Source organism: Tabrizicola sp. (assembly GCF_016792905.1).
Classification (GTDB): domain Bacteria; phylum Pseudomonadota; class Alphaproteobacteria; order Rhodobacterales; family Rhodobacteraceae; genus Tabrizicola.
Window position 1 is genome coordinate 1 of record NZ_JAEULP010000017.1, and the last position, 54646, is coordinate 54646.

Here is a 54646-nt window from a genome sequence, read left to right on the forward strand (position 1 = left end):
GCGACCATCGCCTCGACAGCGGGGGAGTTCACCCCCATCCAGTTCCGCGTGCCGGGCTCGGTCACGCCGCCCGCGCCCCAGTAGAGCAGTTGCTCGTTCCCCGGCGACAGCGACAATGACCGGATGTAATGCGTCATGTCGAAATCATAGGCGTTGGTGCGTTCCTTGTACTGCGCGTCGTCGACCTTGTTCAGCGTCGCGGTGATGCCGAGCGTCTTCAGTGCCTCGATGTAGACCTGGGCTGCGGACGCCATCTCGTCCTGGCCCGTTACTAGCAGGATTTCGAAGGTGAAGGGTTCGCCCCTGGCGTTCTTCAGCACGCCATCCTCGCCCACGGTCCAGCCCGCCTCCTCCAGCAGATTCGCTGCCGCGCGGATGTTCTTGCGGTTGCTCTGATCACCGTTCGAGACCGGCAGCGCGTAGCCCTCGATCGCGCCGGGAGGCAGTTCGGCCCTGAACGGCTCCAGCAGTTCCAGCTCGCGCCCCTCTGCGGGCTTGCCGGGCTCCATCCCCAGCGAGGAATTGCCGAAATAGGACGGAATGCGGGGCAGGGCGCCGCCGTTCAGGGTCTGGTTGATGAATTCGAAGTTGAAGGCGAGGATCAGCGCCTCGCGCACGCGCCAGTCGGCGAAAAGCGGTTTGCGGGTGTTGAACGCGAAGCCCTCGATCCCCGAAGGTCGGCCATGCGGGATTTCCGCCTTGATCACCGCTCCGGACTGCACGGCGGGGAAATCGTAACTCGACAGCCATTTCGCAACGTTGGCCTCGCGGTAGGCCGAGACCTGGCCCGCCTTGAACGCCTCGAAGATCGCCTGGGGATTGGCATAATAGTCGTAGCGGATCTCGTCGAAATTCCACTGGCCCCTGTTGAAGGGCAGGTCCTTTCCCCACCAGTCCGGGTTGCGCTTGTAGGTCACTTGCACGCCAGGATCGGAGGACGCGAGGCTGTAGGGACCCGATCCGATGGGAACCTCCATCGTGGCCTCGGCGAAATCCTTGCCCTCCCACTGCGCCTTCTTGAGGATCGGGCGCAGCCCGATGATCAGTGGCAGCTCGCGGTCTTCCACGTTGAAGGTGAAGCGGACCGAGCGTTCCCCGGTCTTCTCCATCGAGGCGATCTTCGTCCAGGCGGCGGCGTAGCGCGGGTTTCCTTCCGTGCCGAGCGTCTCCATCGACCACATGACGTCCTCGACAGTCACCGGCGAGCCGTCGGAGAATCGGGCCTCGGGCCGCAGGGTGAATTCGACGTAGGTCCGGGCCGCGTCGGTGTCTATCGATTCGGCCAGAAGACCGTAGAGCGTGAAGGGTTCGTCATAGCTGCGCCCCATCAGGGTCTCGACCGTCAGGGTCGAGATGCCGAGTGCCGGGCGCCCCTTTGTGACATAGGGGTTGAAACTGTCGAAGCTGCCAGCCTCGCCCCAGCGGAAGGTTCCGCCCTTGGGCGCGTCCGGGTTCACCTGTGGCAGGGACACAAAATCCGGGGGGAGAGCGGGCTCGCCATACATAGCTATGCCGTGCATCGGCTCGGCTTGCGCGCCTGCGGCAAGAACTGCCAGCACGACCGAAAGCCCGATCCTGCGCAAAGCGGCCCTGCTTTCCCTGATCATCCCCCGATGCTCCCGTTCCCAGCGGTTGTGTTGCCGGACACTAGGACGGAGATCGTGGCAATTCAAACTTTTAGCTTGGCCATCGGCGGAGAGGGGACTATATATGACTTACTGCTCGATAGGTTTCTTGCCTGTATGAAACCTGCCTCAAAGACTTAACGCCGGCCTTGTGCCGGCGTTTTTTTCATTCGGGCTACAGGCTTCCGTTTCGCGGTTTCGCATGGCATTCATTCGCAGATGCAGCATTTGGGGGCGTGAATGACACTTTCGGGCAAGCGGGCGATCATCACCGGGTCGAACTCCGGCATCGGGCTGGGTGTGGCCGAGGCGCTGGCGGCGGCAGGGGCCGAGGTGATTCTGAACAGCTTCACCGACCGGGCGGAAGATCACGATCTGGCGCGCGACCTGGGTGCCCGCCATGGCGTTGCGGCGCGCTACATCGCTGCGGACATGTCGAAGGGGGTCGAGTGCCGCGCGCTGGTCGAGAAGGCCGGGGGCTGCGATATCCTGGTGAACAACGCGGGCATCCAGTTCGTCAGCCCCATCGAGGACTTCCCGGTCGAGAAATGGGATGCGATCCTGGCGATCAACCTGACCTCGGCCTTCCACACCACCGCTGCGGCCCTGCCCGGGATGCGGGCGCGGGGCTGGGGTCGCGTCGTCAACATCGCCTCCGCCCACGGGCTGACGGCCAGCCCCTACAAGTCGGCCTATATCGCCGCCAAGCACGGGGTCGTGGGCCTGTCGAAGACCGTGGCGCTGGAAACGGCGGGCCAGGGGATCACCTGCAACGCGATCTGCCCGGGCTATGTGCTGACCCCCCTGGTCGAGGCGCAGATCCCGGAGCAGATGAAGGTGCACGGGATGGATCGGGACACCGTGATCCGCGAGGTCATGCTCCTGCGCCAGCCCTCGCGCCAGTTCGCGACGGTGGACCAGATCGGCGGCACCACGGTCTATCTGTGCAGCCCGGCGGCGGACCAGGTGACGGGAACGACGATCAGCATCGACGGCGGCTGGACCGCGCTTTAGGCCGGGTCCTTCGGCAGGGGATAGACGAGGCCGCCCGAAACGATCAGCTTGGCGGCATCGTCGACGCCCATGTCCATCATCACCAGGTCTTTGGTCGGCACGAAGAGAAGCATTCCGCTGGTAAACGGGGTAAGCCCCACGAAAACCGCCGACATGTCAGGTCCGAGGGCGGCAAGGCGTTCGGCAAGTTCGCCCTTGGGGCGGGTCGACATGAACCCAAGCGCCCAGCTTCCGGGGCGGGGAAATTCGACCAGCACCACCTTGTCGAAGCTTTTCTCCTTCTTGTTGAAGAAGGTTTCCGCCACCTGCTTGATCGCGCTGTAGACCGAGCGGACGACCGGCATCCGTTCGACCAGGTTCTCGCCCGACCGGATCACCGAGCGGCCGATCAGCCCCTTGGCCAGCCAGCCGACGATGATGGTGACGATCAGGAAGACGAGGACACCGACGCCACGCACCGGGAATTCGTATTCCGGGCCGAACCAGCGGCCGATCAGCATGTCGGGCTGGTAGTAGGCCGGGATCAGCGGCAGAATCCAGCCGTCGATCCAGCCGATCACCGCCCAGACGAACCAGATCGTCAGCCCGATGGGCAAGACGACGACAAGACCCGTCAGGAAGCTGGCGCGCAGACTTCCCAGGAAGCCGCGGCGATGGTGCGATTGCGGTTCGGTCACGAGTGGTTGTCCCCTTCGCCGCCAATCTAGGTGTTCCCGCTGCGCTTGTGCAATGGCGTGCAGGGCCGGACACGGGAATTTCAGGGCTTCGCGGCCAGTTCCATTGCAATGGCGGCCCCGAGGCGCGCGTTGTTCAGCACCAGCGCGATATTTGACGCCAGCGAACGGCCCTTGGTCAGCTCGAAGATGCGTTGCAGAAGGAAGGGGGTGACGGCCTTGGCGGCGATGCCCTGCGCTTCGGCCTCGGCCAGGGCGGCCTCGATATGCGGCATGATTTCGGCGCGGGGAATCTCGGCGTCCACCGGGATCGGGTTGGCGACAAGCTGTCCACCGGGCAGACCCAGTCGGGTGCGCATCGAGTGGGCGGCGGCGATGTCGCGCGCATTGTCCATGCGCAGGGGCGCCTTGAGGCCCGAGGAGCGCGACCAGAAGGCCGGGAAATCGTCCTGGCCATAAGCAATAACCGGGACGCCCAGGGTTTCCAGCACTTCCAGCGTCTTCGGCAGGTCGAGGATCGCCTTGGCCCCGGCGGCGACCACGGTGACGGGGGTCTCGGCCAGTTCGCGCAGGTCGGCAGAGATGTCAAAGCTGTGCTCCGCCCCGCGATGCACCCCGCCGATGCCGCCGGTGGCGAAGACGTGGATCCCGGCCAGATGCGCGCAGATCATCGTTGCTGCGACAGTCGTGGCGCCCGTGCCGCCGGTGGCAAGACAGGCGGCGAGGTCGGCACGGGACAGCTTGGCTACACCCTTCGCCTGCCCAAGGGCGTCAAGCTGGGCCTCGGTCAGGCCGACATGGATGTGCCGGTCAAGGATCGCGATGGTCGCGGGCACGGCGCCATGCGCGCGCACCTCTGCCTCCACTTGCCGCGCCGTTTCCACATTCTGCGGGAATGGCATGCCGTGGGTAATGATCGTGCTTTCAAGCGCGACAATTGCCGCTCCGTCGGCACGCGCTTTGGCCACTTCGGGGGAAAGGATCAGGGGCAGGGTCATGAGCCGATGTCTCCGGAAACGTAGGTGGCGGCAGCGCGCAGCGCTTCGTCCAGCGCCTCTTGCCGGGGGGTGCCGCGCCGTTCGGCGACCAGATGCGCGGCCATGAACGTGTCGCCCGCCCCGGTCACGCGGGTGACAAGCACCTGCGGCGGCTGGCCTTCGATCACGCCTTTCCCCTTGCGGCCCTCGGCAGCGGGTTGGCCGCCGTTCGTGACCAATACCCGGCCCGCGCCCCGGGCGAGGAGGGCTGCCGCGGCCTCGGGTGCGGTGGCGTGGTCGGTGCAGGCAAGGATGTTGGCTTCTGCAAGGTTGACGTAGAGCGTGGCCGAGGGATGGGTGAGCAGCGGCAGAAGCCGCCCCGCCTTGCCCGGCGAGGCCGGGGCGACGCGCAGATCGGCCTTCGCGAAGTGCGGGGAGGCGGCGATCTCGGCCAGAAGGGCTTCGGTCAGGTTGCCGTCCAGCGCGATGGGCCCCGACCAAGGGGCGTCAGGACTGCCCAGACGACCATCGGCCAGCGGACGCAGGATCTTGTCGCCCGCCGCCTCCAGCGAATGCGCGTCGGCGATGGCGGCGATCAGCCCGTTCGCCCCCTCGACGCCCATGTAGCGGTCGGTCGGCAGGTCGTCGGAACGGTAGACATGCCCCGTCACCAGCCCCAGCCGGTCACAGGCGGCGATGAGTTCATCCCCCTCGGCATCGCGTCCGATGGCGGTGAGGAGGGCAGGGGTCATCCCGAAGCGGCGGAGCGTCATCGCGATGTTCATCGCCACCCCGCCTGGCAGCCGGGTGATCCGCCCCGGCACATCCGCACCGAGGTGCATCGCCGCAGGCGAGCGGCCGATGATGTCCCAGAGGACTGAACCGATGCAGAGGATGTCGGGCGCCATGCTCCTCCATCGCCGAAAGCCGCCAGCCGCGCAAGGTTGGAACTGCGGGGGCTTGCACCGGCCCGAGCGCTCGTCTATACGCGCGCCACTTCACAGGTGTCGTCGGGGCCGATGCGGGGAGAAATCCCGTGCGGTCCACCGGTTGCCCCGAAAGGGGTGAAGACGGCGGCGCCGAGGTTCAAACCGGAAAAGGATATGGCATGGCTCTTCCCGAGTTCTCCATGCGTCAGCTCCTGGAAGCTGGCGTTCACTACGGCCACCAGACCGCGCGCTGGAACCCCCGCATGGGCGAGTTCATCTATGGCGACCGCAACGGCATCCACATCATCGACCTGACCCAGACCGTGCCCATGCTGGACGCGGCTCTGAAGGTCGTGCGCGATACGGTGGCCAAGGGCGGTCGCATCCTCTTCGTCGGCACCAAGCGCCAGGCCCAGAAGCCGATCGCCGAAGCCGCCGAGAAATGCGCGCAGTACTACATGAACCACCGCTGGCTGGGCGGCACGCTGACCAACTGGAAGACCGTGTCGCAGTCGATCCAGCGCCTGAAGCAGCTGGACGAGGTTCTGGGCGCGGGCGGCGAGGGCCTGACCAAGAAAGAGCGTCTGGGCATGGAACGCGACCAGGCCAAGCTGCAGGCCAGCCTTGGCGGGATCCGCGAAATGGGCGGCACCCCGGACCTGATCTTCATCGTGGACGTGGGCAAGGAAGACCTTGCCGTCCTGGAAGCGCAGAAGCTGGGCATCCCGGTCGTGGCCGTGGTCGACACCAACTGCTCGCCCAAGGGCGTGGACTATGTGATCCCGGGCAACGACGACGCCGCGCGCGCCATCGCGATGTACTGCGATCTGATCGCCCGTGCGGCGCTTGACGGCATGTCGGCGCAGATGGGTGCGGCGGGCGTCGATCTTGGCGCGCTGGAAGCGGCCCCGGAAGAAGAAGCGGTCGCCGAAGCCGAGGCCTGAGCCCGCGGCTGTCACCAGACTTTCACCCGGCGGGCCTATCCCGCCGGGCTATCCATTCCAAGGAGTGAAACCATGACGATCACCGCCCAGATGGTGAAGGAACTGCGCGAAGCGACCGGCGCAGGCATGATGGACGCGAAGAAGGCCCTGACCGAAGTTGCGGGCGACATGGAAGCCGCCGTCGACTGGCTGCGCACCAAGGGTCTCGCGAAGGCCGCCAAGAAGGCCGACCGCGTCGCCGCCGAAGGCCTGATCGGCGTGGCCGTGTCGAACGGCAAGGGCGTCGCCGTCGAGATCAACTCGGAAACCGACTTCGTCGCCAAGAACGAGGATTTCCAGCAGCTGGTCCGCGAAGTCGCCAACGTGGCGCTGACCACCGGCGACTCGGTGGAGGTCGTCAAGGCGGCCGACCTGAACGGCAAGTCGGTCGACACCGTGATCCAGGAAGCCATCGCCCGCATCGGCGAGAACATGACCTTCCGCCGCCTGCACGTGCTGGAGGGCGACACCGTCGTCTCCTACGTCCACAACGCGGCGACCGCGGGCATGGGCAAGATCGGCGTCCTCGTCGCGCTGAAGGGCGACAAGGCCAAGGCGGAAGAGATCGGCAAGCAGTTCGCGATGCACATCGCCGCGACCTCGCCGCTGTCGCTGTCCGAAGCCACGCTGGAGCCGTCGGTGCTGGAACGCGAGCTGGCGGTGCAGACCGCCAAGGCGCTGGAAGAGAATGCCGCCTCGGCCAAGCCGAAACCCGACCAGGTGATCCACAACAACATCATCCCGGGCCGGATGAAGCGCTTCCTCGCGGAAAACACGCTTCTGGGCCAGGCCTTCGTGATCAACCCCGACCTGACCGTGGAAGCCGCGGCCAAGGAAGCGGGCGTGGAAATCACCGGCTACGCGCGCGTCGCCGTGGGCGAGGGGATCGAGAAGAAGCAGGAAGACTTTGCCGCCGAAGTGGCGAAGGCGCTTCAGGGCTGATCTGCCGAAGGGCAGGGCAGGGGGCCGGTGCAGCGATGCACCGGCCCTTTTGTCTTGGGGCAGCGGTTGTTCGGGCGTCCGCGAAATGAAGGCGGCGCGGTTCCGGGGACGAACCGCGCCGCGTGATCCTGCGCGCCCTAGGGGATGAGACGGGCGGCAGGACATGAAGTCGGCCGATTGAAAACCCGGCCTTGGGAACTAGAAACCGGAGACAGCCAGAACCCGCTGATCCGCATGACCGCCGGTTTCCCATGGGTCACTTTTCCTTCTTCCCATGCCGCCGGGGCAGGGGCGAGTGGGGAAAACCCTACCTAGCGTGCAGCCTGCGCAACCTCGGGCAGGCGCTGGAAGATCATGTTCAGAAGCGCGCCCTTGGCCACCGCCTGGGCCGTCGTCTCCACCGCCAGCGCGTCACGCGCAAGGCGCAGGTGCTTTTCCACCATCGCCGGGCTGACACCCATCAGAAGCGCCACGTCCTGCGTGGTCTTGCCATCCGCCACCCATTCCAGCGCCTCGCGCTGGCGCGGGGACAGCGCGCGGTGGCGCGACAACTGCGGCAGATGCACGATTGTCAGGTGCATCATGTTCGCCACCGCCATGATCTCCTCCTTGCGGGCGGCGAATAGCGCGTCGACCACGGCGGGGGTGACGCCCGGATCGGCGATCAGCCCAAGCGCGCCTTTCGAACGTGAGGAAACCTCGGGGAAGCTGACAGTGATCCCCGCCACAATCCCGGTCGCCGCATTGTGCCGCACGGTTTCGGCTTCCTCCGCCGACAGCCGCCCGGCCTCGAAGGCATCCTTCACCCAGGACCAGGTGCAGGCGCCGGAATTGTGCTCGGCCCAGCGGAAGACCGGGGTCTTGGCGTAGAAACCACCCTGGAAGTAGCGCTTCACATAATCGGCGTCGCAGGTCGACAGGAACAGTGCATCCTCCGGGTCGCCGATGGTCTTCAGGTGCTTGAACCTGGTGAAGCCGTAGTTCACCCGGCCGAACCCCAGCTTGGCGAACCAGGAGGTGGCGACCGCCCAGGCATCGTCGATGCTGGAGGAGGCGGCGATGCGGTTCAAAACTGCAAGTATGGTCTCGCTCATCTGTGTCTTCCCTGTTGCCCGAAGCCCTATCAGGAGGCCCTGACCTTGCGGCATTCGGAACTTGGACGTGAGATAAGGCCGGTTTCCTTGGCTTGTCTATGCCTGCCACCGTGATTTGGCCGTCAAAACGGCCGGATGACGGAAGTTGTCATCGATTCCGGGCCTTTGCGGGTCAGAGAGCAGGTGCAAGCCGGGCGATCAGCCGGGGCAGGGCGGCGTGATCGTGAAAAATGATCCTGGCCCCAAGCGCTTCGGCTGCCGCCTTCCGGTAGCCTCCGGAGTAAAGCGCCAGCGGCACCTCTGCGGCGCGCGCGGTTTCGGCATCGACCTCGCTGTCGCCGATGAAGAGCGCCCTGCCGGGCCCGAGCGCCTTCAGCGCGGCATGCAGCGGCGCCGGGTCGGGCTTGCTCTGCGGCAGGCTGTCGCCGCCGATCACCACCGGGAACAGCGGGGAAAGGTCGAAGTGTCGCAACACCGCCCGCGTCGCCCCGAGCGGCTTGTTGGTGCAGATCGCCAGCCGATGCCCGGCTTCGGAAAGGGTTGCAAGCACTGTAGATACACCCGGATAAAGCGTCGTCATATCAAAGGCTTGTTCGTAGATGCTGGCAAAGTTTTGCATCAGGTCGCACTGCAAGGCGGCATCAGGCTCGATCCCCAGATGCGCCATCGACCGGCTGACAAGCACGCCCAGACCGTTGCCGACAAACCCCCGGACGGTTTCCTGAGAAAGCGGCTGGAAGCCCTTGTTTCCGAAGACGATATTGGCGGCAGCATGGATCTGCGGCGCGCTGTCGATCAGGGTGCCGTCCAGGTCGAAGACCAGGTTCAGGGGCTCAGCCAAGCGCCGCCTCGGCTGCGGCACGGATCGCCCGGATGTTCGCACCATAGGGTGCCGGATTGTCAGCCGAGCCACCCTTGAACACGGCCGAGCCCGCCACCAGCACATCCGCGCCAGACTTCGCGGCCCAGGGCGCCGTCGTCACCGTGATCCCGCCGTCGATCTCGATATGCACCGGCCGGTCGCCGATCATGGCCCTCAGCCGGGCGATCTTCGGCAGCTGGCTCTCGATGAAGCTCTGGCCACCGAAGCCCGGGTTCACCGTCATCACGCAGACCATGTCCACCATGTCCAGAAGCTCGGCCACCGCCTCGACCGGCGTGCCGGGGTTGATGGCGATACCAGCCTTTTTCCCTAGGGCACGAATGGCTTGCAGAGTGCGGTGAATGTGCGGGCCGGCCTCGACATGGGCCGAGATCACATCGGCTCCGGCCTTGGCGAAAGCCTCAAGATAAGGATCCACCGGCGCGATCATCAGATGTACATCCATCACGCCCCTGATATGCGGTCGGAGTGCGGCACACATCGCCGGGCCGAAGGTCAGGTTCGGCACGAAATGCCCGTCCATCACGTCGACATGCACCCAGTCCGCGCCTTGCGCCTCGATCGCGCGGCATTCGGCACCGAAGTTGGCGAAATCGGCGGCGAGGATCGAGGGGGCGATCTTGATCGAACGGTCGAACATGGGGCAGGCTCCAAGGGCTCGCAGGCCTCATATAACGGCGGTTGCGGCCTTTCCAGAGCGCTTTATATTACATAATACCGATTATGCGATAATTCACTTTGCCCGTGCCGCCCTCTCCCTCAAACGAAAACGGCCCGGTCAGCACGACCGGGCCGCATTCGATATCAGCGCCAGGTTCAGCCGACGAGTTCAAGGCCCGAGAAGAAGAACGCGATCTCGCGGGCGGCCGAAGCCTCACTGTCCGAGCCGTGGACCGAGTTCTCGCCCTTCGACAGCGCGAAGTCCTTGCGGATCGTGCCGGCGGCAGCAGCGGCCGGATCGGTCGCGCCCATCACCTCGCGGTTCTTCGCAATCGCGCCTTCGCCTTCCAGCACCTGCACCACGACCGGCTCCGACGCCATGAAGGCGCACAGCTCGCCATAGAAGCCGCGCTCCTTGTGCTCGGCGTAGAAGGCACCGGCCTGGGCGGGTGTCAGGTGGATGCGCTTGGAGGCCACGACCCGCAGGCCCGCCTCCTCGAACTTGGCAACGATCTTGCCGGTCAGGTTGCGCTTGGTCGCATCGGGCTTGATGATCGACAGGGTACGTTCGGTGGCCATCGGGCTCTCCATCATTTGGGGCCTCGATGGCCCTTTTCGGATGGTCGGGCTGCTATCACGCGCAGGCGGGGTTGAAAAGATGGGCTGCGACAGGCTGCCGCCTTCCCCTCTCGGTTCCCGATTGAAATACTCGGAATATATCCACAGGAGATCGCCGTGCTTCGTCCCGTCCTGCTTGCCCTGAGCCTTGCCACCCCCTGCCTGGCCGCCCCGGAAGACCCGATCCCGCTGACCTACGCGGATTTCGAGGCTGCCGTGCCGCACATCGACTTGGCTGTCTGCCCCGAGCCGCTGGCCGCCCCGGGCCGCTTCTGCCGGATGACCAGCCATGCCGACCAGCTGAACGTCTTCGCCTTCTCCGAGGAGGGCGACCAGCCGCTTGTCGCCTTCCGCAGCTGGTCTGCCGACCTGCTGGTCGGGCTGATGGACTGACCTTGGGCGATTGACGCCGCCCGCGGCATGGTGCAATCCGCGCGCCATGCTGAAGATCGAGGACATCACCTACAATGTCGAAGGCCGCCCCCTGTTCGAGGGAGCGACTGCGACCATCCCTACCGGCCACAAGGTCGGCCTTGTCGGGCGCAACGGTGCTGGCAAGACCACGCTCTTCCGCCTGATCCGGGGCGAGCTGGCGCTGGAGGGTGGTGCGATCACCCTGCCCCAACGCGCCCGGATTGGCGGCGTGGCGCAGGAGGTGCCGTCGTCGGACACCTCGCTCTTGGACACCGTGCTGGCCGCCGATACCGAGCGCGCGGCGCTGATGGCCGAGGCGGATACCGCGCATGATCCGCACCGGATCGCCGAGATCCAGCACCGGCTGGCCGACATCGACGCCTGGTCGGCGGAAGGCCGGGCTTCCAGCATTCTCAAGGGTCTGGGCTTCGATGCTGACGAGCAGCAGATGCCATGTTCGGCCTTTTCCGGCGGCTGGCGGATGCGGGTGGCGCTGGCGGGCGTGCTCTTCGCCCAACCCGACTACCTGCTCTTGGACGAGCCGACCAACTATCTCGACCTCGAAGGCGCGCTCTGGCTGGAAAGCTACCTGCAAAAATACCCTCACACCGTGCTGATCATCAGCCATGATCGTGGCCTGCTGAACCGCGCCGTGCAGGGCATCCTGCATCTCGACAACCGGAAACTGACCTACTGGCAAGGCGGCTATGACCAGTTCGCCCGCCAGATGGCCGAACGCCGCGCGGTCCTGCAGGCCGAGGCGAAGAAGGTCGAGGCGCGGCGGGCGCATCTGCAAAGCTTCGTCGACCGCTTCAAGGCCAAGGCGTCGAAGGCGGTGCAGGCGCAAAGCCGGGTGAAGATGCTGGAAAAGCTGACCCCGATCACCGCGCCCGAGGAGGCGAAGAAGGTGGTCTTTACCTTCCCCAAGCCCGAGGAACTGGCGCCGCCGATCATCAACCTCGACGGCGCGGCGGTGGGCTATGGCGGCCCCCCGGTGCTGCGGCGGCTGAACCTGCGGATCGACCAGGACGACCGGATTGCCCTTCTGGGCAAGAACGGCGAGGGAAAATCTACTCTTTCCAAGCTTTTGGCTGGCAAACTTCAAGCATCCGAGGGCAAGCTCAACCGATCCTCCAAACTGCGGATCGGCTATTTCGCCCAGCACCAGGTCGACGAGTTGCACCTGGACGAGACGCCGCTCCAGCACATCATGCGCCTGCGCCCGGCCGAGGGTCAGCCGAAGCTGCGGGCGCGGCTGGCGGGATTCGGCCTGATGGCCGATCAGGCGGACACGGTGGTTGCCCGGCTTTCCGGCGGCCAGAAGGCGCGATTGTCACTGCTTTTGGCGACAATCGACGCGCCGCATCTGTTGATCCTCGACGAGCCCACCAACCACCTCGACATCGAAAGCCGTGAGGCGCTGGTCGAGGCGCTGACCGAATATCCCGGCGCGGTGATCCTGGTCAGCCACGACATGCACCTGCTGGGTCTGGTGGCCGACCGGCTCTGGCTGGTGAAGGGCGGCGCGGTCACGCCCTACACCGAGGACCTGGAAGCCTATCGCCGTCAGCTTCTCGCGGGCGAGGACGAGGTGAAGATCGCCGCGAAACCTATTGAAAAACCGAAGAAAGCAAGCAGAGACGAGATGCTCGCCCTGAAGGCCGAAATCCGCAAATGCGAGGAGCGGTTGGATAAGCTGAACGGCATGCGCGACAAGCTGGCCGCGAAGCTTGCCGATCCGGACCTGTACGAGGATGCCCGCAAGGGCGAGCTGGAAACCTGGAACCGGAAGTATGCCGAGCTGATGGAGGCCCTGGACAAGGCCGAGGCGCTGTGGATGGCCGCACAGGAAAGGCTGGAACTCGCCACCGCCTGATGTGTATATATTGTCGTATATACATGGAAAAGTGAAGTATATACATTCTGTTTCGAGGGCAAGCACAATGCCGATGCCGTGGACCTACCGACAGGCGACCCGCGAATGGCAGGCCTTCCTGGCCGAGGCGAAGGCCGCCATGGAGATGACGTCCGACAATGCCGCCTTCACCGCGGTCGAAGGCGTGCTGCGCGCCTTCCGCCACCGGCTGACGCCGCAGGAAGCGGTGGACTTCGCGCAGGTTCTGCCGTCGGTGCTGCGGGCGCTGTTCATCGCCGACTGGCGGCTTGACGAAGGGCCGGTCGCGCCCGGCATCCGTGCCGACTGGACCGCCGAGGCGATGGCGCTGCGGCCCGACCACAACCTGACCCCGCCGAATTGCGTCGCGGCGACCGCGCTTGCCCTGCGGAAATCGGTGCTGCGCGCGGATATTGACCGGGTGCTCGCCACCCTGCCCGCGTTTGCCGCCGACTTCTGGTCCACACCCGGCATCGACCCGGCGACCCTTGGTCCCGGGATCGTCTAAGGTTCCGCTTCCCAAAGCCCCGGTCCCCGCCTACCCTGCGGGAAACCGGAGGCCAGATGCCCGAGACCGCCTTCCTGATCACCGCTTTCGCCACGCTCTTCGTGGTGATCGACCCGCCGGGCCTTGTGCCGCTCTTCATCGCGCTGACCCGAGGCATGGGCGACGAGAAGCGCCGGGCGATGGCACGGCGGGCCTGCGTGATTGCTGCGGCACTGCTTCTTCTCTTCGGGCTTGCGGGCGAGGCGATCCTGACCTTCATCGGCATCTCGATGCCTGCCTTCCGCATCGCGGGGGGCATCCTTCTCTTCCTCACCGCGCTCGACATGCTGTTCGAGCGGCGGACCCAGCGGCGCGAAGGGCAGCAGGCGGAGCCGGACCATGACCCTTCGGTCTTCCCGCTGGCGACGCCGCTGATCGCCGGGCCGGGGGCGATTGCCTCGGTGATCCTCCTCGTCGGCCAGTCGGGGCCGGGCTGGGGCGGGACGATTGCGGTGCTGGGGCTGATGCTGGCGATGATGGCCGTGACCTGGGCCTTCCTCCTCGCCTCGCCGCCGCTGGAGCGGATGCTGGGCCGGACCGGCGTGATCGTCATCACCCGGCTTCTGGGGATGCTGCTGGCCGCGCTCTCGGTGCAATTCGTGATCGACGGGGTCAAGGGGACGGGGCTGATCGGCTGACCTTTCCAAGCGGGCGCCCTGCCCCCATATTTGCCGGAACCGGAGGTGCGGATGGACGGCGAGACCACGGCCCGGGTGGGCTATCTGGCTATCATCCTGGTCGCGCTTGGCGGCTGGGTGATGGTGGAGTTCCGGCAGCGGATGGGCCAGGCGCTGCGGATGGCGATGGCCTGGGGGCTGATCTTCGTCGGCATGATGGCGGGATACGGGCTCTGGTCCGACATCCGCCGCGACGTGATGCCGATCCAGGAGGTCGCACAGGACGGGGCGGTCGAAGTTCCCCGTTCGGCAGACGGGCACTATTACCTGACCCTGATGATCAACGGGACCGGGGTGCCGTTCATGGTCGATACCGGGGCCTCCGGCATGGTGCTGGCGGCGGGGGATGCGGAGAAGCTGGGGATCGACCCGGCGGGGCTGAGCTACATGGGCCAGGCCACCACGGCGAACGGGGTGGTCCGGACGGCACGGGTGACGCTGCCGCTGGTCGAGCTGGGGCCGTTCCGGAACGAGGATTTCGGGGCCTTCGTGACCGAGGGGGAGCTGGACCAGTCGCTGCTCGGGATGGACTACCTGGGGCAGTTCCGGATGGAGTTCGACGGGGGAAAGCTGGTTCTCCGGCAATAGTGTCCACGGTGGACAGATTTTTGGAGCCAATGTTTTCAATGCCTTGCCTGCGGACATTAACCCGATCTTCACAAACGGATCACGCCTGACGCGGCGGACTTTCGGCCTTCTTTTCCCAGCGGCCCGTCTCCTCGGACCAGTATTGCGCGGGGTGACCTGCGGTGGTCACCGTCTTCCACTGCACGCGGGCGGCTTGCAGGCGGGCAGTATCGTTGCCGTCGAACAGGACCCAGACCCGTTCCATCGCGGCGATCTCGGCATCCGTCGCCTCGGCCCCGTCGACCAGCGCCAGCACCTTCGCGCCGTTGACCGGCCCCCCTTGTCCAAGAAGCACAGGTTGGTCGGCATCCTGCGGGCCGCCCTCCAACCCGTGCGGCAGGAAACTTTCGTCCCCACCCTTGAGCCAGAGCGCGGCGTCAAGCTGGTCGAGGGCGGCGGGATCGGTGCCGCGCACCATGACGCGCCAGCCCTGCGCCAGCGCGCGCGGCGCGTTGATCGCCAGCGTATCGGCGGGGGCCGACTGCATCAGGTGGAAGAACATCACCGTGCCCATCAGCCCGTGCCCTGCCTCACTTCTCGAACCGGTCGCGGATCAGCCGGTCGAGCGCCATCACCCCCCAGCCGGTTGCACCTTTCGGCGCAAGCGTGGTGTCGGCCTTCAAAAGCGCGGTCCCGGCGATGTCGAGGTGGCACCAGGGTACGTCCGGCTTGACGAAGCGTTGCAGGAACTGCGCGGCAGTGATCGAGCCACCGTCGCGACCGCCGACGTTCATCATGTCGGCGATCCGCGACTTCAGCTTCTGGTCATAGGCATCGCCCATCGGCATCCGCCAGGCGCCCTCGCCTTCGGCCTTCGCGGCGGCAAGGAAGGCGTTGCAGAGATCGTCGTTGTTGGAGAAGACGCCGGTATTCTCATGGCCCAGTGCCACGATGATCGCGCCTGTCAGCGTGGCAAGGTCGATCATGCCGGTCGGCTTGAAGCGTTCCTGCGCGTACCAGAGGACATCGGCCAGGACGAGGCGGCCTTCGGCGTCGGTGTTGATCACCTCGATCGTGTCGCCCTTCATCGAGCGGACCACGTCGCCCGGGCGCTGCGCGCGACCGTCGGGCATGTTTTCCACCAGCCCCACGAGGCCCACGACATTCGCCTTGGCCTTGCGGAGCGCCAGCGTGCGCATCACCCCGGCGACGGTGCCCGCGCCGCCCATGTCCATCGTCATCTCTTCCATGCCCGCGGCCGGCTTGATCGAGATGCCGCCGGTGTCGAAGACCACGCCCTTGCCGATCAGCGCGAAGGGGCTCTCGCCCTTCTTGCCGCCATGCCATTGCATGACGACGACCTTGGATGGGCTTTCCGACCCCTGCCCCACGCCCAGAAGCGCGCGCATGCCGAGCTTGGTGAGGTCTTCCTCCTCGAGGATCTCGACATCAAGGCCAAGCTCCTGCATCGCGGCCAGTCGGGCGGCAAAGTCGTGGGTGGTCAGGATGTTGGCCGGTTCGTTCACGAGGTCGCGGGTGAAGAACACGCCTTCCGCCACGGCAGCCATCGGGGCGGCGGCTTTCGCGACAGCCTCGGGGTTCGTGGCCATGAGCGTGACCGGGCCCGGCACGGTCTTTTCGCCGGTCTTGTGGCTGTCGAACTCATAGGCGCGCATCGCGAGGCCGAAGGCGATGTCGGCGGCGCGGTCGTGCCCCTCGGCCAGCACCAGAGAACCGCCCGCCCCATGGCTGCGCCCCACGGCGGCCCCGGCCTTGCGGGCCTGCGTCTGGTCGGCCTTCTTGCCCAAGCGGATCAGTTGCACCGCATCGGCGGCAACGCCCGGAGGATAGGCGAGGTCCATCGCCTCGCCCGGTTTCAGCTTTCCGAAGGCTTCCGACCCCGTTGCCCGGGCCAGCGCACCCTTCGTCAACCGGTCCAGGCGACGGAAGCCGGGGCTTTGCGGCTGGCCCGCGTCGGCCAGGACCGCGATGCGGCCCTTCTGGCTGGCAAGCGCTTCAAGGTCGGTGGCCTGGAACTGGATCGGCAGGGGTTTCGGCATCATGCACTCGCTGTCAAGGTGAGGGTGCCACGACTTCGGCGGCGACTTGCCGGGACGCTACAACCGGGCGGGCAGATTGGCCAGATAGCAGTTTTCGCGGTCGGCGAATTCCGTTAGGGTCGCCGCAACATCTTGTAGGGGCCGGGTCGGGCGTGTCTAGATTCGACAGATATCTCTTGTCGCAACTGCTCGCGCTGTTTGGCTTTTTCGCCCTGGTGCTGGTTGCGGTCTACTGGGTGAACCGGGCGGTGGGGCTGTTCGACCAGCTGATCGGCGACGGTCAGTCGGCCCTCGTCTTCCTGGAGTTCTCGCTTCTGACCCTGCCGAACGCGATCCGGCTGGTGCTGCCGGTCGCGGCCTTCGCTTCGGCGGTCTATGTGACGAACCGGCTGATGCAGGAAAGCGAGCTGGTGGTGATGCAGGCGACGGGGTTTTCCGCCTTTCGCCTGGCGCGGCCGGTCTTCTACTTCGGGCTTTCCGTCATGGTGATGCAACTGGTGCTGGCCAATGTCCTGGTTCCGGCCAGCCAGCGCATCCTGAGCGAACGATCCGAGGAGATTTCGCAGAACGTGACGGCGCGGTTCCTGACCGCCGGGCAGTTCATGCACCCGTCCAAGGGGATCACGCTTTACATCCGGGAAATCAGCCCGCGGGGCGAGCTTCTGGACCTGTTCCTGTCCGACGAACGCGCCGAGGGGGTGCGGGCGATCCATTCGGCGCGCAAGGCGTTCCTGGTGCGCGGCGAGGTGGCGCCGAAGCTCGTCATGGTCGACGGCTCGACCCAGACGCTGACGCGGGCGGACCAGCGGATGGCGGTGACGCGGTTTTCCGACTTCACGCTGGATCTCGCCGGGCTGGTGCAGGTCGACGAGACCGGGCAGATCGCGCTGAACGCCCTGCCCACACGGGCGCTGCTGGAGGCTTCGCCCGAGGCGATGGCGGCGACGGGGTCGACCGAGGCGCAGCTTCTGGAGGAAGGCCATACGCGGCTTGCCGGGCCCATGATGGCGGTGGCCGCGCCGCTTCTGGGCTTTGCGGCGCTGATGCTCGGCACCTTCTCGCGCTTTGGCCTCTGGTGGCAGATGGCGCTGGCGGTGGGGATGCTGATCGGGATGCAGCTGGCCTGGACCTGGGGCGGCAGCGTGGCCGTGGCATCGGCCGCCGCCTGGCCCGCGGTCTACCTTGCGCCGGTCCTGGGCCTTCTGGTGGCGACGGGTCTTCTGTGGCAGGCGCAGCGACCGCGACGGCGGCGGAGCGTGGCGGCATGACGCTGAACCTCTACATCGCGCGGCGGTTCCTGGGCACGGTGGGGCGGGTGTTCCTGGCCTTCTTCGCGATCCTGATGCTGATCGACATGATCGAACAGCTGCGCCGGTTTTCCGATGCGGGAATCGGGCTCGCGGGGGCGGCGCACCTGTCGCTCCTGAGCGTGCCCGAGACGATGTACCGCATCCTGCCGCTGATCATGGTGATGGGAGCGATCGCCAATTTCCTGGGGCTGGCGCGGTCGTCCGAGCTGGTGGTGGTGCGGGCGGCGGGGCGGTCGGGGCTGCGGTTCCTGCTGACGCCCTTGCTGGTGTCAGTGGCGCTGGGGCTTCTGGCGGTGGCGCTGTTCAACCCGCTGGTCGCGGCGACGTCCAAGGCCTATGACGACATGCGCTCGGAACTGAGCCAGGGCGGGCGCTCGGTCCTGTCGGTGGCGGATACCGGCCTGTGGCTTCGGCAGGGCTCGACGGACGGGCAGACGGTGATCCAGGCGGCGCGGTCGAACCTGGACGGGACCGAGCTGTTCGGCGTGACGTTCCTCGGGTTCGACACCGATGGCAGGCCCACGCGGCGGGTGGAGGCGGAGAGCGCGAAACTGGTCGAAGGCGCCTGGGAGCTGACGGGGACCAAGACCTGGGACCTCGCCAGCCCGAACCCGGAGCTGACGGCGGTGGTGGCGGAGGGGCCGCTGGCGCTGCCCTCGGACCTCACGCCCGAGCGCATCCGCGACAGTTTCGGCACGCCTTCGGCGATCGCCTTCTGGGACCTGCCGGGCTATATCGGCGATCTGGAACGCGCGGGCTTCTCGGCGCGGGCCTACAAGCTGTGGTACCAGATGGAACTTGCCCTGCCGATGCTGATGGCCGCGATGGTGCTGGTCGCGGCGGGCTTCACCATGCGGCATGTCCGGCTGGGGGGCACCGGCCGGATGGTGCTTTATGCGCTGCTGGCGGGCTTCGGCTTCTATTTCCTGCGCAACTTCGCCCAGGCCCTGGGCGACAGCGGGCAGATTCCCGTCCTGCTGGCGGCCTGGAGCCCGCCGGTCGCGGCGGTGATGCTGTCGCTGGGGCTGCTTCTGCACCTGGAGGACGGCTGAGATGGCACGTCTTCTGGCGCTGGTCGCCCTGCTGATCGGCCTTGTCCTGCCCGCCCTCGCGCAGGAGCGGGCGACGCTTGTTTCGGACAGCCTTCAGATCACCGGCGACACCCGGCTGATCGCGGACGGCAATGTCGAGGTGTTCTTCAAGGGCCGCCGCCTGAAGGCCAGCCGCATCGTCTTTGACCAGGCGACCGACCGGCTGGAGATCACCGGGCCCATCGTGCTGACCGAGGAAAGCGGCAACACGCTGATCCTGGCCAGCCAGGCCGACCTGTCGGCGGACATGTCGGAAGGCATCCTGACCAGCGCGCGACTGGTGCTGAACCAGCAGTTGCAGCTGGCGGCGAGCAAGATGATGCGCGTCGCCGGGCGCTATACCGCGTTGCAGACGGTGACGGCATCGTCCTGCAAGGTCTGCAAGGGCGACCCGACGCCCTTGTGGGAAATCCGCGCACGCCGGGTGGTGCATGACGAGGTCGAGCGGCAGATCTATTTCGACCGCGCCCAGTTCCGGCTGGCCGGGGTGCCTGTCCTTTATATCCCCCGTCTCAGGATGCCCGATCCGACGCTGAAACGCGCGACCGGCTTCCTGATGCCCACCATCCGCACCACGTCGGATCTGGGGACCGGGATCAAGCTGCCCTATTTCATCGTGCTGGGGAAATCGGCCGACCTGACCCTGACCCCCTATGTGACCACCAAGAACAGCGAAACGCTGGACCTGCGCTACCGCCAGGCTTTCGCCACCGGCCTGATCGAGGCGACCGGGTCGGTCAGCCGCGACGATCTGATCCCCGGCAAGACGCGCGGATACCTGCGGGTCAAGGGCGCATTCACCCTTCCCGAACGGTTCCTGCTGACGTTTGACGGCCAGACCGTGACCGACCCCGCCTACATGCTGGACTACGGGATCGGCAACGAAGACCGGCTGGACAGCCGGGTCGAGATCAAGCGCACGCGGCGCAACGAGCATATCTCGGCCAGGGTGATCAGTTTCCAGAGCCTGCGCGACGACGAGGACAATACCACGATCCCGACCGTGGTCGCCGACCTGACCTTCCACCGCCGCTTCTCGCTCGGGCCGCTTGGCGGCGAAGGCGGGCTTCGGTTGCAGACCCACAACCACTATCGCAGCTCGACCGACCCGCTTGATGCCGATGGCGACGGCATCGCCGACGGCCGCGACGTCGGCAGGATCTCGGCGCGGATCGACTGGCGGCGCAGTTTCCTTCTGCCCCTGGGGATCGAGGGCACCGTGCTTGGCGAAGTCACCGCCGACGCCTATTCGATCGCCGACGATGCGACCTATGCCGGCAATACCACCCGCACCCACGGCTCGGCCGGGGTGGAACTGCGCTGGCCCTGGGTCAAGAGCGGGGCAAACGGCGCGACCCATGTGATCGAACCGGTGGTGCAGCTCCTGTTCTCCTCCTCGACCGCGGAAAGCCTGCCGAACGAGGATTCCGCGCTGGTCGAGTTCGACGAGGGCAACCTCTTTGCGCTGGACCGCTTTCCGGGGTCGGACGCGGTGGAGCGGGGCCCGCGCGCGAATGTCGGCGTGACCTGGACGCGCTTTGATCCGCAGGGCTGGTCGATGGGCGTGACCGTCGGTCGGGTGTTCCGCGAGGCCGATCTTGGCCAGTTCGGGGTCGGCTCCGGGCTGGCGGGGGCGCAGTCCGACTGGCTGGCGGCGGTGAATTTCACCCTGGCCGACGGGCTGGCGCTGACCGGGCGGCTGGTCATGGATGATGACATGAGCCTGACCAAGGGTGAAGCAAGGGTGACGTTGAACGGGCCGAAGACTTCGGTCGCGACCTCGATGATCTGGGCGGTGGCCGACCCGCTGGAGAACCGGCCCGATCCGACGCGCGAGCTGTCGGTGGATGCCCGGCGCAAGCTGAACCCCAACTGGACCGCCACCTTCTCGGGCCGCTACGATTTCGTCGCCGATCAGGGCACGGTGGCCGGGCTCGGTCTGGAGTTCCTGAACGAATGCGTGCGGTTTGATGTTTCCCTCTCGCGTCGCTTCACGTCATCCACTAGTGTGAACCCGACGACGGATTTCGGCCTGTCGCTGGATCTTGTGGGCTTCGGCAGCGGCGTGACCGGCGGTCCGGCACGGACCTGTCGGCAATAGGGCTGGCGACGGAAACGGCGGGCAAAGACCCGCGGGTTGAGGAAGAGCGACGGAAACGATGCGATTTTCGGTTCTGAAACGGCAGGCGGCGGCGATTTTGATCAGCTTGACGCTGGGGGCGCCCGTCCTGGCGCAAGACCTGTTCGCGCCGCGGGTCTATGTGAACGACCGGGCGATCACCACCTACGAGGTCGAGCAACGGGCGCTGTTCCTGCGCGTGCTGCGCGCTCCCGGCAACCCCGAGGAAGAGGCGCTGAAGGCGCTGATCGAGGACCGGCTGCGCCAGACCGAAGCCGAGCGGCTTGGCCTGAAGCTCTCTGAAAAGGACCTGACCGCAGGCCTGACCGAGTTCGCCTCGCGCGCGAACCTTTCGGCTGATGAGTTTACCGCCGAGCTTGGCAAGGCGGGCATCGCGCCGGAAACCTTCCGCGATTTCGTCGCGGCCGGGGTCCTGTGGCGTCAGGTCGTGCGGGCGAAATTCCTGGGGCAGGTGCCGATCAGCGAGAACGACATCGACCGGGCCATGGAAGCGGCGACCCGGCCGAAGGCGCTGCAGGTTCTGGTCAGCGAACTGGTCATTCCCGCGCCCGAGGGCAAGGAAGAGGCGGCACTGGCGCAGGCGCAGGACCTGTCGGACACGCTGAGCGGCGAAAGCGCCTTTGCGGCGGCTGCCCGGCGCTATTCGGCCTCGGCGACGGCAGGCGCGGGCGGACGGCTGGACTGGCTGCCGCTCGCGAACCTGCCTGCGGCCATCGGCCAGAAGATCCTGGCGCTGGACGCGGGCGAGGTTTCGGACCCGATCGCGGTACCCGGTGCGGTGGTCCTGTTCCTTCTGCGCGACGTGGCCGAGGACAAGACCGCCGAGCCGATCTCGGTCTCGGTGGAGTGGGTGGAATTCCTGGTGCCGGACGATGCGGCGGAAATCGCCCGGCTGCGCGCAAGGGCGGATGACTGCGACATGCTGCAGGGCGAAGCCAAGGGCCTGCCCGAGGACCGGATGACGCTGACCAAGGCCGGGATGGAGGCAGTGCCGAACGACGTGGCGCTGGAACTGGCCAAGCTTGATCCGGGCGAAACCTCGGTTGCGCTGACGCGCGGCGGGTATCGGCGGATGCTGATGCTTTGCAGCCGCGAGCCGGTGCTGGAACCGATGCCGACGCGCGACCAGATTCGCGAGCAGGTGATCAACCAGAAGCTGGAAGGCATGGCCGAGGGCTATCTGGAGGAACTGCGCTCGGCCGCGATCATCCGCGAGCCGTGAGCGGGCCGGTCCTTCTGACCTGCGGCGACCCGGCGGGCATTGGCCCGGAAATCGCGGCAAGGGCCTGGGCCGCGGGCGAGCGTTTCGTCTGGATCGGCGATCCCCGGCATCTGCCCGCAGGCACTGCCTGGCGCTTGGTGGCCGAGGGTGAGGGTCCGGGCGAAGGGGCCATGGCGGTGCTGCGGCATGATTTCGCGGCCCCTGCCCTGCCGGGCCAGCCGGTTGCAGCCAATGCGGCGGGAGTGGTGGAAGTGATCGCCCGGGCGGTGCGTCTGGTCCAGGCGGGACTGGGCGGCGCGGTCTGCACGGCTCCGATCAACAAGAAGGCATTGAAGGACGGCGCGGGCTTTGCCTTTCCCGGCCATACCGAGTTCCTGGCGCATCTGGCCGGGGTGGAACGGGTGGTGATGATGCTCGCCTGCCCGGGGTTGCGGGTTGTGCCGGCGACGATCCATATCCCGCTTTCCGAGGTGCCGGCCGCGCTGACGGAGGAGTTGCTGGAAACCACGATCCGCATCACCCGCGCCGGGCTGGTGCGGGATTTTGGCATTGTCTCTCCGCGAATTGCGGTCGCGGGACTGAACCCCCATGCGGGGGAAGGCGGGGCGATGGGTTGGGAGGAGGAACGGATGATCCGGCCCCTGATCGCGCGGCTGAGGGCCGAGGGATTGGACGTCACCGGCCCCTGGCCCGCCGACACGATGTTCCATGCGGGCGCGCGGGCGGGATATGACGTGGCGGTCTGCGCCTATCACGACCAGGCGCTGATCCCGATCAAGACCATCGACTTTGCCGGGGGCGTGAACGTGACGTTGGGACTGCCCTTCGTGCGCACCTCGCCCGACCATGGCACCGCCTATGACATAGCGGGCAAGGGCATCGCCGACCCGTCCAGCCTGATCGCGGCGCTGCGGATGGCGCGAGAAATGGCAGCGGCGCGCGGGCGGTAAGGTCGGCTGCCTCCGGCGGGGATATTTTTTGCCAGTATGAAAGCTGGAGGGTTTGTTGGGGACGATAGACGGGCTGCCGCCGCTGCGCGAGGTGATCCGGGCGCATGACCTGGTGGCCAGGAAGCAACTGGGGCAGAACTTCCTGCTGGACCTGAACCTGACCGCCAAGATCGCGCGGGCGGCGGGGGACCTGACGGGCTGCGACGTGCTGGAGGTCGGGCCTGGCCCCGGCGGCCTGACGCGGGGGCTTCTGGCCGAAGGCGCGCGGCGGGTGGTGGCGGTGGAGAAGGATGCCCGCGCCCTGCCCGCGCTGGCCGAGATCGCGGCGGCATATCCTGGGCGGCTAACAGTATTGCACGGCGATGCGCTGGACATCGACCTGGCCGCGCATCTGGCGCCGCCGGTGAAGATCGTGGCCAACCTGCCCTACAACGTAGGAACCGAGCTTCTGATCCGCTGGCTGACCCCTCCCGCCTGGCCGCCGCTCTGGTCCTCGTTGACGCTGATGTTCCAGAAGGAAGTCGCCGAGCGCATCGTGGCAAAACCCCGCACCGAGCATTACGGTCGGCTGGCGCTTCTGGCGCAATATCGCTGCGAGGCGCGGATCGTGATGACGCTGCCGCCCGAAGCCTTTACGCCCGCCCCCAAGGTGCATTCCGCCGTCGTCCAGCTGACCGCCCTGCCCGAGCCACGATTTCCATGTGACTTCAATCAGTTGCAACGCATAACTGCCATGGCGTTCAACCAGCGCCGCAAGATGCTGCGGGCCAGCCTGAAGGCGCTTGGCCCGGAGATCGAGACGGTGCTGCAATCGGTCGGCATCCCCCCCACCGCGCGCGCCGAGGAGATCGGCCTGGAAGCGTTCTGCGCCCTCGCCCGCGCCCTTGCCGCGAAGCCGTAGGGCGGTCAGCGGGTGGTGGCCAGCGCCTGCCGGTAGGTGTCGAGGTACTCGGCGGTATAGGCCTTGTAGTCGAAATCAAGCTGGGAATGGATTTCCTGCACCATCGACCACATGGCCTCGCGCAGGGCCGCCGCCGCCTTCATCGCCCGGTAGCGTCGCCAGAGCGCGGCATCGGGCGGGGCGCCGAAATAGGCTTCCAGCACCCAGGCCTCCTGCGCGGCATCAAGCCCGCAGTTGGCGGCCAGCCCGCCCAGATCAAACAGGGGCGAGCCCCAGCCGGCATAATCCCAGTCAATCAGCCACATGCGCTGGCCGTCATGCAGGAAATTGCCAGGCAGAAGGTCGTTGTGACCGAAGACCATCTCGATCCGGCCGACCGTGCGTTCCAGCGTGGCAGCCTCGTCCAGCAGGCCCGCCAGCGCCGGACGGTGGCGAGACTTGCCGTCCTGCAGCGTGGCAGCATAGTCGCGCACCACCTGGAAGACCCAGAAGGTCAGCGCCGGGCCGCGGAGATGGCGCGGAATGTCGCGATGTGCATGCATGACCAGTGCAAGCGCCTGCTCCAGCATGTCCTGCTCGCGCAGGTCCGCCGCCGTCATCGTCCGCCCGTCGACGAAGTCGATCACCAGCGCCCCGGGTTCGTGATGGATCACCCCGGGCGACACCCCTGCTGCGTGGGCGGCACGGCTGGCGGCCAGTTCGTTGAACCGCATGATCTGGTGGACGGGGATGTCGTCGCCGATCCGCACCACGGCGCGGCGCTTGGCATCCGTCACGAGGACGTTGAGGTTGGTGATTCCGCCGCCGAGCGCCGTTGCCGTCGCCTCGCCCTGCCAGATCGGCAAGGCCAGCGCCCGCGCCAGGGGATCCAGACGTTCGCTCATCCCGGCCTCCCCCCGCCAGTGACGTAACGCACGGAAGAATGCGGCCAAGCCCATGGCCTGTCAAAGGTATTTTCTGGTCGCAGCCGGATCAGGCGGGGACGGATTCCCCCAGACATTTCCAGAGCGCCCGACCGAGCATGTCGATCCGGATCGGCTTGGCGACGACCGCCGTGAAACCATGGCCGAGGTAGTCGTTGACCTGGTGCGTCATCACGTTGGCCGTGACGGCAACCGCGCGGGGCGGGTCGATCCCCATCGCTTCAGCCAGATCGTTCAGCGCGTTCAACGTGACCAGCCCGTCCATTCCGGGCATGGCGATGTCAAGGAGCACGGCATCAAAGCGTTCCGCCAGGAAACGGTGCAGCGCCGCCTGACCGTCGGCGACGATCACGGTTTCGACACCAAGCGCCTGCAGCATGCTTTGCAGAATGATCCGGTTCGTTGCATTGTCCTCGGCGGCAAGAACCTTCATCGGCGGTAGCTGCGCCGGGACAGCATCGCTTTCGACGGTTGTCCGCCCCGCCAGGACCGGGATCATCAGATCGACGCGCGCCGTCACGCCCTCGCCCTCGATCGAGGCCAGCGTGACATCTCCGTGCATCAGCCGCGCCAGCCTGCGAACGATCGGCAGGCCAAGGCCGGTGCCGACATGGCTGCGCCGCGACCCGCCCATGCCTTGCGTGAACTCTTCGAAGGCGCGCGCGATCTCGGCCTCGGACATGCCGATGCCGGTATCGCGCACCTCGATGCCGATGCGGTCGGGAAGAGAGCAATCGACCTGCACGGTGACGCTGCCTTCGTCGGTGAACTTCAGCGCGTTGCCGATCAGGTTGTGCAGGATCTGGATGACACGCATCTCGTCGCCAAGCCGCACTTCGCCCGGCGCGCCGCCGATGCTGCCGGTGATCAGTCGCACATCCTTGTCGCTGGCCGTGACCTGGTGCAGCGAGGCGACGCGCGCCAGGATTTCAGGCAGGCGGATGGGCCGCGGATCAAGGACAAGGCGTCCCGCCTCGATCTTGGCCAGATCGAGAATGTCGTTGATCACGCCCAGAAGATGTTCGCCGGAATCGCGGATCACGCGGACCATGGACTGTTCGGTCGGGTCCGACAGGCGGCTGGCCAGCACCCCCGCCATGCCGAGAACGCCATTCAGGGGCGTGCGGATTTCGTGGCTCATCGCGGCCAGGAAGTCGGACTTCGCCCGGTTGGCGGTTTCGGCGGCAGTCATCGCGGCGCGCAGGCGGGCCTCGTTCTGCACTTCGTCGGTGACGTCGGTGAACGTCGCAACCACCGCAAGGTCGGTGCCGGGCGCCGAGAGCCGGGCCGACGTGACGGCGACGGCGCGGCGTTCGCCGTTTGGCCAGATGATCTCGTGCCGCATTTCCTGCATGCCCGGCTGCCCGGATAGCGCGCGGACCACCGGCAGGTCTTCCGTCGCGATCCGGCTTCCCGCAAGATCCGTGACATCGGCCGCCCCGAGCAGCGCCAGCAGGCAGTCCCCGGCCGAAAGGCGGCGGCCGAGCACCCGTTCGGCGGCGGCATTGGCGAAGACGACACCGCCGCGTTCATCGACCACGACGATGCCCGAAACCGAGGATTCCATCACCCTGGCCAGCGTGTCGCGTTCGCGCGCCAGCGCCGATTCCAGCGCCTTTGCAGCAGTGATGTCCAGGTTGATGCCGCTGGTCTTGACCGGACGACCTGCCTCGTCCCATTCCTGAACCTGGGCACGGGTCAGGACCCAGACCCAATAGCCCTCGCGATGACGCAGCCGGACCTCGTGCTCGACCTGCCATTGCCCGGCCTCGAAGGCGTCGCGTTCGTGGGCGATCAGGCCTTCGGTATCGTCGGGGTGCAAAAGCTCCAGCCAGCGCTCCAGCGGCATCGGGTTCAGTTCCACCGCCTTGTAGCCAAGGATCTCGGCCCAGCGGTCGCTGACCAGCGTGATGCCGCTGCGCATGTCGTGTTCCCAGGTGCCGACCTTGGCGCCGTCGATCACCTGGCCAAGCCGCTGCTCCGCTTCAGCCTGGACGGTGACGTCGAGCGTGATCCCCGAGATGCGTCGCGGGCTGCCATCGGCCCAACGTGTTGCGACATGCCCGCGCGAGAGGAGCCAGACCCAGCCACCGTCGTAGTGCCGCATCCGGCAGCGCAGGGAGAAATCCTCGCTACCTTGCAGAAACAGATCGCGCTGGGTGGACGCCACCGCCATCCGGTCCTCGGGGTGGATCAGCTCGACCAGCGCGTCAAGGCTCGCCGCCGCGTCGAGCCCCAGCATCGCACCCCAGCGGTCGTTGATCGTGCTGAAGCCGTGGTCGGCCTCCCAGTCCCAGACCGCGATCTCGCCGCCATCCACCACCTGTTGCAGCCGCCGGTCGGCAAGGCGGCGCGCGGTCACGTCCTCATAGAGACCCACCGTCTCGCGCGAGGGAGTAGCGCGTTCGCGCACCCAGATCAGGCGACCGTCGGCCAGTTCGTCCTCGTTGTCCCAGACCTCGGTCAGCGGCCGGTCAAGCCGACGCTGCAGGTTGGCATTGTCGCGTTCACCCTCGGCACCAAAGACGCCGCGTTCGATCGCCGCGCGCAGGAGGTCGTCATAAAGCGCGCCCTCGCGGATCAGGTCGGCGATCTGGGCGAAGGCGCGGACATAGGGCGTGTTCCACAGGACCAGCCGGTCATCGGCGTCAAAGACGGCAAACCCGTCGTCCAGGGCTTCGATGGCCGCAAGGAAGCGCTCCTTGGTCGCCTGCAATTGCGCGCTTTCACGCTTCAGGGCGGCTTCGTTGGCGCGGATGTCGGAGATGTTCTCGATCAGCGACCAGACCAGACGGCGTCCGTTGGGGTCGATGCTCATGAAGCAGCGCACCACGGCGGGAATGTCCCTGCCGTCGCGGCTGCGGAACACCGCTTCGGCCGGTCCGTAACTCTGCGTCTCGCGCAGCGCCACGGTTGCGCTTTCGATCAGCCAGTTGCCACCTTCGGGCACGATCTCCTGGACCCTCACGGCGACGCCCAGCTGCGGGCTGACACCGAACAGGTCCTTGAACGCCCGGTTCACGTCGACGATCTCGCCGGTATCGAAGTCCAGCAGCAGGATCGGGTGCGGGCACATCTCGAAAAAGGCGGTGAACTGACCCTCGCGGAACGATGTCATTTCGCTCGATCGGTCCGACGCGGCGACGTCCCGGATCACCGCGATCAGGTTGGTCTTCTGGTCCGGTTCGACGCCCGACAGCCGGGCGACCGAAACCTCGTAACGGTGCGGGGTCACAAGGGTCGGAATTCCCACGCGCCGGGTCAGCGAAGTATCGTCGTGCGGCGGCGCGGCCAGCATCTCGCCAAGCGAGGCGGCCAGGGCCTCGGGAAGGATCTCTCCCAGCGGCCGACCGATCCCGGCGCGGACGAGGCTCGCGAGCCAGGGCAGCTTGTCGCTGTGGCAGGCGACGATCCCGCCTTCGGGCGAAAGCTCGATCACCAGGTCGGGCAGAGCATTCAGCGTCGCCTGCAAATGGCTGCGCGAGGCGGCTTCGGCGCGCTCGGCCTCGACCCGCAACAGGACGGACGAGATCGCCCGACCGAGCGACGTCAGGAGGAACACCACGTCCTGCGCCCAGCTCCGGTCCCGACGCCCGCAGTCGAAACCGATGACGCCGAACAGCCGGTCGCCGTCGCAGAGCGGCACCATCAGCGTGGAATGCACGCCAATTTCGGTCAGGAACCGTCGTTCGGGCGATCCGGGCGGCAGAGCGTCGCGGTCGCGGACAGAGACGATCCGACCCTCGACAAAGGCCTGGTGCCAGTCGGGGCGCACAACCTGGCCCGAGCCCTGCATCTGGGACTTGAGGGCGCGAATGCCCGGCGCCACCCATTCATGCGTGTTGGTGTAGCCGGCTGCCGGCGCGTAGTGGAACAGGAAGGTCCGGTCGAACCCATAGGTCTGCCCGACCGCCATAAGCACGGCATCGATTTCCGTGTCGATCGTGTCATGGGTCACGTCGAGCAGCCGATTCATCAGCTCGACCACGCGGAATTCCACCCGCGCGGGTTGTGCGGTCACAGGATCAGGCTGGCCTGCGTGTCCCATTCATCCTCGATTTAAGGCAACCAAAGTATCGGCCAGAAGCACCGGTCCCGCAAGCCAGCTTGTCCCGTGTCGCCGCGAGCTGCCTCTACGGTCCATGGGGCGGTCAGAGCCCCACCAGGACCGCGATCAGGGCCAGGACTGCCGGCAGGGCCTGGACATAGAGGATGCGCCGAGCCGCAGTTGCCGCACCGTAGAGCCCGGCGACCACGACGCAGGCCAGGACGAAATGGGCCAGGCTTTCGCCCTGTCCCGGCACCCCCCGAAGCAGCGCCAGGATCAACCCCGCCGCGAGGAATCCGTTGTAAAGCCCCTGGTTCGCCGCCAGCACCCGGGTATTGGCGGCAAACTCGGGCGAGGTCCCGAACAGGCGCCGAACCTGCGGCGTTTCCCACAGGAACATCTCCATCGCCAGGATCCCGAGATGGATCAGCGCCACCAGCCCGATGAGGGCCGCCCCGATCATGCGGCGGGCATCCGGCTTTCGGCCATTTCGGCGTACCAGCTTGATCCGAAGGGAATGGCCGTGTCGTCGAAGTTGTAGGCCGGATGGTGGACCATCGCCGTGTCGCCGTTGCCCAGGAAGATGTAGGCTCCGGGACGTTCGTTCAGCATGAAGCTGAAATCCTCGGCTCCCATGAGGGGCGGCGTGTCGCTGTCGACGACGCCCGAGACCTTGCGCGCCACGTCGGCCGCGAAACCGGTGTTTTCCGGCGTGTTGATCGTCACCGGATAGCCGCGCTGGTAATGCACTTCGGCCCGTGCGCCCAAGGCCAGCGCGGTGCCCTCGACGATCTGGGCGATGCGGGCCTCGACGAAATCCTGCACCTGATGGTCCATGGTGCGGACGGTGCCCTTCATCTTCACCACCTGCGGAATGACGTTGTGGGCGGTCGAGTCGGTTTCCACGGTACAGACCGAGACGACGATCTGTTTCAGCGGATCGACGTTGCGGCTGGCGACGGTCTGCAAGGCCACGATGATATGCGCGCTGACCACGGTGGTATCGACGCACTCGTGCGGCTTGGCGGCATGGCCGCCCTTCCCCGTCACCACGATCTCGAACTGGTCGGCGGCGGCCATCATCGCGCCGGGACGGATCGCGAAATGCCCGACGGGGATGCCGGGCATGTTGTGCATCCCGTAAACTTCCTGCACGCCCCAGCGCGACAGCATCCCGTCCTTCACCATCTCGCGTCCCCCGCCGCCGCCCTCCTCTGCGGGCTGGAAGATGCAGATGACGGTGCCGTCGAAGTTCCGCGTCTCGGCCAGGTACTTGGCGGCGCCGAGGAGCATCGCCGTATGTCCGTCATGGCCGCAGGCATGCATCTTGCCGGGCGTCTGCGAGGCATAGGGCACGCCGGTCTGCTCGATGATCGGCAGCGCATCCATGTCGGCTCGCAGCCCGATGACCCGGCCCTGGCTGTCGCTGCGCCCCTTGATGACGGCCACGACGCCAGTACGGCCGATGCCTTCCACCACCTCGTCGCAGCCGAACGATCGGCAAAGCCCGGCCACCTTCCCGGCCGTCCGGTGGACGTCGAACAGCAGTTCCGGGTGCTGGTGGAAATCCCGGCGCCAGGCGGTGATCTCGGGCAGCAGCTCGGCGAAACGGTTCTTGACGGGCATGGCGGGTCTCCTTTTGCGACAGGGTGGACCCGCCGCGGGGAAACGGCAAGCCCTGTGTCGGGCCCGTTGACCCGCGGTAATGGGGTCGGGAAAACCGGAATGTGATCAAACACCTGTTGCCGATGTCGCACGTTTTCGCCATATCGTCGCAAAATCGTCATGAACCCGGCTTGTTGCGGCCAAAGGCCCGCGCAATATGGGTGAAAGGCAGCAAATAGCCAGGAACGGAGCAGTAGAATGGCCACGAAACCCAGCCAGCCCCAGCAAGGCGGCAGCGGCACGCCCACGCAGCAGCAGCAGGGCCAGCAGGCGGGCGGCTCAACCCAGCAGGCGGGACAGCCGATCTTCAAGGACTGGGCGTCGATCTGACCTGATCCGCCTGTCGCACCGGACCCATTGACAAGACACCGGCCAGCCGCGAGGCTGGCCTTGTTTTGTTCTCATCCGGCCCTTCCCATGGCGCAGCCCGTCTCCTCGATCCCGAACCTCGGCCCGGCGTCGGAAATCGCCTTCGCGCGCGCGGGCATCACCACTGCCGAGGAAATCCGCGACCTGGGCGCGGATGAGGCCTACCGCAGGCTTCTCGCCACGGGCTCGCGCCCGCATTTCATCGGTTACTATGTCCTGGTCATGGGCCTGCAGGGCCGCCCCTGGAACGACTGCAAGGGCGAGGAGAAGAAGACGCTGCGCAAGCGCTTCGACACGCTCTGCGCCGGGTTCAACCGGTCGGACGCCAAACTGCGCGCCGATCTTGAGCAGACGCTCAGCTTTCTGGGCGTGGTGGAACGCGGGTGACGCGGGCCGATTGCGGGCGCCGCGGATGCCGTGCTTTCGGAATGTGGTGCCCCCAGAGGGACTTGAACCCCCGACCCTCTGATTACAAATCAGATGCTCTACCAGCTGAGCTATAGGGGCCACGCGACCTTTCAGATACAGGCCCCGCCCCTGCCACGCAAGGGCTCAATCCGGCTGGCTGCGGGCGAGGACGAGGACGGCGACCAGCCCGACCGCCATCACCAGAAGGGCGGCCGGGGCGGCTTCGGACAGGCGCTCAAGGCTTGCCAGTTCGAAGACGCGGGTGGAGAGGGTGTTGAAATTGAACGGGCGGAGGAGCAGCGTCGCGGGCAGCTCTTTCACGCAATCTACGAAGACAACCAGCAGCGCGGTCAGGACCGAGCCGCGCATCAGCGGCAGGTAGACCGCGGCCAGCGTGCCCGAGGCCGACCGGCCAAGCGACCGCGCGGCCATCGAGAGCGAGGGCGAGACCCGCCCGAAGGCCGCATCGACCGCGCCCTGGGCGATGCCGAAGAAGCGCACCATATAGGCAAGCCCCAGGGCGACGGCGGTGCCGGTGATCATCAGGCCCGGGTCCCAGCCGGTGAGGGCAAGGATCCCGTCGGCCAGCCGGTGATCCAGCGCGGCGAGCGGCAGGAGAAGCCCCAGCGCCAGCACGGCGCCGGGGGCGGCATAGCCGACAAGCGTCAGCGGCAGGAGCCATTGCACCGCGCGCGACCCCTTCATCCGCAAGGCATAGACCAGGAAGACCGCCGCCCCGACCGTGACCAGCGCCGACAGGCCCGCCACCACCAGCGTGTTCTGCAACGCCTCCAGCAGTCCCGGCGCCAGCCAGCCCCCGGGAGCCGCGGCCGAATGCACCAGCATCACCCCGACGGGCAAGAGGAACCCGCCGGTGAAGGGGATCAGGCACAGGCCGGTGGCATACCAGCGCTTCCGCCCGACGATCACCACCGGTTCGACCGGCTGCGCATTGCGCCCAAGCCGGTGGAACCGCGCGCCGCCCCGCCCTGCCCGCTCGAGCCCGACAAGCATGAGGATCAGCACCAGGATCACTCCGGAAATCTGCGCCGCCCCCCCGGCATTGCTGCCGTTCAGCCAGGTGGAGAAGACTCCGGTCGTCAGCGTCTGCACCCCGAAATGCAGCACCGTGCCATAGTCCGCCACCGTCTCCATCAGCGCCAGCGCCACCCCGGCGGCGATGGCCGGGCGGGCGAGCGGCCAGCCGATGCGCAGGAACAGCGCCCAGGGGCCGCAGCCAAGGGCGCGCGCAACCTCGTAGGCGCGGCCCGACTGCTCGCGATAGGCCGAGCGGGCGAGGAGGTAGACGTAAGGGTATAGCGCGAAGGACAGCACCAGGATCGCCATCGGCAGCGAACGGGTCTCGGGGAACCAGTAGTCGCGGGCCGAGGTCCAGCCGAAGGCCGAGCGCAGCGCCGATTGCACCGGGCCGGCATAGTCGAGGAGGTCGACCAGGGCATAGGCCCCGACATAGGCCGGGATCGCCAGCGGGAAGAGGAGGGCATTGGCCAGCCAGTCGCGCCCCGGAAAGCGGTACTGGCTGACCAGCCAGGCCGCCCCCGTTCCCATCGCCGCCGACAGCCCGGCGACCCCCGCCATCAGAAGAAGCGTCGTGCCCAGATAGCGTGGCAGCACGGTCGCGATCAGGTGGGGCCAGATGTTCTCGGTCGGGTTCAGCGCGATCCAGGCGATCGACAGGATCGGCGCCAGCACGACCGCCGCGATCAGCACCGCGCCGATGGTCCAGGCATCAGGCAGGGACCAGATCCGGCGGCGGGGCAGTTGAGCGAAACGGTCGGACATCTTGCCCTGCCGGTTACAGGAAAGCGGTTTAACTGTCCAGAAAAGCCCGTATAGTCCCGGCGTCGGGCCCGGATTGCCCGGCCAGACAAGTCAGGCCCGATGCGCATCGTCTACCACCTTGGTGCCCATTGCACCGACGAGGACCGCCTGGTCCGCTGCCTTTTGAAGAACCGCGCGGTGCTGGCTGAACAGGGCATCGTCGTGCCCTCGCCCACCCGCTACCGCAAGCTCTTGCGCGATACGGCAGTGCAGTTGCGCGGCGCGGCAGCCTCGCAGGATACCGAGGCGATGATCCTTGACCAGATCATGGACGAAGCTGCCGCCGACCGGCTGATCCTGTCCTGGACCAGCTTCCTCAGCTTTCCCGCCTATGCGGTCAGCGAGACGCTCTATGCCAGCGGCGGCGATCGGCTGCGGGCCTTCACCCAGATCTTTCCCGACATCGAGGCCGAGTTTCACCTTGCCATCCGCAACCCGGCCACCTTCCTGCCCGACCTGCGCGACCGGGCGCAGTCGAAGGGCCACGCCGACATCCTCCATCAGGTCGAGCCCTCCCGGTTGCGCTGGTCCGACACCGTCCGCCAGATCAAGGACGCCAATCCCGGCGTGCCGTTGACGGTCTGGTGCGACGAGGACACGCCGCTCATCTGGCCCGAAGTCTTGCAGGCGGTGTCCGGCCACGGACCGGATACCGTGCTGGAGGATGACGACGAGCTTCTGTCGCGGCTGATGACAGAGGCGGGCCTTGCACGCTACCACGCCTATTGCCGCGAACACCCACCGCAATCGGCATCGCACCGGCGGCGGATCGTCACCGCCTTCCTGGAAAAATTCGGTCGACCCGACCAGCTTTCGGCCGAAGTCGTCGTCCCCGGCTGGACCGGGGACCTGGTCGAGGAGATGACCCGGTCCTATCTCGCGGATGTCGATCGGATCACCCGCATTCCGGGCGTCCGGCTGATCGAGCCGTGATCAGCTCATGCCGAGGGCGGCCTTGTAGACCTCGAGCACCGCTTCCTCCTCGGCCAGCTCGTCCGGCTTGCGCTTGCGCAGGGCGATGACCTTGCGCATGACCTTGGTGTCGTAGCCGCGGCCCTTGGCTTCGGCCATCAGCTCTTTCTGCTGTTCCGCAACATCCTTCTTTTCCGATTCCAGCTGTTCGAAGCGTTCGATGAACTGGCGCAGCTCGTCAGCGGTGACGGCATAGGGATCGGTCGCGTCGGCCATGGCGGTCCTCTGGTCGGAATGGGTTCGGGGGGTTCCTACCCCGTGGCGGGGGGCGGGTTCAAGGCGCGATCGGAGAGCGGCGGCCCTTTGCTTGCACGACGGGGCAAGACCGGCTAGCTCAGGCGCGGCACAACGGGGGAATGGCGATGCAGGCATTGATCTGGGCGGGGGCAGCCTTGACCGTGGTCGGACTGGTCGGGCTTGGCTACTGCATCCTGCGCGCGGCGCGGGCCAAGCGCGCGGGACTTGACGAGGCCGCGATGCGGACCGAACTGCAGCGCGTCGTCGTGATCAACCTTGCCGCAGTGGGCGTTTCGGCGCTTGGCCTTGCGGCGGTGGTGACTGGCATCCTTCTGGGCTGAACCCGGCCTCAGGTGTCAAGCGCGGCCAGGCTTTCGCCATCGCGGATCAGCCGGTCGATCAGCGCTGCCGGGCTCCAGAGGGCTGCCTCGACCCCCCAGGCGCGCAGGTCGTGGCGCAAGACCATCAGTCCGCGCTGGGCGGCCTGATGCATCGGGCCGCCGCGCGCGCGCGGAAACTGGTATCCCGCAACCATCAGGTAGTCGATGTCCGAGGGCCGCCGGGCGATGCCTTCGTCCACCAGCCGGGCGCCCTCATTGGCCAGCGCCGAGAGCCAGCGGTTCAGGACCTCGGTCGTCGACATCGCCCGCAGGATCGTCGGCGCCTCGATCGAGACCGGGTCCGGCGGGCGGACGCCGAATTCGTCCAGCGCCTGTGCGATCACCCGGCGCGGCACGCCGCGCGCCACCATCCAGGCCAGCGCCGTGCGGCCCGCATCCGCCATCCGCGCGCCGATCACCGGGCGCTCGTCGACCAGAACCGGCGCGAGACCCATCCGGCGCAGCCCGGCCAGCGCGGTTGCGCGGGCCAGGGGCAGCGCATCCGGTGGCAGCGTCACCTCGCAGACCCGGCCGGCCGGGGCCAGGGCCAATCCCGTCTCGCCGTCCTGCCCGCCCAGCACCAGCCGCGCGGCTCCGGGAAGTCCGGTCCAGCCGGCGCGGGCGCCGGGCGAAGAATCGCAGATCACAAAGGGCAGCGGCACCGGAAGCGGGCCTTCGACCGCGGCAACCCGCTCCTCCATCGCCTTGGCGCGCTCTGCCGACAGGTGCCCGGTCCGCAAGCCCTCCTCCATGCCGAGGGCCAGTGCCGCCAGCCCGGCCTGCCGCGCCGCTGCGTCCGGGAAAGCCCAGGTCACGGGAAGCCCGCGCGACAGCGCAGCCACGGCGACCCGCGCCAGATCGGGGGCGGCGCCCGCCAGGCCGATGCGGTCAACCGACAGGGGTTGCAGCCGCGCCAACACCGGCGGCAGCGCCAGCGCCCTCCGCTCGGCCCGGGCTGCGGCCGCAAGTCCGATGGCCTCGGGCGTCTCCTGAAGGTCGGCGCGCGCCACCGTCTCGAAGGCGAGCGCGTTCTCCGGCAGCAGGACGAGCGCCGCCTCGACGCAATCGACGATCCGCCGCGCCGCGGGCATCCGCTGCCCGGGCGCGGCCCGCGCTTCGGTCACGGCCTGGGTCCAGGCCACCGGATCAGGTTCTGCCCGCCGCAGAAGATCGCCGACCGAAAGCGCTGCCGCCAGCCGCACGGCCGAGGCGATGGGGGCGGTTTCGGTGATGCCGTCGACCAGCCCCAGCGCCAGAGCCTCGGACGCCGGAACCAGACGACCGGAAAGGAGAAGCCGCAACGCCGCCTTCGCCCCGATCAGCCGCGGCAAGCGTTGCGTGGTGCCGCCGGAGGGGCAAAGCCCCAGCGTGATTTCGGCAAAGGAAATCCGCATCGCGGGACTGGCCAGCCGCGCCCGCGCCGCCAGCGCCAGCTCGGCTCCGAGGCCCGTCGCCAGCCCCTGCAGGACGGCGACCACCGGCACCGCGCTTTCCGCGATGGCCCGGCACAACTCGCCAGGCTTGGGCTCATCGGCGTCGGGCGAAATCGGCAGGTTGCCCGAGAAATTCGGGCCCTCGGCCGCCAGGACGATGCCCCGGCAGGCATCGCCGGGTGCGGTCAGGGCCTCAAGCAGTGCGGCCCGCAGCCCTGGGGTCAGGTCATTCAGGGGCGGATTGGCCAAGGTCAGGATCCTGATCCCGTCCCGCAGCTCAACGCTCAGCCCGTCTGCGGACATTTCCGTTCCCTTGCCCGGATTTCTGCGCAAGTTAGAAACAACCGCAGGCAGTTTACAAGGGCCGCGCGCGGTGCCCGTCTCAGATCGGCATGTTGTCGAAGCCGGCCTCGACTTCGGCATCGGTTGGCAGGCTCGAATCCTCGCCTGGCATCAATGCCGCAAGCGCGCGCATCTCGGCGAGCAGGAGTTCCAGCCCCTGATGCTGCAATTCAAACCCGGCGGCGAGGAGTTCGGCCTCGCCTCGCATCAGGTCGCCCGGCTTCGGTTGAGTCTTGCGGGCGGTCATTGCGCGCAACTCCTGCAAAGGGGGGTCCAGGGCAGCGCGTCAAGCCGCGCCTCGGCGATGGGTTCGCCACAGCGGACACACTCGCCATAGGTGCCGTCCTCGATCCGCTTCAGCGCGGCGCGAATCTGGGTGATCTCGGCCAGCCCGGCATTGCCGGTGGCTTCCAGCACCTCATCGCCCTCGCGTTCGGTCGCAAGCTCCTCCCAGTCGCGGTTCTGGTGCGAATCCAGCTCTTCCTCGATGGCCTCCAGCCGCGCGCCAAGCTCGGTCAGGCGTTTCTTCAGCTGCGCCTTGCGGGCGGGGATCGGGGTAATCGGCGTTGCCTGCATCGGTTTCTCCTCTGTCCCGCAAAGTCTAGGCGCAATACTCCGGGCTGGCCTTGACCCAAGTCAACGGTGCTTTCGCTTTCCTGCCAAGCTGGCTATGGTCGCGCCGATTTCACACCGCGCCCGCGACGGCGCCGCCCAGTGGAGAGGCCGATGGACATTCGCGCGATCACCCCAGACTACGCCGTTTCGCCCCAGATCGAACCGGGCGACCTCACCGCCGTCAAGGCGGCAGGCTATGTCACGGTGATCGACAACCGGCCCGACGGCGAAATCCCGCCGCATCTGCACACTGCCGAGATGCGCAAGGCGGCCGAGGCGCTCGGGCTGACCTTTGTCGCCAACCCGGTGATCGGCGGTGCTCTGACCATGGACAATGTGACGGCGCAGGGCGCGGCAATCGCCGGATCGACGGGACCGGTCTTCGCCTACTGCGCCTCCGGCAACCGCTCTTCCATCGTCTGGGCCCTGGCCAATGCCGGCAAACGCCCGGCGGATGAGCTGGTCGGCCTGCCGGCCCGGTTCGGCTATCAGCTTGACCACCTTCGCCCGCAGATCGAGGTTCTGGCCAAGGGCTGACGCCCCCCGCAGACCCTGCCCCGCCTATCCCGCGGCGCGCAGTTCGGGCGGCGGGCCTTCCGGCGCGGCACGGCTGAGCGGCGCCTGACTGGCGGGCCGTACGGTCGCCTCGGTCAGCTTCAGGGCGCGCATGCCGCGGTGCTGGCCAAGGCGCGCACCGGCGATATGCCGACCCTCCACCGTTTCCAGCGACACCGCATCGAGGGCGGCCGAGGGCAGCAGAAGCGTCTCGCCCACCGTCAGCGCCATGATCTGCCGCAGGGGAAGGATCAGCCGCCCGACAATCGCGTCCAGTCGGCAATCAGCCTGCATCACCCGAGCGGAGAGTGCGGCGGTGAATTGCGGCGCCTCTGCCTCGCCCACATCGGGACCGGGCGCCTGGGCCTCGCCGCGGCCAAGGGCGGGCAGCACAAGGATCACCTGGCCCGCCCGCCCGCCGCCGCCGAGCAGCACTTCGGCGGAAAGCACGCGATAGGCTTCATCCTCCAGCATAAGGGCCAGCGGGCGCGCGTCTTCAAGATAGCTGGCGTAGCGGAAGCCGCCGGCCCAGGCGAGGTCCGCCTCCTCGGCCAGCGTTTCGTCCAGTCCCGCAAGGGCCCGGTCGATCACCCCCGCGACCATGGCCGCGTCGATCCGGCTGGCTTTTCGCGGGGCGGGGGCCTGCGCGGCAAGGCGGCCCAGCGTCTGCCGTTCGATGAAGGTCGCCGTGACCGAGGGCGCCAGCATGATCACCCCGAGCCCGCCCGCAGGCCCGTCGAGCAGCGCGAGCAGCGCGCGGTCCGGCACGATCTCCAGCACCTCGGCCAGGCTTTGGCGGGCGATCGTCAGGCTGCGGAAGTCGAGGTCGAGCCCCATGGCATCGCGCGCCGCACGGGCCAGCGCCAGCCGCCAGCCCCGGTCGGCCCCCGGGGCGCCATCCGCCTGCGCCGGGCGGGCACGGTCGATCTTGCGGCGGATCACGTCGGTCATCGCGGAGGTCATGGTGGCCCTGTCCCAATAACAGGACCCTAGCGCGCGTTTCCTTCACAGAAGGTTAAGCCGCCAGCGTTTCCAGCCGCAGGGGCACCGTCACCCGGAAGGCCGCACCACCCTGCCCCGGCAGATAGGCGACCGAGCCGCCGAGGTTGGCCATGATCTCGCGGCAGATCGCCAGGCCCAGCCCCGCGCCACCCGCCCGGTTGGCATCGGTGAGGCGGGAAAACTTCTCGAAGATCAGCGCTTGCGCCCCCTTCGGAATGCCCCTGCCATTGTCGATGAAGTCCACCGTGACCCGGCCTGCCTTGTGCCGCACGGCGATGCGCAGTTCGGGCCGGGCCGCATCGCAGTATTTCCGGGCGTTCGAGATCAGGTTGATGAAGACCTGGGTCAGCCGGTCGGCATCGGTCTTGATGTAGATGGTTTCCGACGGCAGGTCCCGGACCACCTGGAATTCGCGCTCGGGCCGGGTCGCCCGGGCCGCCGTCAGCGCGGTGTCGATCATGCCCTGCAGGCTGGCGAGGCCCAGGGTCAGCTGCACCGCGCCGTTTTCCAGCACCGAGAGGTCAAGAAGATCATCCAGGAGCCGCGTCAGCCGCTTGGCCTCGTCATGGATGATCCGGCCATAGCGGATGACCAGCTCCGGTAGAAGGTCGCCCTCGGTCAGGATCTCCGAGAAGGCCCGGATCGAGGTCATCGGCGTGCGCAGCTCGTGGCTGATCTGGCTGAGGAAGGCATCCTTCTGCAACGAAAGCTGGGTCAGTTTCTCGTTCGCCTCGCGCAGCGCGCCTGCAGTTCGGGTCAGTTCCGCCTCGCGCGCCTCCAGCCGGGCGGAATATTCCAGGATCTGCGCCGATTCCGAGGCCACCGCCATCAGGTCCTCGACCGTGACCGTCGCCCTGCCGACAAGCTGGCTGATCATCGCATGCGCCGTCGCCGCCCCGACCGAGCCGGACAGCCGCGCCTCAAGGCTGTCGAGGAAGGCGGGCGTCGGGTCGGGCAGGAACCCCTCCTTTCCTTGCGCGCGTGCCGCCACCTGGAAGAGCGAAAGAGCCGCCTCCTCGCCCAGGATGCGCTGTGCCATGCCAAGAAGCGCCTCGGGTTCCGCCCGCCCCCGCGCCCAGCGTTGCGGTCCGACGGCGCCTTCGAACACGTTGACGAAGGCCGCGCCCTGCAGGCGTTCGACCGGACCGGGGAAGGTGAACAGCGAGCCCAGGCAGAAGGCCAGCCCGTTCAGGGTCATCGACCAGAAGAGCGCATGGATGATCGGGTCCATGGCCTCGGTCCCGAAGAGCGAATGCGGCCGCAGCCAGGCCTGGCCGAACAGGCCCTGGGTGAAGACCGACTCGGGCAATACCGCGCCGGGCCCGAACGAGGGCAGGAACGACGCAAAGGCCCAGACCGCCAACCCGGTGATCAGCCCCAGGATCGCCCCGGTCCGCGTGGCACCCCGCCAGAAGATGCCGCCCAGCATCACGGGCAGCACCTGCGCCACGCCCAGGAAGGCAATCAGGCCGATGGACGCCAGCGCCGCCGACCCGCCGGACAGCTGGTAATAGCCGTATCCCAGCGCCAGCACCGCCGTGATCGCCAGCCGTCGCGCCATCAAGACGACCGAGCGCAGATCGTCCGCCGCCGCCGCCGCGGGCCGCAGCCGCAGCCACAAGGGGATCATCACATGGTTCGAGATCATCGTCGCCAGCGCGATGGATTCGACGATCACCATCGAGGTGGCCGAGGAGAAGCCGCCGAGGAACGCCAGCATCGCCAGCGCCCCCTGCCCCTCGGCCAAGGGCAGGGTCAGCACGAACATGTCCGGGTTGGCGCCCACGGGCATACGCTCCAGCCCCACCACCGCAATCGGCACGATGAAGAGGCTCATGCCCAGAAGATACAGCGGGAAGGCCCAGCTGGCGCGGGCAAGGTGGCCCTCGTCCTCGTTCTCGACCACCATGACCTGGAACATCCTGGGCAGGCAGATCACCGCCGCCGCGGACAGGAAGATGATCCCCGTCCAGCGCCCCGGCTGGACCTGCCAGGCGGCAAGGTCGGCCGCGTCGATCCGGGCGATGACGTCGGCCAAGCCGCCCGCGATGCCCCAGACGACGAAGCTGCCGACCGCCAGCAGCGCCACCAGCTTGACCACCGCCTCGACCGCGATGGCCGTCACGATCCCGTGGTGCTGTTCGCGCGCGTCGAGGTTGCGGGTCCCGAACAGGATGGTGAAGAACGCAAGGCCCACCGCCACCCAGACCGCGATCTGCCCAGGGTCGAGCGGGCGCGAGCCATCGGGTGCGGCACTGGCAAAGACGCCGAAGGACAGCACGACCGACTGCAACTGAAGCGCGATGTAGGGGGTTGCCGCCACCACGGCGATAACGGTGACGATCACGCCCAACGTGTTCGACTTGCCATAGCGCGACGAGATCAGGTCGGCGATCGAGGTGACATGGTGCTGCCGCCCGATCCTGACCAGCTTGCGCAGAAGCCACCACCAGCCGACGAAGACCAGCGTCGGGCCGAAGTAGATCGTCAGGAATTCAAGGCCCGACCGCGCGGCATAGCCGACCGCGCCGTAGAAGGTCCAGGCGGTGCAATAGATCGACAGCGACAGGGTGTAGACCACGGGCGAACGCAGCCAGCCGAGCCGCCCCTTCGCCGCCCGCCCCTCGACCACGAAGGCCACGGTGAACAGAAAGGCCACGTACAGGAAGCAGGCCAGGACCAGGAGGTTGAAGGGCACCTCAGTCCTCCTCCTCGTCCGCGCCATCCCCGCCGCGCAGGCCGGGGGCAAAGGCCGCGGCCAGGCCGATCAGCACCAGCCAGACCGAGAAGAAGTAGATCACATCGCCCGATGACAGCGACATGCGCGAATCCGGGGTCCAGAGCAGCGGCAGAAGCAGCAGGAACACCCCGAACACGGGCAGAAGCCGTGCCGCATCACGCAGCCGCCTTCGCCGGTAGGGAGCCCGGGCCAGGAACAGCGGACGCCGCGGACGCCTCATCCGCGCCCCAGCATGCTGCGCACCTCGGCCACGATCTCGGCGTTGGCGAAGGGTTTGGTCATGAAGCGGTCGGCACCGGCGCGCTCGGCCATCTCGCGGTCGCGGCCTCGCGCGGTCAGCATCATCACCGGCAGGTCGCGGCTGGCCGGATCGGCGCGGATCGCGCTCAGGATTTCCAGTCCGGACATGCCGGGCAGCATGTGGTCGAGGATCACCATGTCCGGCGGATCGCGGTGCAGAAGCGCCAGAGCGGCGGCGCCTTCGGCGGCATGGCTTACCCGCAACCCGTCCCGGGTCAGGAGAAAACGGATCGCCTCGGCGATGTTCGGTTCGTCCTCGATGAGAAGCACATGCTGTGCCACTGGTTCCCCCCGGGGCCCTGCGTCCCCCTGCCCGCACTATCGGCGCAAAGCGAGCCGCCTGTCAAAGCCTTGCCGAGGAGATGCCGCCACCATGGTCTTCCGCGGCCACTGCGCCGCGTCGCGGCGGTCAACGGCGTTCCTCCCCTCATGCCACCCCTTCGGAAGCGAGGATCGAGGGCTCGCGCCGCGCCGGGCAGTCGCCGCGGGCGCAGACGCGGCAACTCGATCCGATCCGCGTGACCGGCCCGTCCCCGTCGTCCGGCAGGATCAGCATCGCCGCCTCCCGCAGTTCCGGCCCGCGCAGCCCCTGCGGATGCCGTACCTCGCCCCAGGCCACGACCCGGTGCCGCCGGTCGCTCTGCCCGGCCATCTGCACCCGCGCCTCGACCGGCTGCATCGGGCGGCCAAGGGCGGCATAAAGCGGCCAGAGCGGACAGGCCGAGCCGAAGCGCGGCAGCGGAAAGCCGGTGGCGGGCTTGCGGAAGATCAGCGTGCCCGAGCCATCGCAGGCGACAAGGCCCGCCTGCATCCCGGCGGCCCCGGCCATGCGCCGCATCGCGGCCAGCGGCGAGCATCCGAAGCGGTCGGCAACGGCCAGCGGGTCCGATCCCAGATCCTCCAGCGCCGCAGCGAACTCGGCCTCGGGCAGCCAAGCCGCATCTTCCCGCGCGCGGGCGACATGGGCGCGTGCAAGGCTTCTTGCCGCGCTTGAGGCCAGCCGCGCGATCTCGTCCTCCAGCCCTGCGGTCGGTTCGCCATCCGCAAGCGCCCAGCCCCGACCACGCAGCCAGTCTTCCACTTCCTCCTGCGGGGCCGCAATGCCCTGCTCCTCGATTCCCTGCCCTGCATCCAGGAAGCCGACCAACGCCTCGGCCCCCGCCGCCAGCCGTTCGCTGTCCTGATGCAGGTTCCGGTGGAACCGCGCCGCCCAGTCCGGTTCCAGGTCGGGCGTTTCCGCCAGGATCGCCGCGGTGGCCCGCACCGACGACAGCGAGGACAGAAGCTCGTGCAGCGATTGCGACAGGTGCGGGTCATGCGTCATCCGGTCGTTCAGCGCTTCGACCGCGCGCTCCAGCGCCAGCCCGCGCGCATCGAGCGTGACCAGAAGTGCCGCCCAGCCGGGAAGCCGGTGGACGAACTCGTCGACCCGCTCCACCTCCACGCCCTGCTCGCCCCCCCGGGCCGCTGCGGCCCGCAGATCCGCGACCAGGACCGCGTCCTTGCCCTCGGCCAGCGCCTGCCGGTCGATCGACAGGGCATCGGCCAGCCGCTCCATGACCTCGGGCGTGACCTTGCGGCGGTTGTGCTCGATCAGATTGAGATAGGAGGCAGAGATCCCGGCCGTCGCCGCAACGTCGGACTGCCGCAGGCCTGCCGCCAGTCGACGCTCGCGCAGCTTGGTTCCGGTCAGGGCAGGCAGCGGCATGGGGTCCTCCGCCGCAGACTTTACAAGTCTTGTGAAGCTTTACAACCTGTCGAGCGTCGGCTCATTCGGGCAGCAGTGTTGCAAGCTCGGCGATCAGACGCGGATCGCTCCCCTCGGCGGCAAGCGCCACGCCTTCGGCCACGTCGCCATTCCTGACCAGAAGCCGTGCCAGCACGGCGCGGAAATCGCCATGCACCCTGCCCGCCGCACCCAGCGAGCGCAGGCGCGACAGTGTCGATCGTGCCGCTTCCATGTCGCCCGCCCGGCTTTGCTGCAACCCGAACGCATTCAGGGCAAACGGCAGATGGTCCGCCGAAAGGCGCCCGAACACGGGTTCAAGGTCGCCCTGCCCCGCCTGCATCGCTGCCAGCACGGCAACCTTCACCCAGTATCCACCTTCCGTGGGCCGTTCCGCCCGGGCGATCACCGCAAGGAATTCGTCCACATCTCCTGCAACCAAAGCGGCCGTGGCCTCCACTTCGCCGATGCGCCGGGGCGGGATCAGGCCTTCGGGGCTGCGGGCAAGCTCTTGCAGGGCTGCGTCGCGCTGGCCCAGGCGCGCCAGCACTTCGGCCTTGGCAAAGGGCAGGTAGTCTTGCGACGAGGCGGGCCCGGACAGCCTGTCCACCGCCGCAACCAGCGCTTGCGCTTCCGCCGACCGACCCTGCTCGGCCAGGGCGCGGGCGACCAGCAGCAGCGACATCATGCGCGTGTCCCGATCCGCAGTCGTCACGGCCGCGATCCGCGCGGCGTCGATCCGGTCCCCGCGCAGCAGAAGGATCACGGCCGTCCGGTCCAACAGTGCGCGGAAATCATCGGAGCTGATCAGATCGCCAAGTGCGTAGGCGCTGGCGTAGGCATCCGCCTCCATGAAGCCGGTGGCTGCGAACAGGGCAATATCCGCCCGGACACCCGGGTCCGCATCCATGATCGACTGTCGGACGCGATCCTCCTGGCCCGCAATGGCCCGGAGACCGACTTCCAGATTCGCGCGGTCCGTCGGGTCATCGGTCGCGGTCTGGCTGACCAGGTCGGCCAGTACCGCCGAAAGCCTGGGCGCACCGGCCATGTCGACACCCGCCGTCCCGCTGGACAGAAGCTCGATCCGCTTTCCGCCCGCCGGTTCACGCGCCGCCAGCAGGTCCGGAAGCCTCCGCACCGTCGCGTCGGCCCGGGCCGATCCGGCGCGCTCCTCGATCGCGGCAATCGCCAGCAGATCGCCGACCGTGTCCCGCACCTCCTCCTGCGCCAGAGCGCGCGCGGCCGCGAGGTCAAGGAGGCAGGCCTGATCCGGGGAGGCCAGACAGGCGGCCTCATCGGCGCGGACGGGGGTCAGAAGGGAAAGCCAGAGGAAGAGCATCCAGAAACGCATGATGTAATCCCGACCTGAAAGGAACTGGTCGAGACTATCCCGAATCCTGCTGCGGACAAAGTCAGGAACCGTACCAAATGAAATGCACCCCGGACCGGCCGGGGTGCACTCGTCGAAAGCCGAACCTGTCAGTTGGCCAGCGCCTTGTCGGTCACGGCGTGGGTCCAGGCGCCTTCCGGGGCCTTGGTGATCACCGCATCCGACCCGCCCGCCATCAGCGCGTCGACCGTGTGCTGGTAGTCCGCCTCGTCCAGCGCGCCGTTCGACCCGGCGGTCAGCTTGGCGATCTCGCCCATCATGCGCTTCTGGTGCGCTTCGGTCTGGGCGCCGGTCTCGTCGTTCTCCAGCACGATCATCGCCGCCTCGTCCGGGTTCTCCTCGGCATATTTCCAGCCCTTCATCGAGGCGCGGACGAATTTCGCCATCGTGTCGACGAAGGCCGGATCGGCCAGCTTCTCCTCAAGCACGTAAAGCCCGTCTTCCAGCGTCGCCACGCCTTCGGTGGTGTAGTTGAAGTTCACCAGCTGCTCGGGCGTGATGCCCGCGTCGATGACCTGCCAGTATTCGTTGTAGGTCATGGTCGAGATGCAGGCGGCCTGCTTCTGCAACAGCGGGTCGACGTTGAAGCCCTGCTTCAGCACCGTCACCCCGTCGGGCGAGCCGTCGGTCTTGTAGCCAAGCTTGGCCATCCAGTTCAGGAACGGATATTCATTGCCGCCGAACCAGACGCCCAGCGTCTTGCCCTTGAAATCGGCCGGGGTTTCCACGCCGGATTCCTTGAGGCAGGTCAGCTGCATCCCCGAGGATTTGAACGGCTGCGCGATGTTGACGAGCGGCAGGCCCTTTTCCCGCGCCGCAAGGGCCGATGGCATCCAGTCGACCACGACATCCGCCCCGCCACCCGCGATGACCTGGGTCGGCGCGATGTCCGGCCCGCCGGGAAGGATGGTGACGTTCAGCCCCTCTTCCTCGTAGAATCCCTTGGCCTGCGCGACATAGTAGCCCGCGAACTGTGCCTGCGTGACCCATTTCAGTTGCAGCTTCACATCCTCGGCGCTGGCGCCCGTCGCCATCGCTGCCAAGGCCGCCGCCATCAGTAGCTTCTTCATCGTCTTCTCCCGTGTTGTGCCCAGCTCTCGGGGCCTTGTTAATGCCGTTGCGACGGATGCCAGAAGGTCACCCACCGTTCGATCAGCGCGACCAGCCCGTAAAGGACCGATCCCGCCAATGCCGCCACCGCAATCTCGGCCCAGACCATGTCAAGGCCAAGCCGACCCACCTCGGTCGAGATGCGGAACCCCATGCCGTAGATCGGACTGCCGAAAAACTCGGCAACGATGGCGCCGATCAAGGCCAGAGTCGATGCAATTTTCAGCCCGTTGAAGATGAAGGGCATTGCGGCCGGAAGCCGCAGCTTGACCAGCGTCTGCAGGTAGCTCGCCCCCCAGGTCGCCATCAGGTCGCGTTGCATCCGCTCGCTCGCCTGCAGGCCCGCGACGATGTTGACGAGCATCGGGAAGAACACCATCACGACGACGACCGCCGCCTTCGACTGCCAGTCGAAGCCGAACCACATCACCAGGATCGGCGCGAGGCCGACGATGGGCAGGGCCGCGACGAAATTGCCGATTGGCAGAAGGCCGCGCTGCAGGAAGGGGCTGCGGTCGATGGCGATGGCGGTCAGGAAGGCCGCGCCGCAGCCGATCAGGAAACCGGGGATCGCGCCCTTCAGGATGGTCTGGGCGAAGTCCTGCCATAGCATCGGCAGCGAGGTCGCGATCTTCGCCGCAATCGCGCTCGGCGCGGGCAGGATCACCGGGGCGACCCCAAGCCCCCTGACCAAACCCTCCCACAGGACCAGCACGGTCGCGCCGAAGATCACCGGCACCAGCACCTTGCCTGCCCGCGTCCGGGACACCGGGCTCTCTGCCAGCCAGACGTTCAGCGCCCAAAGCGCCAGCCAGACGACAAGGGCGATGACAAGCGCACTCATCCCGGCACCCCCATCCGCCGCCGCGCCAGCCGCTCGACAAAGCCCACCGCCACGATCAGCATCCCTGCCAGGATCGCCGCGGCAAACAGGCTGGCCCACATGATCAGGGGTTCCCCGAATTGCGAGCCGATCAGCATCCGCGCGCCCAGGCCTTCGATGGCCCCGGTCGGCAATTCACCCACGATGGTCCCGACCAGCGAGGCCGCAATCGCCACCTTCAGCGAGGCGAAGAAATACGGCATCGAGGCCGGAAGCCGCAGCTTCAGGAAGGTCGCCATTTCCCCCGCGCCGTAGGTTTTCAAGAGGTCCAGCTGCATCTGGTCCGGGCTGCGCAGGCCTTTTACCATGCTGACCAGCACCGGGAAGAAGCTGAGGTAGGCCGCGATGATCGCCTTCGGCAGGTCGCGCCCCTCCAGCCCCAGCCTGCTGGACAGCGTGATGATCATCGGCGCCAGCGCCACGATGGGAATGGTCTGGCTGATGATCGCCCAGGGCATCACCGACATGTCCATGACCCGGAACCGGACGATCGCCATCGCCAGCAGCACCCCGGCGATGATGCCAAGGCCAAAGCCCATCATCGTGCCCTTGAAGGTGACGTAGCCATGGTAGATCAGGCTCCGCTTCGAGGTGACGGCCTGCCCGAACAGCCCCTTCCCCAACTCCGCCGCCACCTGATGCGGCGGCGGCAGGACGGGGCGGTCCTGGTCCATGGTCTGCGCAACCATCTCGGAGAAGCTGACCGTGGTCCCGGTCCGTTGTGCCTGATCATAAACCCAGGCCGAGTTCAGCCAGACCGTGCCTGCGTACCAGAGCACGATGATCCCGGCGAGGATGGTGAGGATGGGAAGGAGGTTACGCATCAACTCTCCAACTCCGTATGCACACGGAATTTGATCTCGACCGTTACCGAGTCAGCCGTCCGCGCATCTGTGAACTGAACTTCCGTGATCCATAGCCCCGGAGCATCAGTCGGAAATACCGTAAACCCGATGGAGTACTCTCCGCTGGCTCCAACCGCGCCGAACGGAACCCGGGCGGGACTGCAATCCCTTTCCAAAGTGACGCCGCTTGGTTGATGATCAAGCATCAGACAAGTCACATCGGCCTGGTCGCCAAACACCTTGGCTCCACTGTAGGTCAATCGAAGCATTGCCCTGTCGCCGATGTAGAGATCGCCGTCTCCAGCGGTCGTGGCTGCGGATGTATTGCCTCGCGAGACCACTGAAAAACTTGCTGAGACTTCCAACGCTCCAGAAACTTTCGAGTCCGCAGTCTGAATCACTTGCGAATCCGCAAATCCCGCGACTGGCCCAGAAACGGCGACAACGAGCGGGGCGAGAGCTTTCCCGAATTTCATCCCTTCGCCCCCGCAGGCCAGGCGATCATCGCCACCGCCACGCAGCCGAGCGCCATTCCGGCCAGTTGCAACCCCGTGGGCCGCTCGCCGAAGACAAAGATCGCCATGACGGAAATCGCCACCAGCTGGAAGATCGCCGACAGCGCGATGGCAAGGCCAAGTCCGTTCGCCTTCATCACCTGCACCATCAGCCAGTTGCCCAGACAGAACAGCGCCAGCGCGCCGAACAGGATCGGCAGGCCGCCCTTCACCGCATAGACCTTCAGCACCGCATTGGCTCCGACGAAGACCCCGGTCGCGAGGCCAAGCCACAGGAAGGTGACGCCACTCATCCCCCTACCCTTTCTTCCGCGACTTCCGCTTCGGCTTTGGCGCCGCGGCGGCCTCGGCGATGGCCGCCGCCCGCGCCTCGGGCGTCATCGCCGCCCAGTCCCTTGCCGCCTTCAGCCCGTCGCGCAAGTCGCCCCACCAGACCCAGAGCATCGCCGGGTAGAGAAGCACGATCACTCCAAGCCACCAGAGCGTCGTCATCATGTCGATCCCGGCACGAGCGTCCATCGGCATGCTGCCAAGCGCCCAGAGCGCGACCCAGATCACCCCCAGAGTGCCAACGACCGCCAGGGGGACACCCAGCACCCAGGCCCAGAAGGTCAGCCAGCATTGTGCCACCGTGGGTGGGGGCAGTTTCGGCGGCGTGGGCGGGGGCTTAGCCATAGCGCTTCACCGCTGTCCCCGCAGATCAGGCCGTATATACATCGTATGGCCGGTTTCCATACGCTTTCCATACGCTTTCCAGACACCTGCCCTACTCGTCATGATGCCCGGCCCGAAGCCCCTCCCGCACCCGATGGGCGATCTCGATGAACTCCCGGCTGTCGCGGATGTCGAGCGGCCGGTCCCTCGGCAAGGGCGAGTCGATCACATCGGTGATCCGTCCCGGACGGGGGGACATGACGACGATCTTGGTCGACAGGTACACCGCCTCCGGGATGGAATGTGTAACGAATCCAACGGTCTTGCCGGTGCGGGCCCAGAGCTTCAGCGTCTCCTCGTTCAGCCGGTCGCGCACGATCTCGTCCAGCGCACCGAAGGGTTCGTCCATGAGGAGGATATCGGCATCGAAGGCCAGCGCCCGTGCAATCGAGGCCCGCTGCTGCATCCCCCCCGACAGCTGCCAGGGAAACTTCTTGCCGAAGCCTTTCAGCTCCACCAGCTCCAGCACATGACTGACCCGATCATCCTGAGCTTTACGGTCGAACCCCATGATTTCCAACGGCAATCTTATGTTCCCGGCAATCGTCCGCCAGGGATACAGCCCCGCCGCCTGGAACACGTAGCCATAGGCCCGCTTCCGCCGCGCCTCGTCCGGAGGCATTCCGTTGACCGTCAAGGTCCCGGAGGTCGGCGTCTCCAAAGCCGCAATCGCCCGCAGGAAAGTCGTCTTCCCGCAACCGCTTGGCCCGATGAAGCTCACGAATTCCCCTTGGCCGATGCTCAGGTTCACGTCCTTCAACGCCTGCACCGGCCCGTCCGCCGTCTGGAAGACGAGGTTCAGCCCCTTCGCCTCGATCACCGGCTGGCTCTGGCTTGCCGTATCCTTCAAACCCGTCGTCCCTTCATCTTCCCGTTGCAACCGGGTGGCATTCTGTGGCCTTCCCAAACATGAGGACCGCCATGCCGACGACCCTCGCCTTTCGCCCGCTTCCTTCGGATTTCGAAGAGGATTTCTTCGGAATCCCGGTGCTTTGCTGGTCCGACCCTACACCCCCGTCGCCGGAATCCCCGACCGCACCACCGGCCTCGGCGCCGTCAAATCCTTCCACTGGCTCAGCGCCCGGTTGACCGCAGGCCGTGGTTCCCGTGCGACGAACTGGCCGTGGCCTTCCTTGGTCCGCACCTCGCCGTCATGGATCGCCACCATCCCCCGCGTCAGGGTAAACCGGGGCAGGCCCTTCACCTTCTGACCCTCGAAGACGTTGTAGTCGATCGACGACTGCTGCTTGTCCGCGGTGATCGTCTTCTCCTTCTCCGGGTCCCAGACCACAAGGTCCGCATCCGCGCCCACCAGAACCGCGCCCTTCTTCGGGTAGCAGTTCAGGATTTTCGCGATATTGGTTGAGGTTACGGCGACAAATTCATTCGGCGTCAACCTGCCCGTCGCCACGCCATGCGTCCAGAGCATCGGCATCCGGTCCTCCAAGCCCCCCGTTCCGTTCGGGATCTTGGCGAAGTTGCCGACACCAAACCGCTTCTGCGCGGTGGTGAAGGCGCAATGGTCGGTGGCCACGACTGACAGCGAGCCGGATTGCAACCCGGCCCAAAGGCTGTCCTGATGCTTCTTGTTGCGGAACGGCGGCGACATGACGCGGCGGGCGGCATGGTCCCAGTCGGGGTGGAAGTATTCGCTTTCGTCCAGCGTCAGGTGCTGGATCAACGGCTCGCCCCAGACCCGCTTGCCTTGGCTCCGCGCCCTGCGGATCGCCTCATGCGCCTCCTCGCAGGAGGTATGGACGACGTAAAGCGGCACCCCCGCCATGTCGGCGATCATGATCGCGCGGTTGGTCGCTTCGCCCTCCACCTGCGGGGGGCGGGAATAGGCATGGGCCTCCGGCCCGGTGTTGCCTTCGGCCAAGAGCTTCGCCGTCAGTTCCGCCACCACGTCGCCGTTCTCGGCATGGACCATCGCCAGCCCGCCAAGGTCGCCCACCCGCCTGAACGACTGATACATCTCGTCGTCGTTCACCATCAAGGCGCCCTTGTAGGCCATGAAATGCTTGAAGCTGGTCATGCCCGCCTTGATCGAGTCGGCAATGCCGTCAAACACCTTCTCGCCCCACCAGGTCACCGCCATGTGGTAGGAATAGTCGCAATTCGCCCGCCCCGACTTGTTGTGCCACATCTGGGCGGCATCCATCAGCCCCTGCCCCTGCCCCGGCAGCACGAAATCGACCACCATCGTGGTGCCGCCGGACAGGGCCGCCCGCGTGCCGCTCTCAAAATCATCGCTGGAGTAGGTGCCCATGAACGGCATCTCCAGATGCGTATGCGGATCAATCCCGCCGGGCATGACATAGCACCCGGTCGCGTCAAGCTCCGTCCCGCCCTTGAGGCCCTGCCCGATCTCGGTGATCACCCCGTTCTCGATGCGGACGTCGGCCTTGTAGGTGAGGTCGGCGGTGACGACGGTGCCGTTCTTGATGATGGTGGTCATGGGGTTCCTCGCTTCGAATTCTGTAGCGACTGTCCAAGTGAAATCAGCAGATCGCTCAACTGTTCTGGCTCTATCCTTAGCTTGCCATCCCGAAGTGCTTTCGAGAGCAGGCCCAAGAACCTGTCCAACCCTATTTCTACGGTTAGTGTCCGGTTCTCGCTATTAATGGGATCAACGTCATCAATGTGAGGGGCAGTTATCTGTGCTCTTAAAACGTGATTTTTCGTGGTCGATCCTGTCCATTCAAAAAAAACGCCAAGCTTTGGCTCACTAGGAATACCCTCTGTAGGTTCCCCCAAGTCCTCAATTTCATCGAGTTCGATCGTGTTGAACTCATACGTCGAAGCATTTCTTTCCGAGCGCTTCGGATAGTCGATCAGAACCTTTATGCCTTGTGTCTTTCTCACCCCACCACCCCCGCCACCTCAAGCACCGAGTGCAGCAACACATCCGTCCCCGCCGCCGCCCACTCGGGGCTGATCTTCTCCGCCTCGTTGTGCGACAGCCCGTCCACGCAGGGGCACATCACCATCACCGTTGGCGCGACGCGGTTGATCCAGCAGGCGTCGTGGCCGGCGCCGGAGACGATGTCCATGTGGGAATATCCCAGCTTTTCAGCGGACTGGCGGACGATCTTCACAAGGCCTGGGTCGAAGGTAACCGGGTCGAAGTGGCCCACGTCTTCGATCTCGCAGCCCAGCCCCAGTTCCTTCGCCACCGCATGGGCGGCGCGGATCACCTCACCCTTCATCGCATCCAGCTTGGCCTGTTCCGGCGAGCGGATGTCGACCGTGAACACCACCCGCCCCGGGATCACGTTGCGCGAGTTCGGGAAGACCTTCACCTGCCCCACCGCGCCCACGGCGTTTGGCTGGTGGCTCATGGCAATCTGGTGGACGCGTTCGGTGATCCGCGCCATGCCGAGGCCTGCATTCACCCGCATGTTCATCGGGGTGGAGCCGGTATGGGCGTCCTTGCCGGTCAGCGTGATCTCCAGCCACCACAACCCCTGCCCGTGGGTCACGACGCCGATGGACTTGCCCTCGGCCTCCAGGATCGGCCCCTGTTCGATATGCAGCTCCAGCATCGCATGCATCTTTCGGGCGCCGACCGCCTCATCGCCGACCCAGCCGATGCGCTGAAGCTCCTCGCCGAAGAGCTTGCCGTCGAGGTCCTTCCGCGACTTTGCATAGTCCTCGGTATGGATCCCCGCGAAGACGCCGCTCGCCAGCATCGCAGGTGCAAACCGCGCGCCTTCCTCGTTGGTCCAGTTGGTCACCACGATCGGGTGCTTCGTGCGAACACCCATGTCGTTCAGCGTGCGGACCACTTCCAAGGCTCCCAACACACCGAGAACCCCGTCATACTTGCCCCCGGTCGGCTGGGTATCGAGGTGACTGCCCATGTAGACCGGCAGCGCATCGGGGTCGGTCCCGGCCCGCGTGGCGAACATGTTGCCCATGCTGTCGACGCCCATGGTCAGGCCCGCCGCCTTGCACCAGCCCGCGAAGAGGTGCCGCCCCTCGCCATCGGCATCGGTCAGGGTCTGGCGGTTGTTGCCGCCCGCGACGCCCGGGCCGATCTTCGCCATGTCCTCAAGGCTCTGCCAGAGGCGTTCAGAATTGATCCGCAGGTTGTCCCCGGTGGCTGCCATGGCCTAGCTCCCTGTTCGCGCGGGGCCATCCTGCCCCTTGCCGCGACTCATTTCCTGACCGTATGGTCAAGGTGAAGCGCACCACAACCTGACCAGACGGTCAACGAAAATCCAAGGCACGATGAGCGGCGACGCCCAGATTTCCCGCCTGAAGCCCGGCCGCCGCACGGACATCCGGCGCGAGAATGAACGCGCCATCCTGGACGCCGCCGAAAAGGTCTTTGCCGAGGCGGGATTCGGGGGTGCCACCATGCAGCTGATCGCCGACATGGCGGGGCTGCCGAAGGCCAACCTGCACTACTATTTCGCCACCAAGGAGGACCTCTACCGCCGGGTGGTGCAGCAGATCTTCGAGATCTGGCTCGATGCGGCCTCCAGCTTTGACGATGCCCCCGGCCCCGTCGAAGGCATCGGCGCCTATGTCGACGCCAAGATGGACATCAGCCGCACCCATCCGCATGGCTCCAAGGTCTGGGCGTCCGAGGTGATGCATGGCGCGCCGGTAATCCAGGATTATCTGGAAACCACGCTGCGCGACTGGACCGAGGGGCGGATCGGGGTGATCCAGCGCTGGATCGACGAGGGCAAGATGCGACCGGTGAACCCGCGGCATCTGCTGTATCTTCTCTGGGCGACGACGCAGCACTACGCCGACTTCGGCCACCAGATCCAGACCTTGAACGCGGGGCGACCCCTGAGCGACAAGCAGTGGAAGGACGCCAAGGCGAGCGTCAAGGACATGGTCCTGCGCGGGATCGGGGCAATCTGAGGAGATGAGGATGGACGTGGCTGACCTTGAGGCCGAATTCGCGCGGCTGGAGCTTGACGGGTTCGACGAATCCCGCGCCCTGCGGCTGGGGCAGATCCTGGTCGAGCTTGCGCAGGCCGGGAAGATGCCGGTCGTCGTGAACATCCGCACGGCTGACCGGGTGCTGTTCCACGCGGCCCTGCCCGGTTCGGCGCCGCTGAACGATCTCTGGGCGAGGCGCAAGTCGAACGTGGCGCTGGCGTTCCAGTTGCCCTCGCTGCTGGTCGGCCAGCGCAACCGGGCCAAGGACGAGAGCCTGGACCGCCATGGGCTTCCGGCCGGGGACTATGCCGACAGCGGAGGCGCGGTGCCGATCCGGGTCAGGGGCACCGGCGTGGTGGCTGTAGCCACTGTCTCGGGCTTGCCGCAGGTCGAGGATCACAAGCTGGTGGTCAGGGCGATCAAGGTCCTGGCGGCAGAATAGGGCGGTCACCCGCCGTCAGGGCCGGGGAGGCGCCTCTTTCAGCTCCACCTCGACGAAGCTCATCGGTGCTGTGCCGTCGTTGACCACGTTATGCTCCACGCCTTCCGAACGCC

Annotated in this window: 57 protein-coding genes and 1 tRNA gene (1 of these 58 cut by a window edge); 21 read left to right on the forward strand and 37 right to left on the reverse strand. The window is 66.8% G+C overall.

Going from position 1 to position 54646, the window contains the following annotated elements:
* Positions 1 to 1607 (reverse strand): extracellular solute-binding protein (locus tag JNL31_RS02415; RefSeq protein WP_294969449.1); only part of this gene is annotated, 1607 nt, incomplete at its 3' end.
* Between the two features lie 258 nt (positions 1608 to 1865).
* Between JNL31_RS02415 and JNL31_RS02420 the strand changes: the two genes are divergently transcribed.
* Entirely contained in the window at positions 1866 to 2639 is a 774-nt protein-coding gene (locus tag JNL31_RS02420) for a 3-hydroxybutyrate dehydrogenase (RefSeq protein WP_294969452.1), read from the forward strand.
* Here the strand turns inward: JNL31_RS02420 and JNL31_RS02425 are convergent.
* The 3 genes from JNL31_RS02425 to JNL31_RS02435 form a co-directional block, all read right to left on the reverse strand.
* Positions 2636 to 3316, reverse strand: a complete 681-nt coding sequence (locus tag JNL31_RS02425; protein ID WP_294969455.1) for a DUF502 domain-containing protein — start codon at positions 3314 to 3316, stop codon at positions 2636 to 2638. The genes JNL31_RS02420 and JNL31_RS02425 overlap by 4 nt on opposite strands.
* 80 nt (positions 3317 to 3396) lie before the next feature.
* Positions 3397 to 4311 (reverse strand): pseudouridine-5'-phosphate glycosidase, encoded by a 915-nt coding sequence (locus JNL31_RS02430; RefSeq protein ID WP_294969459.1) that lies wholly within the window; start codon positions 4309 to 4311, stop codon positions 3397 to 3399.
* Positions 4308 to 5198 (reverse strand): PfkB family carbohydrate kinase, encoded by an 891-nt coding sequence (locus JNL31_RS02435; RefSeq protein ID WP_294969461.1) that lies wholly within the window; start codon positions 5196 to 5198, stop codon positions 4308 to 4310. Before JNL31_RS02435 ends, JNL31_RS02430 begins: the two co-directional genes overlap by 4 nt.
* Before the next feature lie 200 nt (positions 5199 to 5398).
* Here JNL31_RS02435 and rpsB point away from each other — a divergent pair, with 200 nt between their 5' ends.
* Together rpsB and tsf are read left to right on the forward strand one after the other, a co-directional pair.
* Positions 5399 to 6163 carry a 30S ribosomal protein S2 gene (gene rpsB / locus JNL31_RS02440; RefSeq protein ID WP_294969464.1) on the forward strand — a complete coding sequence of 255 codons (765 nt, stop codon included), beginning with the start codon at positions 5399 to 5401 and terminating at the stop codon, positions 6161 to 6163.
* A 72-nt stretch (positions 6164 to 6235) separates the two neighbouring features.
* On the forward strand, positions 6236 to 7144 hold the full coding sequence (gene tsf / locus JNL31_RS02445) for a translation elongation factor Ts (protein WP_294969467.1): 909 nt from the start codon (positions 6236 to 6238) through the stop codon (positions 7142 to 7144).
* Positions 7145 to 7455: 311 nt separating this feature from the next.
* Here tsf and JNL31_RS02450 read toward each other — a convergent pair whose 3' ends face one another.
* The 4 genes from JNL31_RS02450 to ndk all read right to left on the reverse strand — a co-directional run bounded on the left by JNL31_RS02450 (position 7456) and on the right by ndk (position 10360).
* Positions 7456 to 8238, reverse strand: a complete 783-nt coding sequence (locus JNL31_RS02450) for a LuxR family transcriptional regulator (RefSeq protein ID WP_294969470.1) — start codon at positions 8236 to 8238, stop codon at positions 7456 to 7458.
* A 172-nt stretch (positions 8239 to 8410) separates the two neighbouring features.
* On the reverse strand, positions 8411 to 9079 hold the full coding sequence (gene gph, locus JNL31_RS02455) for a phosphoglycolate phosphatase (protein ID WP_294969473.1): 669 nt from the start codon (positions 9077 to 9079) through the stop codon (positions 8411 to 8413).
* Entirely contained in the window at positions 9072 to 9761 is a 690-nt protein-coding gene (gene rpe, locus JNL31_RS02460; protein WP_294969476.1) for a ribulose-phosphate 3-epimerase, read from the reverse strand. Before rpe ends, gph begins: the two co-directional genes overlap by 8 nt.
* 176 nt (positions 9762 to 9937) lie before the next feature.
* A complete protein-coding gene (ndk, locus tag JNL31_RS02465; RefSeq protein ID WP_294969479.1) occupies positions 9938 to 10360 on the reverse strand; it encodes a nucleoside-diphosphate kinase in 423 nt (140 codons plus the stop codon).
* Between the two features lie 156 nt (positions 10361 to 10516).
* Between ndk and JNL31_RS02470 the strand changes: the two genes are divergently transcribed.
* From JNL31_RS02470 to JNL31_RS02490, 5 genes are all read left to right on the forward strand, one after another.
* Positions 10517 to 10792 (forward strand): hypothetical protein, encoded by a 276-nt coding sequence (locus JNL31_RS02470; RefSeq protein WP_294969482.1) that lies wholly within the window; start codon positions 10517 to 10519, stop codon positions 10790 to 10792.
* A 46-nt stretch (positions 10793 to 10838) separates the two neighbouring features.
* Positions 10839 to 12689, forward strand: coding sequence for an ABC-F family ATP-binding cassette domain-containing protein (locus tag JNL31_RS02475; RefSeq protein WP_294969485.1), 1851 nt, complete (start codon positions 10839 to 10841; stop codon positions 12687 to 12689).
* A gap of 73 nt (positions 12690 to 12762) precedes the next feature.
* A complete protein-coding gene (locus tag JNL31_RS02480; RefSeq protein ID WP_294969487.1) occupies positions 12763 to 13215 on the forward strand; it encodes a DUF2267 domain-containing protein in 453 nt (150 codons plus the stop codon).
* 56 nt (positions 13216 to 13271) lie between these two features.
* Entirely contained in the window at positions 13272 to 13892 is a 621-nt protein-coding gene (locus JNL31_RS02485; RefSeq protein ID WP_294969490.1) for a MarC family protein, read from the forward strand.
* A 51-nt stretch (positions 13893 to 13943) separates the two neighbouring features.
* Positions 13944 to 14519 carry a TIGR02281 family clan AA aspartic protease gene (locus tag JNL31_RS02490; protein WP_294969492.1) on the forward strand — a complete coding sequence of 192 codons (576 nt, stop codon included), beginning with the start codon at positions 13944 to 13946 and terminating at the stop codon, positions 14517 to 14519.
* A 79-nt stretch (positions 14520 to 14598) separates the two neighbouring features.
* Here JNL31_RS02490 and JNL31_RS02495 read toward each other — a convergent pair whose 3' ends face one another.
* Together JNL31_RS02495 and JNL31_RS02500 are read right to left on the reverse strand one after the other, a co-directional pair.
* Complete coding sequence (locus JNL31_RS02495; protein WP_294969495.1) at positions 14599 to 15072, reverse strand: DNA polymerase III subunit chi; 474 nt, start codon at positions 15070 to 15072, stop codon at positions 14599 to 14601.
* Positions 15073 to 15088: 16 nt separating this feature from the next.
* A complete protein-coding gene (locus JNL31_RS02500; protein ID WP_294969499.1) occupies positions 15089 to 16558 on the reverse strand; it encodes a leucyl aminopeptidase in 1470 nt (489 codons plus the stop codon).
* 152 nt (positions 16559 to 16710) lie between these two features.
* On the opposite strand from JNL31_RS02500, the gene lptF reads away from it, so the two are divergent.
* The 6 genes from lptF to rsmA are packed head-to-tail and all read left to right on the forward strand — an operon-like array spanning position 16711 to position 24172.
* A complete protein-coding gene (lptF, locus tag JNL31_RS02505; protein ID WP_294969501.1) occupies positions 16711 to 17826 on the forward strand; it encodes an LPS export ABC transporter permease LptF in 1116 nt (371 codons plus the stop codon).
* Positions 17823 to 18920, forward strand: coding sequence for an LPS export ABC transporter permease LptG (gene lptG / locus JNL31_RS02510; RefSeq protein ID WP_294969794.1), 1098 nt, complete (start codon positions 17823 to 17825; stop codon positions 18918 to 18920). Before lptF ends, lptG begins: the two co-directional genes overlap by 4 nt.
* 1 nt (position 18921) lies before the next feature.
* Positions 18922 to 21060 carry an LPS assembly protein LptD gene (gene lptD, locus JNL31_RS02515; protein ID WP_294969504.1) on the forward strand — a complete coding sequence of 713 codons (2139 nt, stop codon included), beginning with the start codon at positions 18922 to 18924 and terminating at the stop codon, positions 21058 to 21060.
* 58 nt (positions 21061 to 21118) lie between these two features.
* Positions 21119 to 22321: a peptidylprolyl isomerase gene (locus tag JNL31_RS02520; RefSeq protein WP_294969506.1), complete on the forward strand. Its 1203-nt coding sequence runs from the start codon at positions 21119 to 21121 to the stop codon at positions 22319 to 22321.
* Positions 22318 to 23271 carry a 4-hydroxythreonine-4-phosphate dehydrogenase PdxA gene (gene pdxA / locus JNL31_RS02525; RefSeq protein WP_294969509.1) on the forward strand — a complete coding sequence of 318 codons (954 nt, stop codon included), beginning with the start codon at positions 22318 to 22320 and terminating at the stop codon, positions 23269 to 23271. The genes JNL31_RS02520 and pdxA overlap by 4 nt, the downstream gene beginning before the upstream one ends.
* A 55-nt stretch (positions 23272 to 23326) precedes the next feature.
* A complete protein-coding gene (gene rsmA / locus JNL31_RS02530; protein ID WP_294969512.1) occupies positions 23327 to 24172 on the forward strand; it encodes a 16S rRNA (adenine(1518)-N(6)/adenine(1519)-N(6))-dimethyltransferase RsmA in 846 nt (281 codons plus the stop codon).
* A gap of 5 nt (positions 24173 to 24177) precedes the next feature.
* Here rsmA and JNL31_RS02535 read toward each other — a convergent pair whose 3' ends face one another.
* The 4 genes from JNL31_RS02535 to JNL31_RS02550 all read right to left on the reverse strand — a co-directional run bounded on the left by JNL31_RS02535 (position 24178) and on the right by JNL31_RS02550 (position 30769).
* Positions 24178 to 25056, reverse strand: coding sequence for a phosphotransferase (locus JNL31_RS02535; RefSeq protein WP_294969515.1), 879 nt, complete (start codon positions 25054 to 25056; stop codon positions 24178 to 24180).
* Between the two features lie 88 nt (positions 25057 to 25144).
* Positions 25145 to 29143 carry a PAS domain S-box protein gene (locus JNL31_RS02540; RefSeq protein WP_294969518.1) on the reverse strand — a complete coding sequence of 1333 codons (3999 nt, stop codon included), beginning with the start codon at positions 29141 to 29143 and terminating at the stop codon, positions 25145 to 25147.
* A 103-nt stretch (positions 29144 to 29246) separates the two neighbouring features.
* A complete protein-coding gene (locus tag JNL31_RS02545; RefSeq protein WP_294969521.1) occupies positions 29247 to 29606 on the reverse strand; it encodes a DUF1304 domain-containing protein in 360 nt (119 codons plus the stop codon).
* Positions 29603 to 30769 carry a M20 aminoacylase family protein gene (locus tag JNL31_RS02550; protein ID WP_294969524.1) on the reverse strand — a complete coding sequence of 389 codons (1167 nt, stop codon included), beginning with the start codon at positions 30767 to 30769 and terminating at the stop codon, positions 29603 to 29605. Before JNL31_RS02550 ends, JNL31_RS02545 begins: the two co-directional genes overlap by 4 nt.
* Positions 30770 to 31006: 237 nt before the next feature.
* On the opposite strand from JNL31_RS02550, the gene JNL31_RS02555 reads away from it, so the two are divergent.
* Entirely contained in the window at positions 31007 to 31138 is a 132-nt protein-coding gene (locus JNL31_RS02555) for a hypothetical protein (protein ID WP_294969526.1), read from the forward strand.
* Between the two features lie 87 nt (positions 31139 to 31225).
* Complete coding sequence (locus JNL31_RS02560) at positions 31226 to 31564, forward strand: TfoX/Sxy family protein (RefSeq protein ID WP_294969528.1); 339 nt, start codon at positions 31226 to 31228, stop codon at positions 31562 to 31564.
* 44 nt (positions 31565 to 31608) lie between these two features.
* On the opposite strand, the gene JNL31_RS02565 is transcribed toward JNL31_RS02560, so the two are convergent.
* Positions 31609 to 31684: transfer RNA gene (locus tag JNL31_RS02565), tRNA-Thr, on the reverse strand.
* Between the two features lie 45 nt (positions 31685 to 31729).
* Entirely contained in the window at positions 31730 to 33388 is a 1659-nt protein-coding gene (locus JNL31_RS02570) for an iron ABC transporter permease (RefSeq protein ID WP_294969531.1), read from the reverse strand.
* Positions 33389 to 33487: 99 nt separating this feature from the next.
* Here JNL31_RS02570 and JNL31_RS02575 point away from each other — a divergent pair, with 99 nt between their 5' ends.
* A complete protein-coding gene (locus JNL31_RS02575; protein WP_294969534.1) occupies positions 33488 to 34360 on the forward strand; it encodes a hypothetical protein in 873 nt (290 codons plus the stop codon).
* Here the strand turns inward: JNL31_RS02575 and JNL31_RS02580 are convergent, their stop codons facing one another.
* Positions 34361 to 34615 carry a DUF2312 domain-containing protein gene (locus JNL31_RS02580; protein ID WP_294969537.1) on the reverse strand — a complete coding sequence of 85 codons (255 nt, stop codon included), beginning with the start codon at positions 34613 to 34615 and terminating at the stop codon, positions 34361 to 34363.
* Between the two features lie 146 nt (positions 34616 to 34761).
* Here JNL31_RS02580 and JNL31_RS02585 point away from each other — a divergent pair, with 146 nt between their 5' ends.
* Positions 34762 to 34977: a hypothetical protein gene (locus JNL31_RS02585; protein WP_294969539.1), complete on the forward strand. Its 216-nt coding sequence runs from the start codon at positions 34762 to 34764 to the stop codon at positions 34975 to 34977.
* An 8-nt stretch (positions 34978 to 34985) separates the two neighbouring features.
* On the opposite strand, the gene JNL31_RS02590 is transcribed toward JNL31_RS02585, so the two are convergent.
* From JNL31_RS02590 to JNL31_RS02600, 3 genes are all read right to left on the reverse strand, one after another.
* Positions 34986 to 36752, reverse strand: coding sequence for an enoyl-CoA hydratase-related protein (locus JNL31_RS02590; protein WP_294969542.1), 1767 nt, complete (start codon positions 36750 to 36752; stop codon positions 34986 to 34988).
* Positions 36753 to 36831: 79 nt separating this feature from the next.
* The gene (locus JNL31_RS02595; RefSeq protein ID WP_294969544.1) at positions 36832 to 37038 is read right to left on the reverse strand and encodes a hypothetical protein; all 207 of its coding nucleotides are present in this window, start codon (positions 37036 to 37038) and stop codon (positions 36832 to 36834) included.
* On the reverse strand, positions 37035 to 37352 hold the full coding sequence (locus tag JNL31_RS02600; RefSeq protein ID WP_294969795.1) for a TraR/DksA family transcriptional regulator: 318 nt from the start codon (positions 37350 to 37352) through the stop codon (positions 37035 to 37037). Before JNL31_RS02600 ends, JNL31_RS02595 begins: the two co-directional genes overlap by 4 nt.
* A gap of 165 nt (positions 37353 to 37517) precedes the next feature.
* On the opposite strand from JNL31_RS02600, the gene JNL31_RS02605 reads away from it, so the two are divergent.
* Positions 37518 to 37943, forward strand: coding sequence for a TIGR01244 family sulfur transferase (locus tag JNL31_RS02605; protein ID WP_294969547.1), 426 nt, complete (start codon positions 37518 to 37520; stop codon positions 37941 to 37943).
* A gap of 24 nt (positions 37944 to 37967) precedes the next feature.
* Here the strand turns inward: JNL31_RS02605 and JNL31_RS02610 are convergent, their stop codons facing one another.
* The 16 genes from JNL31_RS02610 to JNL31_RS02685 all read right to left on the reverse strand — a co-directional run bounded on the left by JNL31_RS02610 (position 37968) and on the right by JNL31_RS02685 (position 53301).
* Positions 37968 to 38924: a FliM/FliN family flagellar motor switch protein gene (locus JNL31_RS02610; RefSeq protein WP_294969549.1), complete on the reverse strand. Its 957-nt coding sequence runs from the start codon at positions 38922 to 38924 to the stop codon at positions 37968 to 37970.
* 52 nt (positions 38925 to 38976) lie between these two features.
* Positions 38977 to 41661, reverse strand: coding sequence for an ATP-binding protein (locus JNL31_RS02615; RefSeq protein WP_294969552.1), 2685 nt, complete (start codon positions 41659 to 41661; stop codon positions 38977 to 38979).
* 1 nt (position 41662) lies between these two features.
* Positions 41663 to 41923 carry a hypothetical protein gene (locus JNL31_RS02620; RefSeq protein ID WP_294969555.1) on the reverse strand — a complete coding sequence of 87 codons (261 nt, stop codon included), beginning with the start codon at positions 41921 to 41923 and terminating at the stop codon, positions 41663 to 41665.
* A complete protein-coding gene (locus tag JNL31_RS02625; RefSeq protein ID WP_294969558.1) occupies positions 41920 to 42285 on the reverse strand; it encodes a response regulator in 366 nt (121 codons plus the stop codon). Before JNL31_RS02625 ends, JNL31_RS02620 begins: the two co-directional genes overlap by 4 nt.
* Before the next feature lie 145 nt (positions 42286 to 42430).
* The gene (locus tag JNL31_RS02630) at positions 42431 to 43711 is read right to left on the reverse strand and encodes a helix-turn-helix transcriptional regulator (protein ID WP_294969561.1); all 1281 of its coding nucleotides are present in this window, start codon (positions 43709 to 43711) and stop codon (positions 42431 to 42433) included.
* Positions 43712 to 43772: 61 nt separating this feature from the next.
* The gene (locus JNL31_RS02635) at positions 43773 to 45083 is read right to left on the reverse strand and encodes a hypothetical protein (RefSeq protein WP_294969564.1); all 1311 of its coding nucleotides are present in this window, start codon (positions 45081 to 45083) and stop codon (positions 43773 to 43775) included.
* Positions 45084 to 45211: 128 nt separating this feature from the next.
* Positions 45212 to 46192 carry an ABC transporter substrate-binding protein gene (locus tag JNL31_RS02640; RefSeq protein WP_294969567.1) on the reverse strand — a complete coding sequence of 327 codons (981 nt, stop codon included), beginning with the start codon at positions 46190 to 46192 and terminating at the stop codon, positions 45212 to 45214.
* A gap of 38 nt (positions 46193 to 46230) precedes the next feature.
* Positions 46231 to 47076, reverse strand: a complete 846-nt coding sequence (locus tag JNL31_RS02645) for an ABC transporter permease (protein ID WP_294969568.1) — start codon at positions 47074 to 47076, stop codon at positions 46231 to 46233.
* Positions 47073 to 47939, reverse strand: a complete 867-nt coding sequence (locus tag JNL31_RS02650; RefSeq protein ID WP_294969570.1) for an ABC transporter permease — start codon at positions 47937 to 47939, stop codon at positions 47073 to 47075. Before JNL31_RS02650 ends, JNL31_RS02645 begins: the two co-directional genes overlap by 4 nt.
* Complete coding sequence (locus JNL31_RS02655) at positions 47939 to 48436, reverse strand: hypothetical protein (RefSeq protein WP_294969572.1); 498 nt, start codon at positions 48434 to 48436, stop codon at positions 47939 to 47941. Before JNL31_RS02655 ends, JNL31_RS02650 begins: the two co-directional genes overlap by 1 nt.
* Positions 48433 to 48768, reverse strand: a complete 336-nt coding sequence (locus tag JNL31_RS02660; RefSeq protein WP_294969573.1) for a hypothetical protein — start codon at positions 48766 to 48768, stop codon at positions 48433 to 48435. The genes JNL31_RS02655 and JNL31_RS02660 overlap by 4 nt, the downstream gene beginning before the upstream one ends.
* Before the next feature lie 4 nt (positions 48769 to 48772).
* Positions 48773 to 49150: a hypothetical protein gene (locus tag JNL31_RS02665; protein ID WP_294969575.1), complete on the reverse strand. Its 378-nt coding sequence runs from the start codon at positions 49148 to 49150 to the stop codon at positions 48773 to 48775.
* 91 nt (positions 49151 to 49241) lie between these two features.
* Complete coding sequence (locus JNL31_RS02670) at positions 49242 to 50039, reverse strand: ABC transporter ATP-binding protein (RefSeq protein ID WP_294969576.1); 798 nt, start codon at positions 50037 to 50039, stop codon at positions 49242 to 49244.
* A 156-nt stretch (positions 50040 to 50195) separates the two neighbouring features.
* On the reverse strand, positions 50196 to 51647 hold the full coding sequence (gene hydA, locus JNL31_RS02675; RefSeq protein ID WP_294969578.1) for a dihydropyrimidinase: 1452 nt from the start codon (positions 51645 to 51647) through the stop codon (positions 50196 to 50198).
* Positions 51644 to 52054, reverse strand: a complete 411-nt coding sequence (locus JNL31_RS02680) for a hypothetical protein (RefSeq protein WP_294969580.1) — start codon at positions 52052 to 52054, stop codon at positions 51644 to 51646. Before JNL31_RS02680 ends, hydA begins: the two co-directional genes overlap by 4 nt.
* On the reverse strand, positions 52051 to 53301 hold the full coding sequence (locus tag JNL31_RS02685; RefSeq protein ID WP_294969582.1) for a Zn-dependent hydrolase: 1251 nt from the start codon (positions 53299 to 53301) through the stop codon (positions 52051 to 52053). Before JNL31_RS02685 ends, JNL31_RS02680 begins: the two co-directional genes overlap by 4 nt.
* Before the next feature lie 121 nt (positions 53302 to 53422).
* Here JNL31_RS02685 and JNL31_RS02690 point away from each other — a divergent pair, with 121 nt between their 5' ends.
* Positions 53423 to 54070 carry a TetR/AcrR family transcriptional regulator gene (locus JNL31_RS02690; protein ID WP_294969584.1) on the forward strand — a complete coding sequence of 216 codons (648 nt, stop codon included), beginning with the start codon at positions 53423 to 53425 and terminating at the stop codon, positions 54068 to 54070.
* A 10-nt stretch (positions 54071 to 54080) separates the two neighbouring features.
* Positions 54081 to 54533: a heme-degrading domain-containing protein gene (locus tag JNL31_RS02695; protein WP_294969586.1), complete on the forward strand. Its 453-nt coding sequence runs from the start codon at positions 54081 to 54083 to the stop codon at positions 54531 to 54533.
* Between the two features lie 15 nt (positions 54534 to 54548).
* Here the strand turns inward: JNL31_RS02695 and JNL31_RS02700 are convergent, their stop codons facing one another.
* Positions 54549 to 54646, reverse strand: the end of a protein-coding gene (locus tag JNL31_RS02700) for a cupin domain-containing protein (RefSeq protein WP_294969588.1). The gene runs 205 nt beyond the window's last position; only the last 98 of its 303 coding nucleotides appear in the window; the start codon falls outside the window, past its right edge — the gene reads right to left on this strand; it ends in the stop codon at positions 54549 to 54551.

Excerpts from the sequence above, each read along its gene's own strand:
- JNL31_RS02420 (WP_294969452.1), top strand. The coding sequence starts at position 1,866 with ATGACACTTTCGGGCAAGCGGGCGATCATCACCGGGTCGAACTCCGGC.
- JNL31_RS02430 (WP_294969459.1), bottom strand. The coding sequence starts at position 4,311 with ATGACCCTGCCCCTGATCCTTTCCCCCGAAGTGGCCAAAGCGCGTGCC.
- JNL31_RS02435 (WP_294969461.1), bottom strand. The coding sequence starts at position 5,198 with ATGGCGCCCGACATCCTCTGCATCGGTTCAGTCCTCTGGGACATCATC.
- rpsB (WP_294969464.1), top strand. The coding sequence starts at position 5,399 with ATGGCTCTTCCCGAGTTCTCCATGCGTCAGCTCCTGGAAGCTGGCGTT.
- tsf (WP_294969467.1), top strand. The coding sequence starts at position 6,236 with ATGACGATCACCGCCCAGATGGTGAAGGAACTGCGCGAAGCGACCGGC.
- JNL31_RS02450 (WP_294969470.1), bottom strand. The coding sequence starts at position 8,238 with ATGAGCGAGACCATACTTGCAGTTTTGAACCGCATCGCCGCCTCCTCC.
- rpe (WP_294969476.1), bottom strand. The coding sequence starts at position 9,761 with ATGTTCGACCGTTCGATCAAGATCGCCCCCTCGATCCTCGCCGCCGAT.
- ndk (WP_294969479.1), bottom strand. The coding sequence starts at position 10,360 with ATGGCCACCGAACGTACCCTGTCGATCATCAAGCCCGATGCGACCAAG.
- JNL31_RS02475 (WP_294969485.1), top strand. The coding sequence starts at position 10,839 with ATGCTGAAGATCGAGGACATCACCTACAATGTCGAAGGCCGCCCCCTG.
- JNL31_RS02480 (WP_294969487.1), top strand. The coding sequence starts at position 12,763 with ATGCCGTGGACCTACCGACAGGCGACCCGCGAATGGCAGGCCTTCCTG.
- JNL31_RS02485 (WP_294969490.1), top strand. The coding sequence starts at position 13,272 with ATGCCCGAGACCGCCTTCCTGATCACCGCTTTCGCCACGCTCTTCGTG.
- JNL31_RS02490 (WP_294969492.1), top strand. The coding sequence starts at position 13,944 with ATGGACGGCGAGACCACGGCCCGGGTGGGCTATCTGGCTATCATCCTG.
- JNL31_RS02495 (WP_294969495.1), bottom strand. The coding sequence starts at position 15,072 with ATGGGCACGGTGATGTTCTTCCACCTGATGCAGTCGGCCCCCGCCGAT.
- JNL31_RS02500 (WP_294969499.1), bottom strand. The coding sequence starts at position 16,558 with ATGCCGAAACCCCTGCCGATCCAGTTCCAGGCCACCGACCTTGAAGCG.
- lptG (WP_294969794.1), top strand. The coding sequence starts at position 17,823 with ATGACGCTGAACCTCTACATCGCGCGGCGGTTCCTGGGCACGGTGGGG.
- lptD (WP_294969504.1), top strand. The coding sequence starts at position 18,922 with ATGGCACGTCTTCTGGCGCTGGTCGCCCTGCTGATCGGCCTTGTCCTG.
- JNL31_RS02520 (WP_294969506.1), top strand. The coding sequence starts at position 21,119 with ATGCGATTTTCGGTTCTGAAACGGCAGGCGGCGGCGATTTTGATCAGC.
- JNL31_RS02535 (WP_294969515.1), bottom strand. The coding sequence starts at position 25,056 with ATGAGCGAACGTCTGGATCCCCTGGCGCGGGCGCTGGCCTTGCCGATC.
- JNL31_RS02540 (WP_294969518.1), bottom strand. The coding sequence starts at position 29,143 with ATGGGACACGCAGGCCAGCCTGATCCTGTGACCGCACAACCCGCGCGG.
- JNL31_RS02545 (WP_294969521.1), bottom strand. The coding sequence starts at position 29,606 with ATGATCGGGGCGGCCCTCATCGGGCTGGTGGCGCTGATCCATCTCGGG.
- JNL31_RS02550 (WP_294969524.1), bottom strand. The coding sequence starts at position 30,769 with ATGCCCGTCAAGAACCGTTTCGCCGAGCTGCTGCCCGAGATCACCGCC.
- JNL31_RS02555 (WP_294969526.1), top strand. The coding sequence starts at position 31,007 with ATGGCCACGAAACCCAGCCAGCCCCAGCAAGGCGGCAGCGGCACGCCC.
- JNL31_RS02560 (WP_294969528.1), top strand. The coding sequence starts at position 31,226 with ATGGCGCAGCCCGTCTCCTCGATCCCGAACCTCGGCCCGGCGTCGGAA.
- JNL31_RS02570 (WP_294969531.1), bottom strand. The coding sequence starts at position 33,388 with ATGTCCGACCGTTTCGCTCAACTGCCCCGCCGCCGGATCTGGTCCCTG.
- JNL31_RS02575 (WP_294969534.1), top strand. The coding sequence starts at position 33,488 with ATGCGCATCGTCTACCACCTTGGTGCCCATTGCACCGACGAGGACCGC.
- JNL31_RS02580 (WP_294969537.1), bottom strand. The coding sequence starts at position 34,615 with ATGGCCGACGCGACCGATCCCTATGCCGTCACCGCTGACGAGCTGCGC.
- JNL31_RS02585 (WP_294969539.1), top strand. The coding sequence starts at position 34,762 with ATGCAGGCATTGATCTGGGCGGGGGCAGCCTTGACCGTGGTCGGACTG.
- JNL31_RS02590 (WP_294969542.1), bottom strand. The coding sequence starts at position 36,752 with ATGTCCGCAGACGGGCTGAGCGTTGAGCTGCGGGACGGGATCAGGATC.
- JNL31_RS02595 (WP_294969544.1), bottom strand. The coding sequence starts at position 37,038 with ATGACCGCCCGCAAGACTCAACCGAAGCCGGGCGACCTGATGCGAGGC.
- JNL31_RS02605 (WP_294969547.1), top strand. The coding sequence starts at position 37,518 with ATGGACATTCGCGCGATCACCCCAGACTACGCCGTTTCGCCCCAGATC.
- JNL31_RS02610 (WP_294969549.1), bottom strand. The coding sequence starts at position 38,924 with ATGACCTCCGCGATGACCGACGTGATCCGCCGCAAGATCGACCGTGCC.
- JNL31_RS02620 (WP_294969555.1), bottom strand. The coding sequence starts at position 41,923 with ATGAGGCGTCCGCGGCGTCCGCTGTTCCTGGCCCGGGCTCCCTACCGG.
- JNL31_RS02630 (WP_294969561.1), bottom strand. The coding sequence starts at position 43,711 with ATGCCGCTGCCTGCCCTGACCGGAACCAAGCTGCGCGAGCGTCGACTG.
- JNL31_RS02635 (WP_294969564.1), bottom strand. The coding sequence starts at position 45,083 with ATGCGTTTCTGGATGCTCTTCCTCTGGCTTTCCCTTCTGACCCCCGTC.
- JNL31_RS02640 (WP_294969567.1), bottom strand. The coding sequence starts at position 46,192 with ATGAAGAAGCTACTGATGGCGGCGGCCTTGGCAGCGATGGCGACGGGC.
- JNL31_RS02645 (WP_294969568.1), bottom strand. The coding sequence starts at position 47,076 with ATGAGTGCGCTTGTCATCGCCCTTGTCGTCTGGCTGGCGCTTTGGGCG.
- JNL31_RS02650 (WP_294969570.1), bottom strand. The coding sequence starts at position 47,939 with ATGCGTAACCTCCTTCCCATCCTCACCATCCTCGCCGGGATCATCGTG.
- JNL31_RS02655 (WP_294969572.1), bottom strand. The coding sequence starts at position 48,436 with ATGAAATTCGGGAAAGCTCTCGCCCCGCTCGTTGTCGCCGTTTCTGGG.
- JNL31_RS02660 (WP_294969573.1), bottom strand. The coding sequence starts at position 48,768 with ATGAGTGGCGTCACCTTCCTGTGGCTTGGCCTCGCGACCGGGGTCTTC.
- JNL31_RS02665 (WP_294969575.1), bottom strand. The coding sequence starts at position 49,150 with ATGGCTAAGCCCCCGCCCACGCCGCCGAAACTGCCCCCACCCACGGTG.
- hydA (WP_294969578.1), bottom strand. The coding sequence starts at position 51,647 with ATGACCACCATCATCAAGAACGGCACCGTCGTCACCGCCGACCTCACC.
- JNL31_RS02685 (WP_294969582.1), bottom strand. The coding sequence starts at position 53,301 with ATGGCAGCCACCGGGGACAACCTGCGGATCAATTCTGAACGCCTCTGG.
- JNL31_RS02690 (WP_294969584.1), top strand. The coding sequence starts at position 53,423 with ATGAGCGGCGACGCCCAGATTTCCCGCCTGAAGCCCGGCCGCCGCACG.
- JNL31_RS02695 (WP_294969586.1), top strand. The coding sequence starts at position 54,081 with ATGGACGTGGCTGACCTTGAGGCCGAATTCGCGCGGCTGGAGCTTGAC.